Here is a 57671-nt window from a genome sequence, read left to right as displayed (position 1 = left end):
TCGGCCTGCGGCAAGACGAACCTCGCGATGCTGGAGCCCACGACTCGCGGCTGGACCGTCGAGACGATCGGCGACGACATCGCCTGGATGCGCTTCGGGGAGGACGGCCGGCTGTACGCGATCAACCCCGAGGCCGGTTTCTTCGGCGTCGCGCCCGGCACCGGCGAGCACACCAACGCCAACGCGATGAAGACGCTGTGGGGCAACTCCGTCTTCACCAACGTCGCCCTCACCGACGACGGCGACATCTGGTGGGAGGGCATGACGGAGGAGACTCCGGCCCACCTGACGGACTGGAAGGGCAATGAGTGGACGCCGGAGTCAGGAGTTCCGGCCGCCCACCCGAACGCCCGCTTCACCACCCCGGCCGCCCAGTGCCCGATCATCGCGCCCGAGTGGGAGGACCCCAAGGGCGTGCCGATCTCGGCGATCCTGTTCGGCGGGCGGCGCGCCACCGCCGTACCCCTCGTCACGGAGTCCTTCGACTGGAACCACGGTGTCTTCCTGGGCGCCAACGTGGCCTCCGAGAAGACCGCCGCCGCCGAGGGCAAGGTCGGTGAGCTGCGCCGGGACCCCTTCGCCATGCTGCCGTTCTGCGGCTACAACATGGGCGACTACATGGCGCACTGGATCGACGTGGCGAAGGACAAGGACCAGTCCAAGCTGCCGAAGATCTACTACGTCAACTGGTTCCGGAAGAACGACGAGGGCAAGTTCGTCTGGCCCGGCTTCGGTGAGAACAGCCGCGTCCTGAAGTGGATCGTGGACCGGCTGGACGGCAGGGCCGAGGGCGTCGAGACGCCGATCGGTGTGCTGCCGGCCAAGGGCGCGCTCGACACGGACGGTCTCGAACTCTCCGAGGCCGACCTCGACTTCCTGCTCACGGTCGACAAGGACGTGTGGCGCGAGGAGGCCGCCCTGGTCCCCGAGCACCTCAACACGTTCGGCGAGCACACCCCGAAGGAACTGTGGGACGAGTACCGGGCGCTGGTGCAGCGTCTGGGCTGACGCCCACAGCCCGTAGAACTCCGCGGCCGGTCGGACTTGCCCTGACCTGCGACGTCGTCACGGCCGGCCGCGGTGACCACCATCCCCACGGGATGGTGTGGCCGCACATTCAGTCGTACATTCGTATCGTCGATCACCCGTGGTGATGGATTTTCGGCGGCCAGAGAGCGCAATGCGGCCCCCGGGCGGGTGGAACGCCGTGTGTTCGGCGCATAGCTGCCGACATGCTCACATCTCATGTACGACCGGCCTGGCGCCGGTCCCGGGAAGGGCGCCGCAGATCATGGGCGGCCCGGACCGGCGTCGTGGCGACCGTCGGACTGGCGCTCGTCCTCGTTCTGCCCGGCACAGCGATCGCCGCCCCCGGCGACCTCGACCCCACCTTCAGCAGCGACGGCAAGGTGCTCACCGACTTCGCCGACGGTGACCAGGCCCGCGACGTGGCGGTGCAGCCCGACGGGAAGATCGTCTCCGTCGGCGCCTCCACCGACGAATCGCTGCTGGAGAGCCGCTTCGCGCTGACCCGCCACAACGCCGACGGCACCCTGGACACCGGCTTCGGCGGTGCCGACGGCGACGAGCCCGGCACGGTGACGACCGCCGTCAACAACATGGGCCCGAGCCTCCAGTGGAGCGAGGCCAACGCCGTGGCGCTGCAGGCCGACGGCAAGATCGTCGTGGTGGGCATGAGCTGGCGGGAGTACGAGGACTGCTGCTGGTTCGTCGTCGCCCGCTACAACGCCGACGGCACCCTGGACAACACCTTCAGCGACGACGGCAGGGTCTTCGCCGACATCGCCGGCCCGACCGAGGCCCGCGACGTGGCGATCGACTCCAGTGGCAGGATCGTCGCGGCCGGCTACACGGGCGGCCACATGGCGGTGCTCCGCCTCACCAACGACGGCACTCCGGACACCACGTTCGGCGGCGACGGCACGGTCACCGCCAATCCGGCGGGGCCGGTGCCGCAGGAGGGCGGCGACGGCCGTGCCCTGGCGTTGCAGCCCGACGGGAAAATCGTCGTCGGGGGCCAGGTCGGGTCGACCCGTTTCGACTTCGCCCTGATGCGCTTCAACACCGACGGCAGCGTGGACACGAGCTTCGACGGCGACGGCATCGTCCGCACCGACTTCGGCGGCTACGAGTCCGTGGGTGCGCTGGCGATCCAGCCCGACGGCAGGATCGTCGCGGCCGGAGGCGCCGTGGCCCGTTACAACACCGACGGCAGCCTCGACACCACCTTCAGCGGTGACGGCCGGGCCTTCCTCACCGGCGCCTGGGCCGCCGACGTGGCGCTGCAGACCGACGGGCGCATCGTCCTGGCGGGCGGCGGCGGAGGTGGCGGCGACTTCGGGATCGTACGGTTGAACACCGACGGCGGCCCCGACGCGGGCTTCGGCACCGGCGGCCTGGTGACGACCGACTTCGGTGACGTCGAGGTGGCCCAGGGCGTGGCACTCCAGCCCGACGGCAGGATCGTCGCCGCCGGCCGGGGAGGCCAGGACCAGGACTTCGCGCTGGCCCGCTACGAGGGAGGCGGCGCCACGCCGCCCCCGGCGGCCCCGGACCTGTCGGTCACGAAGAGCGGCACGGGCACGGTGAGCATCGGCGACCGCGCCACGTACACCGTGACGGTCACCAACACCACCGCCGGCACCTCGGCGACCGGCGTCACCCTCACCGACGCGCTCAGCGGCCCCGCCGCCTCGGTCGTCTCCGCGACCACCACCCAGGGCAGTTGTACGGCCAGTGCCACCGGCGCCAGCTGCAACCTCGGCACCCTCACCGCCGGCACGCCCGGCGCCACGGTGACGATCGTCGTGGAACCCCGCGCCACCGGCACCCTCACGAACACCGCCACGGCCACCTCGACCCCGAGCGACCCGACCCCGGGCAACAACACCGCCACGGCGACAACCGCCGTGAACAACTCCCGGGGCTGCACGATCACCGGCACCAGCGCCTCCGAGACCCTCAACGGGACCGGCGGCAACGACGTGATCTGCGGTCTCGGCGGCAACGACATCATCCGCCCCGGGATCGGCAACGACACCGTCCACGGCAACTTCGGCAACGACAACATCGACGGCGCGTCCGGCGCCGACACCCTGAACGGCGGCCCGGGCAACGACACCCTGACCGGCAACATCGGCAACGACCGCCTCGACACCCGCGACGGCGTCGGCGGCAACGACACCGCCAACGGCGGCACCGGCTTCGACACCTGCACCACCGACCCGGGCGACACCCGCATCAGCTGCCCCTGAGCAGCAGCACACGGTGTACGTCAGTCGCCCAGCCCGCCGCTGCGGGGCCCCCGGCCCTCCAGGTAGCGGGTGTGCGACTCCTGGCGGCGGGCCTCGATCTCCCTGAGGCCCGCCGCCAGCGCCTCGGCCTCGTCCCGCAACAGCCCGAGCTGCCGCTCCAGATGCCGTTCCGGCGGCTCCTGACCCGGCGCGAGACGCGTCCACCACCGCGTCCGTACGAAGCTGTCGACGGCCTCGGGCAGGTCCTGCCGCACGATCCGCGACAGCGCGTGCACGCCCTCCGGATCCTGCGCCAGTACGTCCGTCACCCACCCGGGCTCCAGCAACGCACCGACCAGCCCGGACAGTTCGGTCACCTGGCCGGCCGCCGCAGGCGGCAGCTCGACCTGCCCCAGATAGGCGCCCAGCCGCTCGAAGTCCCCTCGCAGCTCGTCGAGTTGGGCGGAGAGCTGCGCCGACGGGTCCGGGAAGTCCGGCAGCGGCTGACGCTCCGGCGGGGCGATCAGCGCGCCCGCGCCGTACAGTCCCGCGACCACGACCGGCCAGTACGGTCCCGCCACACCCGTGAAGGTCAGCACCAGGCCCACCAGCCCGCACGCGCTGCCCGCGATGTTCTTCCGGGACTCCAGATACCCCACGAACCTACTGGTAGCCACGGATCTCCTTGAAGGCGCCGTCGAGCGAGCCCTTCTGGGCGTCGAAGAGACGGCCGCCGGTCAGCTCGGCGATGTGCGTCAGCTCGGCGCGGTCGGAGTCGCCGAAGAGGATGGGGAAGACGGGGATCTCCCGCTGCCGGGCGCTGAGTTGGCGGTAGAAGTCGTCGAAGTCGTCGGCCTTCGCGCCCGCCGTGTTCTCGCCGTCCGTCATCAGCACGATCGAGGTGAACATGTCGCGGTCGGCGCTGAGTTGCTCGTACGCCTTCTCCAGCGAGGTGTAGATCGCGGTGTCTCCGTCCGCTTCGAGGTAGTCGGTGTCCCGATGGATCGCGTCGAGCCCGCTCTGCGGATCGGTGGGGCTCACGACATGCGTCGACACGCTCTTCACGTCCGACCCGAACGGCATCAGCGTGACCTCCTCGCGGTGCCGGAAGTCGCCGACGAGCCCGTTCAGCGCCTCCTTCAGGCCGGACAGACGGTCGCCCTCCATCGAGCCGGAGGTGTCGAGGACGTACACGGTCCGTGAGGGGCGGCGCAGTTTGTTCTCGTACGCGTCGAGCAGGCCGTCCGCGACCGATCGGCTGCCGGGGAAGGGGAGTTCACGGCGGCGGGAGGTGTCGAGGCCGGTCGCGGGCGGTACGGAGGCGACGACCGGGCGGCGGTGCGTCGTGCTCGTGATGTGGCGCTGGGCCGCCGGGGTGCGCAGGGCCTCCGTCAGCCGGCGGACGTCCTCGCGGGTCGCCGCGTCGGTCGACGCGAGGGAGGTGATGGGGTAGTCGGCGGTGACGACTCCGTCGCGCGGGCGGATCACCGTCAGCTCCGGGATGCCCTTGAGGACGGACTCGTAGTTGAGCAGGGCGTCCACGGTGCCGCGCCGGTCGTAGGCGGCGGCCAGCCAGCCCGACGAACTCGACGTCAGCTTCTGCCCCTTGAAGAACTCCTTCAACCGGGGCGACGCCTTCTGCACATCCGCGTCGGTGAGCGCGGACTGTGCTCCGGACAGCCCGGAGGCCACCGAAACCAGCGTGGAGAAGCCGGAGTTGGAACGCGCCGGGTCGGTCATGCCGTACGTCAGCTTGCCGTCCCGTACCGCCTGCTCCACCTGGGACCAGGTGACCTGGTCCGGCTTCCAGCCCAACTCCGCGACGGTGGCGGGCTTTACGCCGATGGCGACCGGGCTCGACATGATCGGCGTCTCGGACACTACCTTCTTCGCCGCGTCGGGGCGCAGCCGCAGATAGTCGTTGGAGGACAGCCACAGGGCGTCGTACCGCCCGTCCGTCTTCCCGTTCGCCAGCATGTCGATGGCGTCGAGGGTGCCCATGTAGGTGGGCCGGACCTTGATGCCGGTGTCCTTCTCGACCTGGTCGAGGACCGGCGTCATGTCGGACAGCTCGCTGGAGGCGAGGACACGGAGGGTGCCGGGTTCGGGGGAGCCGTTGTCGAAGAGCTGCTCGGGCTCCTGCTGGGTTGTGCAGGCGGTCAGGAGGGCGGTGGCGGCGAGTGCGACGGCGGCCAGTCGGCGTCTGATGCTCATATCTGGCCCCCGTCGAGCGCGCTCTGTGAGCGACTGCGGTCCAAGTAGGCGCTGGCGTGCTGGAGTTCGGAGGTCAGCGATTCCACGGTCGCCGCCATCGCCTCCGTCGCCTGGACCTTGTAGGTGTCGATGGTGTCGAGGGTGCGGTAGATCTGCTGGAACGCGGTCCGCAGCGTCTCCGCCCCGACGGCCGGGTCGGCGGCGATCCGCTGGATCTCGCCGCTCTGCGTGGCGAGCATCTCGGCATTGCCCCGGATGAGATCCTCGGTGGTCCCGCGCAACGCGTTGACCTGCTCGATGACCTTCTTCTGGTTGTCGAGGGCGGACGCCAGCATCACGGAGATGCGCAGCGCGGACACGGTCGTGGTGGCCGCGCGGTCGACCCCCTTGATCAGCTCGTCGTTGTTGCGGCGTACGACGTCCATGGCGAGGTAGCCCTGTGCGCACACCGCGAGCTGGGTGAGCAGGTCCTGGTGCTTCTGCCGGACCGGGAAGAGGACGTCGGCGCGGAGGTGGTCGGCGGCCGTCGGATCGGTCAACTCCAGGCTGCCGATGTGCTGTTCGACGGCGGAGTCCAGGGCTTCCGTCAGGACGACGTACTCCTGGAGCTTGCCCATGGTCTCCCAGAGGCGGACGCGTTCGGTCTGGAGGGCCGCGCTGTCTCTGCGCAGCTCGTCCTGTCCGCCGCGCAGCGAGCCCACGATCTTGTTCAAGGTCGCCTGTGAGGAGGCGTACTTGGCGACGTGGTCGCGCAGTTTGTTGCCCCCGGGCAGTCTGGACAGAAGCTTCCGCCCCTTGCCGGCGGGCAGGTCACGGGGGTCCAAGTCCTCGACCACACGCCGGAGTTCGACGAGCGAGCCCGCCACCTGCGACTGGGCGTCCCCGCCCTTGCCCGGCAGGCTGCGTACGGCCCGTTCCAGCATGCGGTTGGACTGCGCGGCGGCCGACCGCATCTCACCGGCGCCGAGGCCGGTGATCTCCCCGACCCGGCCCGCGAACTCGGGCGAGCGGGCGTCGAGGGAGGCGAGCTGTCCGACGTACTCGGCGGCCTTGCGGGCCATGTCCGTACGGACACTGTCGTCGACCGGGACGAGCCCGCCGGCCTTCTCGCGCGGCACGGCCGCGACGGGCTCGGGCGCGGTGAGCGTGAAGACGTCGTCGCCGCTCAGGCTGGTGTTCTGACTGCTGTTCTGGTTCGGGGCGTAGACCGGATTCTGGTTCGGATCCTGGTTCGGCTTCTGGTAGTTCACGTGCGATTCCCCCTGGTTACGACTGGCTCCGGGCCCGGCGCGCCATCTCGCGCAGCACCTCGGAGGTGGGCACGGGCGCCTGCCGGACGCCGGTCAGCTTCTGGTTGAGGTAGGCGGCGTCGGCCGCGGTGGCCGCGACGAACTCGGCGGCGTCGCCCTGCGGCCGGAACCCGTGCCGGACGGCGAGCTTGCGCAACACCGGGTCGTCGCTGAGGAGTTCACCGAGTGCACGGCCCTCCTCGGTCAGCGGTACGACGGTGTGGTCGCTGTTGGCCGTGGTGTCGGGGTAGAGGACGGTGAGGTCGCCGGCGCTCTGCTGACCGCTGTTGTCGCCGAGCAGGGAGGCGACCTGCGATTCGTACACCAGCACCAGCGGATTGCCGGCGCCGCTCACGAAGTCCCGGAACGCCGCGTCGGAGCTGGGCTGTTGGGCGCCCTGGACGCTGATCAGCTTGTGCATGAGGGGTGCGGTGCGGTTCACGTCGGCGCTGCTCGACACCACCCGGCCGCCGTTCGCCACGTAGCTGGTCGCGGCGAGGTAGAGGGCACCGGAGCTGGAACTCTCCGGGTCGGTCGAGGCGATGTAGAGGGTGCCGGTCAACTCCCCGTATTTCTCAGTCCCCTTGAGCTGCTGCCAGGTGCGGTCGTCGCCCGCTGCCTTGACGTAGGCGGCCATCTTGAGGGTGCCGCGATGCTGCCCCTTGTCGAGCACGGCGAGTCCGTTGGCGGCCAGCACTTCGGCGGCGTTGCGGTGGGCCACGACGACGAGCGGCGAGTAGAAGGGCCTCGGGAGCGGCTGGCGTGCCTTGTACTTGGCGGCCAGTTCGTCGGCGGGGGCCTGGCTGGACGGGAACGCGAAGTCGTAGTCCTTGAGGTCGAGGCCCTCCATGGCCCACGACCCGGAGGTCTCCGTCCGCACGGTGTAGCCCTTGGCGGCAAGGGCCTTCACCACGTCGGGATCGGCGAAGAACTCGGCCTTCTCCGACCCGATAACTCCGTGCACGGTCTTCGTTGCCGTGCTCTGGTCCCCGTTGTCCCGGCCCGCCACGACAGCTGCCACCACGCCGCCGATCAGCAGGACCGCGAGGACAATCCCTGCGATTCGTCTCACGCCGGGAGCGTGCTCCCGGAATCCAACGTTCCCCGGCCAGGAGAATGAACGGCGGGTGAAGCGCCCGTCCCGGTACGCAACGCGCCCCTGACAACGGCTGACACAATGAGACTGTGGGACCGCCTGGAGCCGCTGCTGCCGCAGGGATCTTGTACGTGCTGCATACCGGCATCCAGTGGGAGTACCTGCCGCAGGAGCCGGGCTTCGGCTCGGGTATGACGTGCCGGCTCAGATTGCGGGCCTGGAACGAGGCCGGCGTGTGGCAGCGGCTGCACGGCTTCCGACGACTGCGCACCCGCTGGGAACGGCGAGCCGACATCCACGAAGCCAACTCAGGTCATTGTGTCAGCCGTTGTCAGGCGCTTTCGTAGCGGCGGTTCCGTTGGCGATCAACCACCTTTCTACCGCTTGCGCTTCCTCAAGCCGTCCGAGCGCGACAAGCACAGTTGCCTGCACCCCCAGCACGTGGAGGAGGTGTGAGGTGTATACGTCGGGTGTAGATCGCGCCAGCTTGCGATGGATCTCCACGGCCTCGCCTGTATCCCGAAGCGCCCCGCTCAAGTCTCGTCGAGCGCCCAGTTTCACCTCTGCCAGGCTGGTGAGCGAACTAGCCAGTGCGGGACTGTAGGCCATCGTGTCGGCCGCTGTAAGCCGGCGGCGGATCTCCACCGCCTCCTCGGCCGCGCTCAAACCCTCCTCCCACCTTTCCGCGTCGGACAGGGTCAAGGCGAGGTTGGACAACACGGCCGCAAGTTCAGGCTGGTGGGCGGTCGGGTTGGCCGCCGCCAGTCGACGCCGGATCTCCACTGCTTCCTCGGCGGCGCTCAATGCTTCCTGCCACCTCTCAACCTCGCGCAGGGCCAGAGCAAGATTGGAGAGTGCTCCAGAAAAATTGGATTCATGGGAAGCCGGGTTGTGCCTCACGTACTCCCGGTAGAGGTCGACTGCCTCGCGAGCAGCGATCGCAGCTTTGTCATGCTCCCCTGCGAGGGACTGGCACCCGCCAAACGCGATCAACGCGTCGGCGAGGCGCGGCTTGTAGGCTGCCGGATGGGCCGCCGCCAGTCGACGCCGGATTTCCACGGCCTGTTCGAGGGGAGGCAATCCCGCCTCAGGATTACCGGCCTCCGCAAATCGGATGCCGAGATTGGCGAGCAAAGTGGCGTACGCGGCCGAGTCACCGAGCTGCAGCCGACGGTAGAGATTGACCGCATCTTGAACAGCGCTGAGGGCCTGTTCCGGGTGGCCGGTCTTTGAGAGATACAGCGAGTAGTTGGACACGGCCATCACGAAAGCCTTGGCGTCAAAGGCAGTTGCGCTGTCGGCCGATAGCTCACCCTCGATTGCCAAGCCCTCATGGGCGGTGGCCAGTGCCTCCTGCCACTGGCCCGTCCCCGACAGATAGGTTCCGTGGTCACACAGTGCGCGTGCCAGGTCAGACCGGTGTGAGGCATCCGTGCGCGTGATTTCGCGCCAGATGCCCAGGGCCTCGCTGCTGGCGGTGACGGCCTCATGATGAAGTCCAGCCCAGGACTGGCGTAGCGCCAGGATCTCCAGGGTGAAGGCACGTGTCCCGGGATCGTGCGTAGTGGCCAGGCGGTACTCAGCCAGACGTGACATGAAGGCGGCAATGCCGACGTCGAGATCGGCCTGCCGGTTGGAAGGCAGGTGAGGTTCGATCGCTTCCAGGACAGTGATATCCAGCGAGTCGAGGCCGGCCAGGGCGGCCAGCGCGTTGCTGCCGGCATGCACAGCGAGTTCGGGATGCTTCTTCAGCAGCGGGAACAGTTGGCCGGTGGCGATGTGGGGCCATCGACTCGCGGTTTCAATGAGCACGGTCAGCGCCTCGCGCGTCCACGGTGCCGCCGACTCGGCATCCACGATGGTCAGCAGGCGCTCAGCGGCCTGGTGAGCCCAGTCGTCGACAACTGCCTCGGGAACAGGGTGGAGCGTGTCGGTAGCGGGCGTGATCAGCCCGATGAAGTCTTCGCCCAGTCGGTCGGGATAAAGCGGCTCCAGCACGGTCACGTCCCGTGTTGGATCGGCGGGAGGCGGCGGATAGGGGTGACGGTGGTCGTCGAGGAATCTGTTCGCCGCGGTGACGGAGTCCGCGATACCGATCCGGGCCAGGGCTGTCTGCCCCTGAAGACGGGTGAGCGGACGAGTGAGCGTGGCGGTCAGTACGAGCCGGCCCATCTCCACAGGTGTCGTGGACAGGGGTTCGTCCTTACGCTGGTGCAATTTGCCCCAGTAGGCGCCCTCGCGCTCCAGCAGGTAGGCGGAGGCGCGGGCTGGACTGACAGGTGCGTCGTGGTTGTTGAGCTGGGCATCGACGGCTGCCAAGGCGGCGATGTGAATAGTCAGGACCTGAGCGTATTCCCCCTTGGTGTCCAGGTCGGGGGGCAGTTCGATCCGGGCGGCCTGGTCAGGAGGCAGGCCGAGGCGGTCGGCGAAGCGCTGACAGGACTGGACGAACAGCTCAGTCCTTGTGGGCGAGAGGCTGCCCCTTACCGCACCTGAGGCAGGCGTACGGGCGGCACTGGCCAGCGGAAGCAACGGGTGCGGCTGGGCGGGGGCATGGCATTCATCGAGGATCCAGGTTTTCAGGCTCTGCCACCAGAACCCGGCCGGGCGGGCAAGCAGCAGCACCCGCACGGGGCCTTGGGCACAGGCGACGAGCGGCTCCTGAAGCAGACGGTGCAGGTCCGTCGTGGGCCAGCGTTCGGCGTAGTCCACTACCAGCAACAGGCCGCCGGGGGCTTCCGGGGGCGGGGTGGTCCGGAGCGGGGAAGCGTCGGCTTCGTTGTGGACAGCCTCCCACACCGTCCACTTCACATCGCGGCTCAGGCGGGCGAAGTGGACGGCCAAGCGGCTCTTGCCCTGCCCACCCGGCCCGTGGACCAACCGGACGGCCAGCCGGTGTGCGGAATCATCCCGCCAGCGCGCCAGCGCGGTGAGATCCTCCTCGCGGCCCGTGAAGGGCACCACCTGGTGTGCCGCGCGCAGCAGCCGGGCCGGCTGCTCAGCCACCATCCACGCCAGTACCTTCTCGGGCTCTGTGGGGAACTCCTCAATCCGGTAAGCCGGCTTCCACTGGTAGACGAACTGATTGTTCTGCGTGGAGCAGGCTCCCGTTTGCACCGCGGTGTGCCCTTGGAAGACGCTGTGGGACACACCCCCGCCCGGTACACCCTCGCCAGGCGTCATGGACGCAAGCGGAAGTTGTTGTTTTGCCGATTGAGACTGCCGGCCTGGACAGCGGTGTCACCGAAGAAGGTGTTGCCCAACACCAGCGCGGTCTCACCGGGAACCTCACACGCAGCCTGCCGCAGTAGTTGCTGCAACTCTATGGCGGCCTGCGTGCGCCCCTCGCTCTCCAGACCTTCCAGCAAAGTCGCGATGCGGGTCTGCCACAGGACTCGGTGCTCCGCCCTCACCTGCTCGGCCCTGCCGTCATCCGTTGCCGAGAGAGCAGCCGCGCTACGGTCCAACCGCTCCAGTTCACCCCGCTCGCGCTCCCCGTCGCCGCGAGCGAACCAAGACGCCAACCGACCACGCAACCCATCCCACGCGTCACTTCCCGCAGACTGGACCACCGAGGTTCCCCCCGCTGCCGCCAGCGCAGCCAATGCCTCAGATAACACGCAGATTCCCCTTTCTGCGGCATACCGCATGACACTAGAGCTGAGACCGTAGCGCTCCAACGGCATGCATACCGCCAACTTTGCCCGATATACGCTCGGCAGCCCCCTTCCCCGGTTCTCTCCGCTGTTCGCCATCGGCCAAGCGGAAAGCGGGAGGCTGCCGTGTGTGTGGGGGACTGACCTGCGGTACGAACCCTGCCGCACTGACCCTGCAGCCTCACACCGGATCGACCACCCTGACCAGATCGCCCACGCCGGTGGCGGCCTCGCCGAAGCCATGTCGGAGGTGACCGACGGACACGAGGCGCAGGGCCGCTTCCTGTTCAGCGGGACCGTCGAACGCGCCTGTGCTTGATGTTGGGGAGCTCCTCGGGGCTGCCGTATCGGCACCACCCCTGCGCGGTGCCGTCCTCGTCGAGGACGAGCGCGGCGTGGGCGCGGCCGGTCCGCACCCTGTCCTCCTTGGCCTCGCGGTGGCTGATCCCGTGCCGGCCGCACTCCGGGTGGTAGCTGATGCACCAGCACCCGCCGAGGATCCCGTTGTTGCGCTCGACGAGCTCCGCGAAGGCGTCCCAGGTGGAGGCGTCCAGGGGGCGGGCCTGGTACGGAGTGGGCTCAAGCATCGGCGGCCGCCGCGGCCAGCAGCCGGGCGAGTTCGACCGGCTTGGTGGTCATCGGCCAGTGGCCCGAGTCGATGTCGACGAAGTCCAGGTGCCTGGTGCGGGTGACCTCGGGCACGTCACCGGCGTCGATCCAGTCCCGGGCCTGGGCGGGGGTGAACTCGGGGCACACGAGCAGCATCGGGACGTCGAACCTCCGCTCGTCCTTCAGCCGCACCGTGCCCTTGGCCACCCTCTCGGGCACGGGGATCGCCGCCGAGGCAATGCGGCTACGCGTTTCCTCGTCGAGGTCGACGGAGTCGGGTCCTTCGAACGGGCCCCAGCCGGGGAAGGCCATCACGCCGTCCTTGGTCTCGAAGAGGTCGGCGTACGGCTGCCCGTCGGCGGACGGGAAACCTCCGACAAGGGCGACCTTGGCGATCCGCTCCGGCCGCGCGTCGGCGGCCAGCCAGGCCAGAGTGCAGGCGACGGAGTGCCCGACCACCATGGGCTTCTCCGGCGCCGCGTCCACGGCGGCGAGCACCGCCGCCACCTGGTCCTCCAGCGTGGCGGACTCGGCTCCGTCACCCTGACCAGGGAGGGTGAGCGCAATGGGGCGGTGGCCGAGTTCCTCGAGGGCGGGCACGACGTCGTCCCAGGCGGATCCGTCGAGCCAGAGGCCGGCGATGAGCAGGATGTCCATAGATCAGTTCTCTTTCCCGTGAAGCCCGTGAGGTCGGTCAGGCCCATCACGCTACGACTGGTTCCGGACAATCCACTTCCGGTACATCTCGTGACCACCTAATCTGCTCGGGTGCCGACCGATCTCAGCCCCACCGCGCGAGCCCTGCGCACCCTCGAGATCCTCCAGTCCCGCACCACGGGGGTGACGGCCGACGAGCTCGCCGCGTCCCTGGGTGTCACAGAGCGGGCCGCGCGCCGGTACGTCGGGATCCTCCGCGAGGCGGGCATCCCCGTGCACTCGGCCCGGGGCCCCTACGGCGGGTACCGACTGGGGCGCGGGGCCAGGCTGCCGCCGGTCGTCTTCACGGAGCCCGAGGCGCTGGGCCTGGTCATGGCGGTCCTCGACGGTCAGCCGGCGGCCGCCGACCCCGATGCCGACGACCTTGTCGGTGCGGCCCTGGGCAAGGTCATCCGGGCGCTGCCCGAGAGCGTCGGCCGGCAGGCGGCCGCCCTGCGCGAGCACGCGTCGGCGGCGCCCGACCGGAACCCGTCCCGTCCGGATCCCGCCCTCACGAGCACGCTCGTCGGGGCCAGCGCGGTGCGACGCCGCGTGCTGGTCACGTACCGCAGTGAGTCCGGCAACGAGTGGGAGGCCGAGGTGGACCCCTGGGCGGTCGTCGTCCGCTACGGCCGCTGGTACCTCCTGTGCCATTCCCACCACGCGGACGCGATCCGCACCTACCGGATCGACCGGGTCCGCGCGGTCCGGCAGACCGCCCGCGGCTTCGAGATGCCCGACGGCCTCGACCCGGTGGCGGCGCTGGAGGAGAACCTGGGCAAGGGGTGGGAGTTTCCCACGCGGGTGGTGTTCGACGCCCCGATGGCCGAGGTGGCGCCGTGGATCCGGCCGCCCATGGGACGGCTTGAACCGTCGGGGGACGGGTGCGTGCTCGTCGGCAGCACGAGGAATCCGACGATGTACGCGCAGGAGTGGCTGGCGCGGCTGCCGCTCGCCTTCCGCGTCGAGGGCGGGCAGGAACTGCGCGCGGCGGTGGAAGCGCTCGCCACGCGTCTCAGCGCCGCCGTGACGGACGAGCCCTGAGTTGCCGGTCATGGGGCTGGGATGAACATCACTCACTGCGGGTAGCGGCGGCCCGATGTCACCACCCTGTCGCCCGCACAACCACCGCCCCTCCCGTTGCGTCGCCGCCCAGGCCTTCCAGAGCCCTTGGGGCCGGTCCTGCAATGGCAACGACAGCAACTCTGCAGTCATCAGCGCCCGGTGAACCAGCAGACGCCGTCCCGCGATGACAGTGCCCACCACGTCACGGCCCTGAGGCAACGCCGGCTCAAGCCGGGGATGGCGCCCGGATATGCGGCACATGCCCGCACATGCCCGCAGTTCGGAGTAGGGCTTCCTCAGCGTGGCGGCGCCGGGATTCGAACCGGGGAAGGCTGAGCCGACGAAGCTGTTCCTGTCTTCCACGTCCACCGACGGAGGCCTACAGAACCCTCCCACGGCGAATCGCACGGCAGTCACCGCATCCAACGGCACTTCACAACCCGGGATCACAGAATCAACCCTGCTCAAGCGAACGCAGTGCTGTGGCACCCGGTCCGCACGTCGCTGCGGGAGCGCGCGGACCGGGGCCGTCGGGGGAGCCCGGGAGGGGCTAGCGGGACGCGAGCGCGCGAGGCCCGCTGGCCTCCGCGTGGGCGTCCATACGTTCGGCGGCGAGGATCGCGGCGGCCGTATCGGCCCGCGAGGCCGCGACGACCAGGGCTCGCCCGGCGAGGGCGTGGGCCCGCCGGTGCAGGGCGGTGACTTCGGGCGCGGCGCTGCGGGGCGCCGATGCGCGAGCGGGCGTACGTCCGCGCCTCAACCTGCTCACCTCGGCGGTGAGCCGCTCCGCGGCCGCGTCCAGATCGGCGGAGGGCGCGACGGCGCGCAACTCGTCGGTCGCGGTGAGAAGCGCGGCGAGGTGACCGGCCAGCTGAATGTCCAGCTCTTCCTCACGCGACCGGTGCGGGAAGTCCGGGGCGGCGCCGGCCAGCGTGCTGTGGACCGACGGGGTGCGGATCGGTTCGTACATGGGGAGATGGCCTCCTGTGCGCTGACAGGAAACCATCCTAGCTTAGATTCTGTCTAAAGTTGACCCCGGTCGCGCAGGGTGAGCCCCCGGCTACTACGGCTGGCTGTAGCCGTCCAGGAACGTGCCGATACGGGTCACCGCGTCGCGCAGATCGCTGACCGTGGGCAGCGTGACGACGCGGAAGTGGTCCTGTTCGGGCCAGTTGAAGCCCGTACCGTGCACGACCATGATCTTCTCGCGGCGGAGCAGGTCCAGGACCATCCGCCGGTCGTCCTTGATCTTGAAGACGTTCGGGTCGAGACGCGGGAAGAGATAGAGCGCGCCCTTCGGCTTCACGCAGGTGACGCCCGGAATCCTGGTGAGCAGCTCGTACGCGACGTCCATCTGTTCCTTGAGCCGCCCGCCCGGCAGCACCAGGTCGTTGATCGTCTGGCGCCCGCTGAGCGCGGCGACCACCCCGTGCTGGCCCGGCATGTTCGCGCACAGACGCATGTTCGCCAGGATCGTCAGGCCCTCGATGTAGGAGTCGGCGTGCGCGCGGGGGCCGGAGATCGACATCCAGCCGACGCGGTAACCGGCGACGCGGTACGCCTTCGACATGCCGTTGAAGGTGAGGGTGAGGAGGTCGGGGGCGATCTTCGCGGTCGAGGTGTGCGTGGTGCCGTCGTACAGGATCTTGTCGTAGATCTCGTCCGAGCAGACCAGGAGGTTGTGGCGGCGGGCGATGTCCGTCAGCCCGCGGAGCATGGCGTCGTCGTACACCGCGCCCGTCGGGTTGTTCGGGTTGATGATGACGATCGCCTTGGTGCGGTCGGTGACCTTGCGCTCGATGTCCGCGAGATCCGGCATCCAGTCGGCCTGCTCGTCGCAGCGGTAGTGGACCGCCGTACCGCCGGAGAGGGAGACCGCCGCCGTCCACAGGGGGTAGTCGGGGGCCGGGACGAGCACCTCGTCGCCGTCGTCGAGCAGGGCCTGCATCGCCATCACGATCAGCTCGGAGACGCCGTTGCCGATGAAGACGTGCTCGACGTCCGTCTCGATGCCGAGGGTCTGGTTGTGCATGACGACCGCCCGGCGCGCGGCCAGCAGTCCCTTCGCGTCGCCGTAGCCGTGGGCCGACGACACGTTGCGGAGGATGTCCTCCAGGATCTCGGGCGGAGCCTCGAAGCCGAAGGCGGCCGGATTGCCGGTGTTCAGCTTGAGAATGCGATGCCCTGCCGCCTCCAGCCGCATCGCCTCTTCGAGAACCGGGCCCCGGATCTCGTAACAGACGTTGGCGAGCTTGGTCGACTGGATCAGCTGCATGGCGGTGAGTTTACGGGGCCGTAATGCGTCGGGCTTCGTGTTATCCGCCACGTGAGACGGGGACGGGGACGGGGGCGGGGCGCGGAGAGGGGACGTGGGTGTGGCGGGTGGGTGGCTTGCTGCCGGGGTGACTCAGGACCTGGAGATCGTCGCCTTCGCATCCGCCAGGGCCCCCGAGGTGGAACCGCAGCGGGATCCCGTACCGGGTCCAGGAGGCCGAGACCCGTGCCCGCCGGATCCTCAGACCTTCATCTGCGATCAGCGTGGACTTGAGCACCAGGGAGCCGCTTATGGTCTACTCCGACGCGCTCGAAGAGTCGGTTCATCCAAGAAATCCCTTGGATCGACACCCCTTCTTGGATGGCCATTCCGTTTATATAGAATCCTTCTTCCCAGGAAACCCCAAGTGTAATGCCAGGATTCTTTCTGTGGAGGGCAACCAGTTGTGGTGCTCCGCCGCTGCGCCTGTCTTTTCTCTCCTTTAGTGCGTCGCAGAAGGAACTGAATTGGGCTCGACTGGTGCCGCCGGAGTCGGATTCAGCCCACTTGGCCGACGCGCTCTTCAGGTGGCCTTCCCCGCTGCCGAGAAAAGTCAAGTGTGAGCTGCTGGTAGGTATTTCAATTCGTTCAGATTCTACTGTGCCGGATTTGGCGTCAAGTTTGAGTATCTGGAAGCCGAATTCGCAGGCGACGCCTTCGCCCACTCGTGTCGCATGAACGATTGAAAGGTCGTACCTTTCCTTTGGGGGGAAGCTGGACCAGACGTGCTCGATAATGCTGCGCAGGTATTCTTGGCGAGTGGTCACGCTGTTGTTTTCCCTGGCCTCCTCCAGGCTGAGTATTTCAATGACGGTGGGGAGGAACAGTGCGGGGAAGAATACGTATCCTACATAGCCGAAAATGTCTGGGGACTTGTGGCAGGCGAAAGTTTTCCTTGCGCTGTCCCAGGAATGAGTATCGCCCCAGGAGATTCTGCTGTCCGTGGCAATGTACAAAGATGCGGGACCTCTCGAGTCCACGCCCACCCACGCAGCCAGGCTGGTCACCCAGTAACCTCCATGACTTGACAACGGCAGTCTTCTGCCCGACCCTCTTCTTGCAACTCCGGGAGCCTCCACCACATGGGGGCGGCGAGGTGCCCACGGTGGCATACGCCAAATTTTTGGCAGATGCCTTTCATCCGTGTCTCCGGTCTTGGGGCCGGCCACTTCCTCGTGGCCGGCCACCCCACTCCTTCTCGGCCCTTAGTCGCCGAACTCTCCGTCATTGACGCTGGCGCTGAAGGCATTCCACTCCGTGGGGGCGAAGAAGAGGACGGGGCCATGGGGGTCCTTGCTGTCGCGTATCGCGCGGCCTCCGTCGGCGGTGTGGGCGACCTCGACGCACTCCTGTGTACCCCCCTGTGAGGCGCTGGCCTTCTTGAACGCGGTGACGATGTCCTGATTCTTCATTCCGATTCTTTCTCGTCGTCCGGGATGTCCTTTATTGCCTTCCGGATGAAAGCCAGACTCTGATCGGGGGGCAGCGCGGCAGACCTCAGGGCCTCGAAGATCTGTGCGTGATGAGCCATGTCCTTGAGATCTTCGAGGATCACTGTGCTCGTCGTGGTGTCGTACGCGACAGCCTCGGGAGCGGGTTCGGGGCCGAAGCTGAACATCACGAAGTGGGACGTCAAGTGCGCGGCCCGCCACTCGGAGAGCGGTAGCACCTGGATGCTTACGTTCTGCCGCTGCGCGACGTTGAGAATGTGCAGCAACTGCTCACGATGGATCTTCGTGGACGGCATGGCCGCAGTGAGTGCGGGTTCCCAGATGACCGCTGCGAATCGTGCGCCGTCCTCCTCGATGGTCTGACGGCGTGCCTGCCGGATGGCCACCATTTCTTCAACGGCTTCGGGGGCGTGGACGGTCAGGCTCGAACTCAGCAGTGTCCTGAGATAGTTGTCGGTCTGTAGCAGGCCGGGAATGAACAACGGCTGCCATGTGCGGATGTAAGTGGAATCCGCCTCCAGTGTGATGACATCGGTGTACCCCTCGTCCTGTGACGCCCAGGGGTAGTTGAGCCACCAGCCTCGCTTGTTGGAGTCCCGCGAGAGCTGTTCAAGTCTCATGTAGACGTCGCGGTCTTCGACCCCGTACAGCTCCAACATGAGGCGGACATCGCCAGGGCGGGCGGAGACCTGGCCGGCCTCGATCCTGCTGATCTTGGTCTTCGAACCGGCGATGTGTTCGGCCGCGTGCTGCTGGTCGAGCTTCGCCGCCTCGCGGTATCGCCTCAGGGCTGCGCCGAGCCACCTGCTGCGCACGGTAGGGCGTCCACCTGCGGGCATGTCCCCCTCCTCTACTGCGTGTAACCAGTCTGCACGGGTTCAGTTGCCACACGCTAGCTGATTGGCGACTTGAGGTTAGTCGCAACTTTGCGTTCTGAAGCTAGTTGCGAACCTTACCGGTTGCCCCCTAGCGTGGGTTGCGTCACGCAGTGTCCCCGCTTCGGGACGGTGGGTGATTCTGGTTCCGCCTGCCCACTGACCTTGGGGGACCTATGTCCGGGCGCACGAATACGAAGAGGTTCCGCTTACGCAAGGATTCGGTGCCGGTCGCCCGCGACCATGTCCGCGCGATATTGACCCTCTGGCTCCTCGGCGAACTGGCCGACGACGCCGAGTCGATCGTGGGTGAGCTGGCGGCCAATGCCGTCCTGCATGCCAAGGGGATCGGTGAGTTCTTCGAGGTGGGACTGCGTCGGCGCGACGGCGTGCTGATCGTCGAGGTGTCCGACTCGTTTCAGTGGCGGATGCCCGAGAGACGAGATGCGGACCTTGATGACTGCGACGGGCGCGGGCTCGTCATCGTCGAGGGGCTGTCCGACAAGTGGGGCGTGCGACCGAGGGAGACCGGTAAGACGGTCTGGGCTCATCTGGTCATCAACCGTGGGGAGGCGGTGTGTTGAGCGCGCCGTCCGCCTCCTTCGACGCCGACTGTGTGGCATACACCGTCTCGGGCCGTTCGCTGTACGGACTCGGCCGCTGCCGCTCCAACTCCGCCTGGCTAGCCATGGCTTGGCTGGTGCGGCGGGCCGGACACATCGCGGAGCAACTCGATCCACCGGCCGCCGCTCCGGTGCGGGCGTGGATGTCCGACGGCTGGGAGCACGCGCGAGCCTTGCTGCGGCTCGGTCGGCAGGAGACGTACACGTACATGATCTGTGACGGCGGCGTCCGGTACGTACTGGTCGTCACCCCCGTTGTCCTCGTACGCCGTGCCGCCGACCAGGTCGACCAGGAGGCGACATGCGCCGCAGCCTGATGCACCGCCCTGCGTCCGCCGGTCGTCCTGGCTGGTGGTGCGAGTTCACCGCGTACTCGACGGCGGACGGCGGCAATGGAGGGACAGGGCTCCGGACGAAAGTGGCCGATACACCGGAACAGGCGTTGGTGTGGATGCGTCTTGCCGTGCGTGTGCTGCTCTCCGCGTTCGACGCCGAGGACACCGAGCGGGCGTTCCGGTGGCTCGACCATGGCCAGTGGGAAGCGGTCATGCGGCTCCGGGCCGGTGAAACGTACGCGTTCGTCGCCTCCGCAGGAGACACGCGTGTTGAGTGGTCCGCCCGGCCCGTGCTCTTCCTGTCTTTGGCTCGCGCCGACCATGGTCCGCAGTGTCCATGTCCGCGCCCATGACCTTTGAGTATCGATGAGGTCCTATCTCACGGTCGTCCGGCAGCCGGTATCCGCGGACTGCCCGTGCAAGTAGCGGGACTGTTCCTGAGAGGTGAGAGAGGCGTCGGCAGCATCGCAAATGTTGCGGATCGCGCGGGCCGGGTCGGGCAGGTCGACGTTCCACAGGCCGACGGAGTCGCCCGTGCCGATGGCCAGGGTCCGTCCGTCCGGGCTGAACGCCACTGTTTCGGGCGAGCGGGTCGGCAGGGTGCTTCTGGTCTGGCCGGTGGTGAGGTCCCACAGTTGGACTCCGCCCACGGTGCTCACCGCCAGAGTGCGTCCATCGGGGCTGAAAGCCGGCGACGACGCCTCATCGCCGACACTGAAGCTGTCCTGGAGCCGACCGGTGCGCGCATCCCATGTCTTCACCAGTCCGTTGCCGCCGGCCACGGTGGCCAGCGTGTGTCCGTCCGGGCTGAACGCCAGGGACAGCGGGCTCCGGGTGCCCGGGTCGATGGTGCGCTGCGTGCGGCCGGTTGCCGCGTCGAGCAGCGTGATCTGCTCGCCGTCGGCCTCAATGCCCACGACGGCGAGTGTGCGGCCGTCCGGACTGAACACCGCCGTCCTGACGGGTTCGCCGTGGCCGTTGCGGGCGGTGCGGAGTACGCCGGTTGAAAGGTGCCAGATCCACACCGATCCCTCCACGCCGACGATGGCGAGCCGCGTCCCGTCGGGGCTGAAGACCGCCGTGCCGACGGCGCCCAGGGCACGGCTCTGGCGAAGACGGCCCGTGGCCACGTCCCGGACCTCGACCACCTCTGTCCGCCCTTTTCGCACGGTCCTGACGGCCAGGGCGCGCCCGGTCGGGCTGAACCCCACGGCCCCGAGGCGGGAAGCCGTGAAGGGCAGTTGCCTTCCTCCGGGTGCCGGGTCGGTGTCGAGCGCCAGTGCGGCCTCGCGACCGCCGGTCCTGACATCCCAATGCTCGACCGACCCATGGCCGGGCGGCCCTTGGCGAACCGTCGCCATCGTCCGTCCGTCCGGACCGAATGCCATGTCGGCGATGTACGTGCCGGCAGGGCCGGGCAGGGTGGTCTGCGGGGGATCGGCGGGCAGGCGGTGGACGCGGACGGCGGGGTCCAGGTTGTTGCTGGTGACCAGGGTGCGGCCGTCCGCGCTGAGAGCCACTTCCATGACCCCCCGTGCGTGGTGACCGGCGGCCACGATGCCTCGCGTTGTGCCGGAAGCGGTGTCCCACAGCCGCACCTTGTCCCCTTGGCCCGGGATCGCGAGGGTCCGACCGTCGGGTGCGAAGGCCACCTCGTGCAACCCGGTGGGACCGTCCCGGACGGTGCGCCGGACGATGCCGGTAGCCGTCTCCCGCAGTTGCACCGAACCGTCGGCGCGCACAACCGCGTAGGTTCGGCTGTCCGGGTTGAGAGCCACCACCTGGCCGTCGATCCGGCCGTCGTGGGCGGTCCGGGTGCGGCCGGTGGCCACGTCCCACACCCGCACCAGTCCGCCGAGGCTCACGGCGGCGACGGTACGTCCGTCAGGGCCGAAGGCGACCGCCTGCGGGTCGGGGTGGCCGGTGAAGCCTTGCCGCTTGCGGCCGGTGGCCATGTCCCACAGCCGTACAGCCGTCGCTGAGGCGGCGGCCACGGTACGACCGTCAGGGCTGAAGGCGATCCCGCGTACCGAACCGCCGGGGATGGTGAGGGTTCCGCGTTTCCTGCCGGTGGCCGGATCCCACATGCGTATCGCCCCGCCGGTGGAGACAGCGAGGGTGCGGCCGTCGGGGCTGAACGCCGCAGTCGTGACCTCGCCGGTGCTTCGGCCGGGGAACGTGTGCCGGAGCCGGCCTTCCGGCAGACTCCAGATCCTTACTCCGCCGTCCGTGCTGTGGGCGGCGACGGTGCGGCCGTCCGGGCTGAGGGCGAGAGAATCCACCGGTTCGGTGCCGCTGACCAGGCGCTTGCGCAGCGGTAGCGCCGCGGCGGCATACAGGGCGGCGGTGGCTTCGCGGGTCGGGCTGGTCCGGTAGGCATGGACGGCGAGCAGTGCGGCGAGGTCGGGTTCGGAGTCCAGCAGTGCGCTGGACTGGGCGGCCAGTTGCCGGGACTCGGCCAGGCGCTGGGCGGCGACCGCGCTCTGCCACTGCCCCACGGCGAGGCCGGCGGCGACGAGGGCGAGACACAGGGCGGCGGTGACCGCGGTGAGCACCAGCCGGTACCGGCGACGGCCCTGCTGCTCGTGGTCGAGTCCGGCGTCGAGGAAGGCGCGCTCCAGGTCGGTCAGGTCCTCGCATGGTGCGCCGCCGAAGTGTTCCTGGGCGGCGGCGAGCCGGCTTCCTCGGTACAGAGCGCCCTTTTCGCGGCCCAGGTCCTGCCAGGCCTGGGCCGCTTCGGTCAGGTTCCGGTGCACACGCAGGCGTTCGCGGTCTTCCTCGATCCACCCGCGCAGCCGGGGCCAGGCCGTGATCAGGGACTCGTGAGCCATCTCGACCCTGTCGTCGTCCAGGGTGAGCAGCCGCGCTCCGGCGAGTGCCTCCACCACCTGGGCGGTATCGTCCCGGCCGGTGCCGGGCAGTTCCGCGCGTTCGACGGGACGGCGGGTGTCGGGCGTGCCGTCACCGGGGATGACCAGGCGCAGCAACACCCGACGGGCGGCAGCCGCCTGGTCTGCGGTGAACCGGCCGTAGACCTGCTCGGCGGTCTTGGCGATCGCGCCGTCCAGGCATCCGGCCGCCTCGTACCCCGTCATGGTCAGTGTCTTGCCGCGGCGGCGGCGCCAGGTCTCCAGCAGCGCGTGGGACAGCAGGGGCAGCCCGCCCGGCGCGTCGGCGACCTCCGTGACCAGCCGGGCTGTGAGGGCGCGTTCCACGGTCAGTCCGGCAGCCGTGGCCGGTTTGACGACGGCATCGCGCAGTTCCGCCCGACTCATCGTTCCGGCCAGGAGGTTGGCGTCGCGCAGTGCGTCGGCCAGGTCGCGGTGCTCGGCGCAGCGGCCGTAGAAGTCGCCGCGCACCGCCAGTAGCACCCGCAGACGGCTCCCGGGCTGCCGGGCCGTCAGCAGGAGATCGATGAAGCGGGTGCGCTCGGCCGCGTCGTGGCAGAGGGTGAAGACCTCCTCGAACTGGTCGACGATCATGAAAGTGTCCGGTCCTGCGCTGCCGTCGCGGGGAGTCGCGGGCGTGAGGAGGGATGCGTGGCTGCGGGCCGGGCGTTCGCCCGGTGTCAGGATCCGGATCGCGGCCGGGCGCAGGCCCGGCTCCTGAGCGTGCTGGAGGACGGGTAACAGGCCGGCCCGCAGCAGGGAGGACTTGCCGCTGCCGCTGGGGCCGAAGACCGCGGCGAACCGCCGGCGGCGCAGCAGGTCGACCAGGTCGGCGGTGAGCTGTTCCCGGCCGAAGAACAGGCCGCTGTCCCCGGGCTCGTACCGAGCCAGACCCCGGTACGGCGTGGGTGATCCGTCGTCGTCCCGGGAGTCGTCACCGGCGGACTCCTCCACCGCCTCCTTCCACCGGGTCTCCCATTCCGCCAGGTCTCCACCGCACGCCCCGGCATACGCCAGGGCCACCGGCAGCGTCGGCAGTTGCTCGCCGGCCGCTGCCTGCGACAGCGCGGTCACCGAGTAGCCCGCCCGCTGAGCCAGCGACCGGTAGGTGATCCCGTCTGCCTCCGCCCGCAGCTTGCGCAACTCGAACGCGAACCGCTGCACCGGACCCGCCGCCGGATCCACCGGCATCTCACGACGCCCCGCCACAACTCACCCCCGCCAGTCGCCGGTTCATTGTTCAGCCGCCAGAACGGTACTGCCGAACAATGCACCGGCCACTGAACTCGGTGATGCCCCCGCCGCACAGCAAGCCCGGCGGACATCTCACCGAAGAGGACTCTGGCAACGCATGCAATCCCCACCCCGCGTCCCTGCTTCACCGGTGCGTCCACTCTCCCCCGCGTCTCGGTTGGGTTGGCTGGACGCGGCGCGTGGCATCGCCGCGCTCGTCGTGGTGTTCGACCACTCCTCGTACACCTTCATGGCGGACTTCCGGCGGGAGTTGATGCCGCAGTTCAACACCAGCCGCTACGGCATCATGGTGTTCTTCCTGGTGAGTGGCTACATCATCCCCGCATCGCTGGAGCGCCGGGGCTGCGTCCGGACGTTCTGGATCGGACGAATCTTCCGCGTGTACCCGCTGTGGGCGGCTGTCGTCACGGTGCTCCTCGCCCTCGACCTCCTGGGCATCGCGGAGATACGTGACTTCGGCCAACAGAGCGTGGCCACTGTGGCGGTGGCCCACGCCACCTTGCTCCAGGAGTTGCTCGGGACGCCCAGTCTCCTGCTCGTCCTGTGGACGCTCTCGTACGAGATGTCCTTCTACCTGCTGGTCGTGGCTCTTTTCACGGTCCGCCTTCACGGGCGGTCCGCGGCGGTCGCGGTCGTCCTGGCCGTGCTCGCCGCCGCGAGTGTGACGGCAGGGGTGGCGCTGCCCTCCTCTGCCCTGTCCGGACTGGTCGGCACCGGCCCGCTGATCGTGTTCGCGTCGATCGCCATGGGGGTCGCCATCTGCTGTGCGAGCGCCGCGTCACCCGTGCTCCGGGTGTTCGGGGGTGCGCTGGGCGGGGTGCTGGCGCTCACCCTGGTCCCGTTCAACGGCACGGTCCCGCTGTGGGAAGGCCTGGTGATCCTCGCCGTGATGTTCCTCGGCACCGCCGTTCACCGTGCCGAGAACGGTCAGAGCACCTGGCGCCGTGCGGCCGGTACCGCCGTCACAGTGGTTGCCTGTGCTGTAGGGAGTGCGTACTGGTACGGCGACGGCGACCACTTCACCCGGCGAGGCTGGATCGTCGCGTTCCTGCTGGCTGTACTGACCTTCGGCGCCGGACTGCTGTCCCGCCGTCGGCGCATACCGCGGATGCTGACCGGACTGGGAACGATCAGCTACTCGGTCTATCTGCTGCATCCGGTGCCGCTGGCCGTGATCGACAGCACGATCGGCCGACGGCGGCAGGACAGTCCTGCGCTCGAAGTCGCGTTCTTCGCCGTGCTGCTGCCCCTGTGTCTGCTGACTCACCGTTACGTCGAAGCACCGAGCCAGGCATGGGGCCGCAGGCTGGCACGCCGTGTGCAGCCACCGTGACGATCCCAAGTTGCCCTGACCCTGGGTATGTTGACCTTCTCGATCAGAAGGAAGGGAGCAGCCGGACGCATGAGGTTCTCGCTGCTGAACGACGAGCCCGTGACCGTGCCGGAGGGTGATCTGCTGGGTGCCGGGCGGGCCGCGCGGGAGCTGGCCCGGCTGTTGCACGACTCCCGGACCGCGACCCCCTTCACGCTTGCCGTCGATGCCGGGTGGGGAATGGGCAAGAGCAGCCTCATGCGGCTCGTCGAGGCCGAGTTGCGGCAGCGTCAGGACGTCGAGATCGTCTGGTACAACGCCTGGACCTCCTCCGGTGCCGACGCGTTGGAAGGGCTCATCAAGTCGGTGCTGATGAAGTTCGACCGGCGGCTGCTGCGGCGCGTGATCCACGGCGCGTCCGAACGCGGGACCCTGATACGGGCCTTGCGGGCGACGCTCACCATCGCCTCGGCGCCGTTCGGCGCGGCCGGGCTCGTCGACCAGTTCTGGCGTGACCTGTCCGTCGATCCCAAGGCCCGCAACGAGATGCGGGACGCGCTGCGCGACCTCGCCACCGAGTGGGCCGACTCGGCGGAGTACGAACCGCGCCGGCTGCTCGTCGTCTTCGTCGACGACCTCGACCGCTGCTCGGAGGAGACGGTCCTCGCGGTGTGCGAGGCGGTGAAGGTCTATCTGGACGTGCCGGGGCTGGCCTTCGTCATCGGCTGCGACCGGGCCGCGCTCGGCCCGTCCGGGCTGCTGCGGGACCTCGGGCCTGCCGGTTCCGCGTTCATGGAGAAGGTCTTCCAGACGAGCTACCGGCTGCCGGTGGCGGGCGGCCCCGACCTGGAGACGTACGTCCGCCACTGCGCCGAGCGCGCCGGGCTGCGCGAACTGCTCGACGACGACCTGGTCCGGCTCATCGCCGACCGTTCCGCCCGCAACCCGCGCCGGATCAAACGGCTCATCAACGGCTTCGGCCTGGAGTGCGCGCTCAACCCGGTCTGGGCGCGCTTCAAGTCGGAGGCGGTCATCCGCACGCTGCTCCTCCAGCACCTGTACGCCGACTTCTACCGGCTGCTCGTCGCCGGCGACGGCACCTACGCGCACGCGGCCCGTGAGTTCCTGGAGTACCGGACGGCCCGGCGCGTCCTCAGCCGGTGGGCGCAGGTGGCTCCGGAGGCCTGGCAGGCCACGGTGGACTCCGTGACCGGGCACGGTCTGCCTGAACCGCAGCCGGAGGACGCGGAGAGCTGGGAGGCCGTCCTCGCCCGGCTGGAGGAGGAACTGCCCACCGCGTTCCCGGTCCTCGTGCGCGACCAGAGCTTCGTCCACCTCGTCGAGGAGTGGATGGCGCTGCCCCAAGTGGACGAGCTGGTCAAGCAGTTGCAGGAGGGCGGGGCGACGCCGGTCACCTCGATCCGGGGCGAGGACGATCCGGAGAGCGGTGAGACGGCCCTGGGCAACGCCGCCTACCGGGGGCTGCGCATCCTCTGGGTCGACGACCATCCGGAGTGGAACCGGACCTACCGCCGCCATCTGGAGTCCCACGGCGCCGAGATCCTGCTGGCCGAGAACGGCTGGACCGCCGAGCGGATCCTCGGCGCGCACCGGGTGGACCTGCTGATCTCCGACGTGGCGCGCGGCACAAACCGGGACGCCGGTTTCACCGACCTCGCGAGCTGGCGTACGCTGCGGCTCTTCGAGGGGCCCGTGGTGTTCTTCTGCGCCCGGGTCACACCCGCCCGCCAGCGGCGGTCCCGTGAACTCGGGGCGCGCATCGCGAAGGGCAGCAACGCGCTCTTCGCGTCCATCGACGACGCCTGTACGGAAATCCGCCAGCGCGAGTCCTGAAGCAACTCCTTCTGTCGCGGGCCGTGTTGTCCGCCGCCCGGGACCGGCTCAGTCATGTCTGCCGGGCGGGTCGCTGTGTCTGTTCCCGGCGGTAACTGTCCCCAACTGTCTCCGTAAACCCTTTCGTCCCTAGAATGCGCGCTCATGTCATGGCAGAACGGGACGCACGGCGCGGAGAACGGGACGTACGGCGCGAACGCCGCGAACGAGGTGGTGGGTGCGCACGACGGCCACGGTGTTCACCCGGATCCGGCCGGGCACGCTCAGCCACCGAACGTCTACCATCCGCAGCCCGATACCGGCCGCACCCCGGAGTACGACGCGTACGCGGACCCTGCCGCCGCCCACGGCTGGCAGAACGCGTACGACGAGACGGCCGAGCTGCCGACGACGAGTGCCGTCGGTGCGGGTGCGGGTGCGGGTGCGGAGGCGAGTGCGGCTGGGCATCGCCGGAAGAAGAGCGCGTCGAGTCGGCGCGGGGTGGTGGTCGGGGCTGTCGTCGGGGCGGTGGGTGTGGTGTCCATGGCGGCCCTGATCGTGGGGTTCGGCGGCTCGGACGCGCCCTCGGGCGGCGGGTCGGGGGACGAGGGGGAGCGGGCGCGTTCGACGGCGGGGGCGTCTGTGACGCCCGGGGGAGCGTCGGCCGTCACCGGCTCCCCGGGTGTCACGGACGCCGCGCCCTCCGATGCGGCGCTCGCTTCTCCAGGGGGCGCGCGGGGCGCGTCCGGCGGCTCCACGTCGCCCACCACCCTCTCCAGTGCCGCCTCGGCGACCTCCGCCTCCCCCTCCGGTGCCGCCTCCCCGACCGCCACCGCGACCGGTGACTCGGCCCCGGGCAACTCGGGGAGCAACCCGGGGCGGGGCAAGGACGGAACCAAGGGGCCTAAATAGCAGGAGAGTTGGGCAGAAATCCCGGCCGGATGCACCCCTCGTCAACCGGCCGGAAACGATTCCTTGCCTCAATCGCCCCTCCCGCATCACAATGCGCATGACAAAAAGCGAGCGGCCGGAAAACCTCCGGTCGCTCCTTCGTACGAGGGGACCCCCACATGAACAAGCCTCTCCTTGCCGCGCTCACAGCTCTGGTGATCACCGGGGCCGGCGCGGCACCCGCGGTCGCCGCGCAGGCCGACACGGCCGCGTCCGTCGGGAAGAGCACCACGAGCACCACCGTCAAGACGGCTGCCGCTCCGGCCATCCAGGCCGTCAACTTCGCCGGCACCGTCTCGCTCTCCAACTGTTCCGGCTCGCTCGTCCGCTTCCCCAGCTCCGAGTCCGACGACCCGGCGCTGGTCATGTCCAACGGGCACTGCCTGGAGACCGGCTTCCCGGCCGCCGGCGAGGTCATCGTCGACCAGGCGTCCACCCGTACCTTCGGGCTGCTCAACGCCTCGGCGACCCGGGTCGGCACCCTGCGCGCCAGCAAGATCGCGTACGCGACGATGACCGACACGGACGTCTCGATCTACCAGCTCACGACCACGTACGCGCAGATCGCCAGCAGCTACGGCATCAGCCCGCTCACCCTCAATGACACCCACCCGGTCGCCGGCACCGCGATCACGGTCGTCTCCGGGTACTGGAAGCGGACGTACGCCTGCAACATCGACGGCTTCGCCTACCGGCTCAAGGAGGGGGAGTGGACCTGGAAGGACTCGGTCCGTTACACCTCCGCGTGCCAGACGATCGGCGGGACGTCTGGGTCGCCGGTTGTCGACAACGCGACGGGGAATGTCGTTGCCGTCAACAACACCGGTAATGAGGACGGCGGGACGTGCACCGACAACAACCCGTGTGAGGTTGATGCGAGCGGCAACGTGACTGTTCGTGAGGGCATCAACTATGCGCAGGAGACTTACCAGATCCCGGCTTGCTTCGGTCTCGACAACAAGTTGGATCTGAGCCGCAGTGGGTGTGTGTTGCCCAAGCCGTAGCGCTCCGTGGGGGGTGGGGCGGTAGTGGTGCGATCTGCTGCGCCGTCGTGGCTGGTCGCGCAGTTCCCCGCGCCCCTGGGTGGGTGTGCGGGCGGTTCGTCAAGAAGTACTGCGACGGACCGACCTGCCTGCCAGTACGTCCGTTCGGCGGCCGTTCTCCATTACGAAGCGGCCGTCGATCAGGACGTGTGGGATGCCCGTCGGGAGGGTGCGCGGGGTTTCGAAGGTGGAGCCTGCCGCCACCGTCGTCGGGTCGAAGAGGACCAGGTCGGCTCGGTAGCCCTCTCGGATCAGGCCTCGGTCCGGGAGGCGTAGGCGGGCCGCCGGGCGTGCGGTCAGGTGGGCCACGCACTCCTCCAGGGAGAGGATTCCCAACTCCCTTACGTAGTGGCCGAGATACTGCGGGAACGTGCCGTATGCGCGTGGGTGCGGTTTCGTGCCCTGGAGGATGCCGTCCGAGCCGCCCGTGTGGACGCGGTGGCGCATGATCGTGCGGACGTTCTCCTCGTGGCCCACGTGCTGGAGGATCGTCGTGCCCAGGCGGTCGGTCAGCAGGAGGTGGCGGGCCGTTGTCCATGGGGTCTCGGCTCGTGCGTTCGCCGACTCCTGGATTGTGCGGCCCACATAACCCATGAGGTCAGGGTCCGTCACGCCCGAGATCTCGATCGTGCCCCACTCGATGGGGACGCCGTGGCAGCCGTCGGCGCCGATGACCTCCATGTGGTGGCGGATGCGTTCGGCCGTGTCGGCGTCCGTCAGGCGTCTGAGGATCTCCTCGGGGCCGCCCTCGCTCGCCCAACTCGGCAGCATCGCCACGAGAGTTGTTGAGCCGGGCGTGTAGGGGTACGTGTCCAGGGTGAGGTCCGCTCCTGACGTCAACGCCTCGTCCAGGAGCGTCAGCAGCTCCGGCGCCCTGCCCTCGTTCACGCCGAAGTTCATCGTGGCGTGGGCCAGATGGAGCGGGCAGTCGGCCTCCTTGGTCAGCTGCACCATCTCCGCGTACGCCTCCAACGCGCCCGCCCCGTACGAGCGGTGGTGCGGGCAGTAGTAGCCGCCGTACCGCGCCACCACCCGGCACAGTTCCGTGAGTTCGGCGTCCTTGGCATACATGCCGGGGGTGTAGGTGAGCCCGGACGACATGCCCACCGCGCCCTGTTCCATCCCCTCCGCGACCAACTGCCGCATCCGGTCCAGCTCTTGGGGTGTCGCCTCGCGGTCCTCCCAGCCGACGGCCAGCATGCGGACGGTCCCCTGGGGGATGAGGTAGGCCGCGTTGACGGCGATGCCCTCCCCTTCGAACCCCCGGTCCAGTCGGTCGAGATACTCGCCCACCGACCGCCAGTCGAAGTCGATGTCGTCGCCGTTGCCGTTCCAGCCGGTGATCGCGCGGCGGACCTCGGCGAGGGTGCGGTCGTCGACCGGGGCGTACGACAGCCCGTCCTGGCCCAGGACTTCGAGGGTCACCCCCTGTGCGGCCTTCGCGCTGTGGTCGGGGTCGCGGAGGAGGGCCAGGTCGCTGTGGGCGTGCATGTCGATGAAGCCGGGGGAGAGGGTGAGCCCGGAGGCGTCCAACTCCCTCCGCGCCTTTGGGCGTTGGCAGCCCGCTGCCGCCGCCTCCTGGACGATCGAGACGATCCTGCCGCCGTCGACCACCACATCCGCGCGGTACGACGGGCCGCCCGAGCCGTCCACGACGTCCGCGTCCCGAATGACCAGCTCTTCCACTCCAGGCCTCCTTCGATCCTCGATTTAGAAGAACGTGCGGATGTAGTCGACGACCGTGCCGTCCGCCTCTGTCAGCGGGATCAGCTGCCACTTGTCGAAGGACGTGCACGGGTGGGACAGGCCCAGGGCCAGCCAGTCGCCGACCTCCAGGTCCGCCCCGGGGTCGGTGCGCAGCCAGGCGTGCTGGTCGGAGAGGTCGGTGACCGAGATACCGGTGGCGGGCCGTTCCTCAGCGCCCTCCCTCCGTACGACCTGGGCGAAGGGCAGATCCAGGTCGTAGGCCGCGTCGCGCTTGCCCGCGTTCGCGAAGGCCTGCTCGGGGGACGGGCGGGAGACGACCTGCGTCCAGAGGCGGAAGGCGGGCTCCAACGCCCCTTCCTCCGGGACCCGGTTGAACGGGGTGATATGGCGATAGTGGCCGTCGTCGTGCGAGACGTACGCGCCCGAGCGCAGCAACTTCAGTACCGGGAGCGACAGTTCGGGGATCTCCACGAACACGTCGGCGACCGCGTCGAACCAGGCGCTGCCGCCCGCGCTCACCACGATCTCCTCGACGGAAGGGTCGGCGAACCGGCCCGCCTTGTCGAAGTCCGCCGCCAGCGCGACGAGTCGCCGCAGCCACGTCCGCACCCGCTCCGGGTCCGCCTGCGGCACCTCGCCCTCGTACCCGGCGACCCCGACCAGCCGCAGCGTCGGTACGGCGGCCACCGCGTCCGCGACCGCCGCGCACTCCGCCTCCGTGCGCACCCCGGTCCGGGCGCCCTCACCGGCCCCGAGTTCGACGACCACGTCCAGCGGGCGGGCCACCGCCCCCGCCAGCGCCGCGTCCATCAACTCCACTCCGCGCACGGAGTCGACGTAACAGACGAACCGGAAGTCGGGGTCGGCCGCCAGCTCCGCCGCGATCCAGCGCAGGGCCGACGGGTCGACGAGTTCGTTGGCGAGGAAGACGCGCTGGATGCCGAACTCCCGTGCCACGCGCACCTGGTGAGGGACCGCGAGGGTGATGCCCCAGGCGCCGTGGTCGATCTGCCGCCGGAAGAGCTGGGGGGCCATGGAGGTCTTGCCGTGCGGGGCGAAGGTGAGGCCGTGGCGGGCCGCGTACGTCTCCATCAGCTCCAGGTTGTGGGTGAGGTGCTCGGCGGAGAGCGTGAGTACGGGGGTGGTGAAGCCGCCGGTGAAGAGGTTGCGGCGCTCGGCGGTCAGCTCGCCGACCGTGAGGCCGTCGGCGTCCGGCGGGAGACCCTTGAAGCGGGCGTCGACGCGTTCGGTGGCCAGGCGGGCGAGCGCCTCCGCGCGGTCGCTGCTCTCGGTGCCCATGGAACCTCCCTGATTCGGCTGCGCCGCACTGTAGTGGGCTGCACGGCAGTGCGTTGCAACATGTGCAACTCTCATTGCGTATATCGCTTACCGCTGTCTAACATCTCGCCAACGCGGGGTCAACGGAGCCGCCGCCTCCCCCGCATCACCGAGGAGCTACGACGATCGTGACCATGACCGGACCCTGCAATGCCCCCGACGTCGTCGATGTGGTCGATGTCGTCGCGCTTGGCGAGTCCATGGTCACGTTCCTTCCCTCCCGGCCGGGCCGGCTCGCCGACGTACCGTCCTTCGAGCGGACCATCGGCGGCGCCGAGTCCAACGTGGCCTGCGCGCTCGCCGCCGCCGGTCACTCCGTCCGCTGGATCAGCCGCGTCGGCGCCGACGGCTTCGGCGACCACCTGGTGGAGGCGATCGGCTCGTACGGCGTCGACGTGACGTCCGTACGGCGTGATCCGGCGCGTCCGACGGGCGTGTACTTCCGTACGGCGGGGGACCGGGCGACCGACGCGCACGAGGTCGCGTACTACCGGGCGGGCTCGGCGGCCTCCGTGATGTCCGCCGGGAACCTGGACCTGGAGGCGGTGCGCGCGGCGCGTGTCCTGCATCTGTCCGGGATCACGGCCGCGCTGTCCGGCAGCTGTCTCGACCTCCTCTGGGAGCTGACCGAGCCCGGGCCCGGCCGGCCGCTCGTCTCCTTCGACGTCAACTTCCGGCCGGGACTGTGGGCCGACACCGAGGGTCCCCGGGTGCTCCTCGACCTGGCCCGGCGGGCCGACCTCGTGTTCGTCGGCGCCGACGAGGCACGGGACGCCTGGGGGCTGGGAGGTGCGCGTGCCATCGTGGACGCGCTGCCCGAGCCGGGGCTCGTGGTCGTCAAGCAGGGCGGGGGTGAGGCCGTCGCCTTCGGCGACGACGTGGACACCGGTGCCGTACGCGTCCGGGCACCCCACGTCGACGTCGTCGCGGCCGTCGGCGCGGGCGACGCCTTCGCCGCCGGGTTCCTCTCCGCCACCCTCAGGGGTCTCCCTGTACGGGACCGGATCCGGCACGGCCACCTCATGGCCGCCGCCGTCCTCACCGCCCCCGGCGACCTCGCCGTGCCGCCCGCCCGCGACCACGCCGACCGGCTGGTCACCCTCGACGACACGGCGTGGGGGACACTTCGACTCGGCCCCGGCTGGACGCAAGCCGAGCAGGCCCCGGAGGAGGTACCCACCCCATGAGCCAGACCGTCGACCGCGCGCTGAGCATCCTGCCGTTGCTCGCCGAGGGCCCCGCCGACCTCGGCCAGGTCGCCGACCGCCTCGGCGTCCACAAGTCCACGGCCCTGCGCCTCCTGCGCACCCTCCACGAACACGGGCTCGTCTACCGCCAGTCCGACCAGCGCTACCGTCTCGGCGCCCGCCTCTTCGCGCTCGCCCAGGAAGCCGTCGAGAACCTCGACGTCCGGGAGATCGCCCACCCCCACCTCGTACGCCTCAACGAGATCTGCGGGCACACCGTGCACCTCGCCGTGCACGAGGAGGGCGAGGTCCTCTACATCGACAAGGTCGAGAGCCGCTATCCGGTGCGCATGTACTCCCGTATCGGCAAACCCGTCGCCATCACCGTCGCCGCCGTCGCCAAGCTGCTGCTCGCCGATCTGCCGGAGAACGAGCGACGCGCTCTCGCCGACAAGCTCGACTACCCGATGTACACCTCCCGCTCCACCCCCAACTCCCTCGCGTTCCTACGGGAGTTGGACAAGGTGCGCGACCAGGGCTGGGCCACCGACCTCGGCGGTCACGAGGAGTCCATCAACTGCGTCGCCGCCCCCATCCGGGGCACCGACGGCCGCGTGGTCGCCGCCATGTCCGTCTCCGCCCCGAACGTCGTCGTCACCGCCGACGAACTCCTCACCCTGCTCCCGCTGGTACGCCGTACGGCGGACGCCATCAGCGGTGAGTACTCCGGAAGAACCCCAGCAGCCTGAGCCTAGGAAGCCACCTGATGACCGAGAAGTCCGAGAAGATCGCCCTCACCCCGAAGACCCACACCACCCCGCCCGCCAAGTTCTCCCACGGCGTGAAGAAGGGGAACATCCTCCAGGTCGCCGGCCAGGTCGGCTTCCTGCCGGCGGAAGAGGGCAAGCCCCCGACACCGGCCGGCCCCACCCTGCGCGAACAGACCCTCCAGACCCTCGCCAACGTCAAGGCGATCCTGGAGGAGGGCGGCGCGACCTGGAACGACGTCATGATGATCCGCGTCTACCTCACGGACGTCGACCACTTCGCCGAGATGAACGGCATCTACAACCAGTACTTCGAGGAGCAGTCCCTGACGGCTCCTCCGGCGGCCCGCACGACGGTCTACGTCGGCCTTCCGGCCGGACTCCTCATCGAGATCGACGCACTCGCGGTCCTGGACAGCTGAGTCCCGCCCCGTCGCACCTGAGGGGCCGCAGGCCCCTTCAGGGGCGCGGGGCTGTGTTCGATCTGCGGCTCCGCCGCGTGGGCGCGAGCAACCACAAACAACCCGCACCTGGCCACTAATGCGCTCCCCCCTGCCCAAAATCCCCCCGCAACTGAACAGAGGACCCCCACATGTCCGAAACCCCACCCCACACCGGCGGCCTACTCCTCCTCATAGACGGCACCGCCGGCCTCCTCACCGTCGCCGCCCTAGGCATAGCCCTGCTCCTGATCCTCATCATCAAGCTCCGCCTCCAACCCTTCGTAGCCCTCCTCGCCGTCTCGATAGCCGTCGGCCTGGGCGCCGGCCTGAGCGTCACCGAACTCTTCGGCACCGTCCAGCGCTCGGACGCCGTCTCCGTCATCGAGTCCGGCATGGGCGGCATCCTCGGCCATGTCGCGATCATCATCGGCCTCGGCACGATGCTCGGCGCGATCCTCGAAGTCAGCGGTGGCGCAGAGGTGTTGGCGTCCAGACTCCTCAACCTCTTCGGCGAGAAGCGGGAGCCTCTCGCCATGGGCCTCACCGGCCTCGTCTTCGGCATCCCCGTCTTCTTCGACGTCGGCATCTTCGTCCTCGCGCCGATCGTGTACGCCGCCGCCAAGCGCTCCGGCAAGTCGATCCTGCTCTACTGTCTGCCCCTCCTGGCCGGCCTCTCCGTCACCCACGCCTTCCTGCCGCCGCACCCCGGCCCGGTCGCCGCCGCCGGACTCCTGCACGTGGACCTCGGCTGGGTCATCCTCATGGGCGTCGTCTGCGGACTGCCCGCCGTGCTCGCCGCGTGGGTGTGGTCGGCGTGGATCGGAAAGCGGATCTTCGTCCCCGTACCGCAGGACATGCTGGAGGCCGCCGAGGAGGCCAAGAAGGCGGTCCTCGACGAGCAGCGCGAGGCCGGAGTGGCCCCCCAGGAGACGCCCGTACCGCTCGGCACGGTCCTCGCCATCATCGGTACGCCGCTGCTGCTGATCCTCGCTGCCACGTTCTCGTCGATCGCGCTCGACCCCTCCACCTTCCGGTCGGTCGTCACCTTCCTCGGCAGCCCGTTCGTCGCCCTGACGATCGCCCTGTTCATGGCGTACTACCTGCTGGGCCTGCGCCGCGGCTGGTCCCGCAAGTCCCTGGAGACGGTGTCCACCGCGTCCCTCAAGCCGGTCGGCAACATCCTGCTCGTCGTCGGCGCCGGCGGGATCTTCGGCGCGATCCTCAAGGCCAGCGGGGTCGCGCAGGCACTCTCCGACACCTTCAACGACGTCGGCCTGCCGGTGATCGTCCTCGCCTATCTGATCTCCGTGGTGCTGCGGGTCGCCCAGGGCTCGGCGACGGTCGCCATCGTGACGACGGCGGGCATCGTGGCGCCGCTGCTCAGCGAGGGCGACCACTCGCAGGCGTTCGTCGCCCTCGTCATCATGTCCATCTCGGCGGGCTCGATCTTCGCCTCGCACGTCAACGACGGCGGCTTCTGGATGGTCGCCAAGTACTTCGGCATCAGCGAACGGGACACCCTCAAGACGTGGACCGTGCTGGAGACGGTGCTGTCGGTGGCGGGGTTCGTGGTGGCGGCCGTACTGAGCCTGTTCGTATAGCCGCCCCCACCCTCTCTGGGCCGGTCGGTTTCGGGGCGTCCCCCCACGCGCCCCGAAACCGACCTGTTCGCGACCCGTCCCCGACCGGCCCATGCGCTGCAATGGAAGGACGGAACGGGCTGCGGAACAGGCTTGTGAGGCCTGAGGTGCCGGTGCGATGCTGATCGTCATGCCGTCGCCGCCGCGCCACCAGCTCGAACACGGAGCGGTCCTCGCGGAGGTGCGGAAGGTGCGACGAGCCGGAGTCGTCAGACTGCGCGAACTCGCCGTGCCGGTGCTCGCCGGGGTCGCCCGTGAACTTCCGCAACCCCCGTCAGGAGACGGCGAGTTGCCAGGGGGGCCGGTGGAGAAGGTACTGCGGCTCGCCGTCTCCCGGATGGGCGGCGGTACGCTCCAGACCGCCGCCGAGTACAGCCTCGGACTCGCCCAGGGCACCCGCGACTGGCCCGCCGCCGACCGGCGCAGACGGGCCGCCCAGGTGTACGGGGTGAGCGTCGAACGCTTCCGCAAACACCACGAGTTCATGGTCCTCGGACAGATCGCGGAACAGATAGTGCAGGTCGCGCAGCGGGACCGGGTGACGGTTGTTGCCGCTGTCCCGGCGGAGCGGCTTCCCGACGCCCACCGCGCCCTCGACGTCCGCGTGCACGGCCGTACCGTCCCGGTCACCGTGCACGTCCACTCCGTGGATCTGCTGCGGGACATCGACGTCGTCGTGTCGCCCTCGAACACGTACTTCGCGCTGCCCGCGCCCTACAAGTCGTCCGTCTCCGCGACCCTGCGACGTGCGGGGGCACGCAGGGACGCCACCGGGGGGCTCGTCGAGGACCGCATCCTCGACGAGCTGGGGGGATGGGCCGCCCGGCACGGGGCTCCCGGCCGGGCGGCCCTGCCAGGCACGGTCGCCGTCACCTCGGCGGGCGCACTGGCCGGGCAGGGCATCCGGCGCTTCTACCACGTCGCCGTGGCCGTACCCCGCCCCGAGAGCAACGACTACGACGTCCAGCCCGCCGACATCACCCGCGGCGTGGCCCGCGTCTTCGCCCAACTCGCCGAGGAGGCAGGCGACTTCGACCCGCCTCTGCGCTCGGTCTGCCTGCCCCTGCTCGGCGCGGGGCGAGGTGGTCTCACCCCGCTGGAGAGCTTCGGGGCCCTGTGGGCCGCCGTCGAGGCGGAACTGGCCCGGGGTGCCGAGTGGGACATCCACTTCGTCGTACGGCGGCATGCTCGGGGGGATCTGGTGGAGCGGTTGCTGGCGGGGATGAGGGAGGGGGACTGATGGCGCTTTTCTCAAGGTATGTGAGGAATTCGGGGGATCCGGGAGATCCGCTTGACGCCTACGTCATCCTGGCTGATGCCGCCGCGCGCTGGGACCAGATCTCCGGGCGGCTCGGGCAGGCCCTCCAGGCCCAGCTCACCGAGCTGCTTGCCTCAAGGCGTGACCTGGACCGGCGCTACGACTTCGGCGACGCTTTCATCACACAGGCCGCCTCGCTGTTGGCAGAGGCTCTGCCCGAGGAGTTCGGGGCCGGCGCGAACGCGCGACTCGGCGTCGTGAACGTGTACCCCGATCGGAATCCGACAGTGCAGGGCTTCACGGCCGAGGATCTCGCCGTACTCCTCATCGACGGCCATCGTATGGTCGGTCCCGTCCTCGGCCCCGTACGTGAACGCGTGCTCGCGGAGCCCGCGTTGGACGCCGTCGACATCGAGCAGGGCGGCGGCTCGCCCCACTCGCCCGATCTGATCCGGCTCCGCGGCCCCGGCGGCCGACTACGCCTCCCCCGCTTCCAGTTCAGCGAGGACACCCTGCCCTGGCTCGCCGTCCTTGAGGTCAACGCGCTGCTCGACGCCGACCACGACCCTTGGGGCGCCGCCGACTGGTGGCTGTCCGCCAACGCCTGGCTCGGTGGCACCAGCCCGGTCGAGCTGCTGGGCAGCGGGCGGGACCGCCAACTCGTCGAGACCGCGAGGTTTCTGATGGAGAGTGACTAGACACATGCCCCAGGGAAAGTGACGAGCCGTGCCCAACTACCGGCCGCCCGAGGCGCTCACCGGCACCCCCGGCAAGGTCACGCTGGCCCGTGGCACCACGCTGTACCGCATCCACGGTTCGCACCGCGGCGCCGCCGAGTTCAACCCGATCCCCTCGCACTGCCTCTACGGGGGAGGCCGCTTCGACGCCACCTCCTGTGATCCGTACGGCTATCTGTACGCCGGGCTCAGCGCTGCCGCCGCCGTCTGCGAGACCCTGCTGCGCTCGCTGCCCTTCGACCCCTCGGGCGGTCCCCGGCTGCTGCCCCGGCGCGCGGTCGAGGGGCGCCGGCTGAGCACCCTGCGGCTCACCGCCGACGTCGGGGTGCTGCCGCTGACGTCCGCGCAGGAACTGGCCGCCGTGCACCAGGACACCTGGCTGGTGCACACCGAGTCGCACGAGTACCCGTACACCAGGGACTGGGCGCACTGGATCCGCCGGCACACCGAGCCGTGGGCGCAGGGGCTCGTGTGGTCGTCGAAGCGGGAACCGGCCGACCGTACGGTGGTGCTGTTCGACGACCGGTGCCCGGAGGGCGCGCTGGGCGTCGAGGAGGGCGACGCCATGGACTTCGGGACCGCCGAGGGGCGGGAGTGGCTCAACTCGCTGCTGCTGCCGTACTACGTCCAACTCGCGCCCTGACACCGTAATTTGGCGATCGTACGGACATGTTCGGCGTACCGATCCCGGAAAGTTCGGCCCGTGACCGCAGAAACCCCGTCCCCCGACGACGAACTCCTCGCCTTCGTCGACGAACTCCGCGCCCGCCGCGAGGAGATCCTCGACGCCATCGCAGCGACGGCCTCCGACGCCCCGGAGGCTCCCGAGTTGTGCGCGACGGCCGGTGAACTCTCCTACCGGATCCATATGTTGGCGGATGAATCGGATGAACAGGGTGATTCGGAGAACCTTGAGCTGGCCGCCCAGGCCTTCGCGCTCGCCTTCAAGGCACCCGGCGACCCCGGGGAGTGGGCGGCCTGGCGGATCATGTTCGGGCATGTCAGGGCCTGCCAGTTCGACATCGAACCCGGCGCCGAACTCCTCGACGAAGCCTGGGAGTTGCTGCGCGAGGGCATGGCCGCACTGTCTCCCGACAGCCTCGCCCCGGACCTCGACCACGACCTCGTGCGCACGCTGGGCCTGCAACTCCTCGCCTCGGTCTCCAAGTACCGCTACCTGGGCTTCGAGGGGACGCGCGCACAAGCTCTCGAGCTTGTCGACGAGGCCCTGCGGCGGCACGAGGTGGCTGCCGCCGTGCTGGAGCCGGGCAGCAAAGAGGCTGTCGATCTGACCGAGGGCCGGGGCTATCTCCATCTGGAGCGGCAGGAGTTGGGCCGCGACCCGGCTGACGCGGAGGCTGCCGCCAAGTACTACCGGGCCGTGCTCGACGCGGCGCTGCCCACCAGCGATCTGCCGCTCGTCCGCTACAGCCTGGGCCTCGGCCTCATGATCCACGGCCGGGCCACCGCAGACCGGGCCGAACTGGAGCAGGCCCGCGAGGAGTTCGGCACCGCCCTGCTCGAAGTGCGGGACGCGACCGGCGAGGTGCCGTCCTGGGCCTGGGAGGCAGGGATCCGCAGCGCGTACGTACGGTTCCTGATCTGGGGGAACTGGAAGGACCAGGCGCAGGCCGCCGCGGCCGAGGTGGAGCTGAACGGCCTGCTGACCGACCCGGCGGACGTCGACCGGCTGGTCCCGCTGTTCCTCGACAGCTTCGGGCGGCTGCTGTACGAGCGGACGAGCGTACGCGGCGACGGACCGGGCCAGGACAGGGCGATCGGGCTGATCAGGAAGGCCCTCGACGAGTGGGTGCCCGCACGCGACGGACGGGTCACCCACACCGCCCTGTTCCTCGGGGTGTTCCAGCAGAGCCGGTACCAGGACGACCACGACCCGGCCCGGCTCCACGAGATCACCAGGGCCTGCGCACTGGTCCTGGAGGACGAGGAGTTCGACGGAGATCTGCGCAAAGCCACTCAGATCATGGGCAGTTGGGCCTGGAGCACCCTGGAGATCGACTACGGCTTCACCCCTGCGGACCCGGCGGACATCCCGGCGGCGATGACCGTCGACAGCGCCGCAGAGGCCTACTTCGGCATGCTGAACGACCTCGACCAGGGGCGCGAGTTCCTGGACTTCAACGACGTCGACGACGACTTCCCGGGCATTCTCCGGAGCTTCGGCAGGTCGAGGCGGCAGGGTGCCGGGTTCGATCAGGTGTTCGCCTACTTCACCGCACTGGAGTCGGAGCACGAGCGCGCGGTGCTCGCCCTCAACCTGCTGTCCCACGGCATGCTCCTCGACCCGCACGGCAACGCCGCCGAGGCGCGGAAGACCGAGCTGATCGACACGGTCCTCGCGTACCGGAAGGACGATCCGGCCTGGCAGCGCAAGGCGCACGCCGTGGTCGCCCATGCCCGGCTGCGCGACGAACTCGCCGGTTCCGGGCGGGGCATGGACGCGGTGCTCGACCATCTCGCGCAGGCGGAGGCGGCCGGTGCGGCGGCGAACCCCGCGGGTTCCACGGGTTCCGCCAGTTCCGCCGGCATTACCGGTTCTGCCGGTTACGCGGGCACCGAGGCTGCCACCGGCGCCGGGCGGGGCGGTGACGACGAGCTCGGGCACAGCATCGACATGGCCCGGTTCGCCGCCATGACCTACCGGGGGCAGACCGCGGGCGTGCGCGACGACATGGAGTCGGCCGGCCGGATGTGGCGGCGACTGCGCGACAGCCCTCACCTGAGCCCGTACAGACGCAAGGTCATGACCGCCCAGCAGGCCGGGTTCGAAGCACAGGCCGCCGCCCAGCGCGGGGACCTCGCGGGCACCGACGAGCACCTCGCCGTACTCGCCACGACGCACACGGAACTCGGCCCCGACGACACCTCCAGCATCGAACTCTGGACGCTGCTGGAGAACGCCCGCGCCGCCCGCGACCGGCTCGCCGAGCAGCTGGGCGCTCCGCCCGCGCCGCCGCTCGTCGGCCGCCCCTCGATGGCCCGACTGCGGCGCGCGGCACGCTCTTTGCCGCGCGACAACCGGGCCTGGGTGCTCGGCGACAACGGCATCACCCGGTTCTCGCGGGCCGGGCGGACCCAGGACGTGAGCGCGCTCGCCGAGGCCATGGAACTCCTGGAGGAGGCCTACGAACTGGTCGACGAGGGCAGCGACAGCAAACTGCGCTACGGCCACTGCCTGGGCTCGGGTCACTGCGTCCTCGCCGGGGTGAATCCCCTCCCCACGGCACGCGCCCGCCATCTGGCAAAAGGCATCACATTGCTGGAAGAGGCCTTCAGAACCGCCGGCGGCCCCGAACACCGGCTCTACGCCACTGCGGGACTGGCCCTCGGCCGCGCCTACCGCACCCGGGGCGAACTGCGCCGCGACGACAAGGGCGTGGCCCGCCGTATCGGCCTCGACGCGCTGCGCGGCCATGCCTGGGCCGCGCTCGTGCAGTCCGGTACCGCACACGCCGAGGAGGCCGTGGCGCAGGCCACCGAGACCGCGCTCGAAGTCGCCGGCTGGTGTCTGCGCGACAACGCCTTCGACGAGGCCGTGCAGGCCCTGGACGCCTGTCGGGGCCTGATCCTGCACGCCGCGACCACGTCCCGCACGGTCCCCGAGCGCCTGGTGGCAGCGGGCCACGACGCGCTGGCCGAGGAATGGCGGGCGGCAGGCCTGGCGTCCGACGCCACCGACCCGCTCACCGCGCTCCGCGAGCCCCTGTCCGTGCCGAGCGCCCTGCGCCGCCGAGTCCTGTCCGCCCTCACCGGCGCGGACTCCCTCCAGGACCGCCTCCTGGACCCACCCACTCCGACCGAGATCGCCACCGCCCTACGCACCCTCCGCAAGGACGCCCTCGTCTACCTGGTCCCGGCCGGCCCGGACACCCCCGGCACCGCAGTCGTCGTAACGGCCACCGGAGACGTCCACTCGATCCCCCTCCCGACCCTCACCGAGGACGCGGGCCCACTGACGGCGTACGTACGGCTGCCGGGGGAGCCGCTGGAGATGCGCGCCGACCAACTCGGCGATGAGGAACGGGAGATGGGGTCCGTCTTGGGGTGGCCGTCGGCCGGGTCGGCCGCCTCGCCGGGCGATTCGGAGGAGGTGCGCGCCGCCCAGCTTCGGGACGGCGGGCGGGATACGGGGTCCGTCTCCGGTTGGCCGTCGGCCGCGTCGGCCGCTTCGCCGGGCAGGTCGTCGCCCGCCGGGGACGGCCGCCCGTTGCCGGTGCCGGGCGACTCGGCGGAGGTGCAGGCCGCCCAACTCCGGGACACGGACGGGGAGATGGAGCCTGGCCCTGGCCGGTCATCGTCGGCGGTGTCCGCCGCGCCGCCGGGTGACTCGGAGGAGGTGCGCGCCGCCCAACTCCGGGACGACGACCGGGAGATGGGGCCCGTCCCCGGCTGGTCGTCCGCCGCGTCCGCTGCGCGGCCGGACACGCCGTCGCTGCGGCGCCGTCTCGACCGGCTGTGCGGCTGGGCCTGGTACGCCGGGACGCGGCCCTTGCTCGATGTGTTCGCCACCGCCAGTGGGCGGGTGCCCCGGCTGGTGTTCGTGCCGATGGGGCCGCTCGGGCTCGTGCCCTGGCACGCGGCCTGGGCCGAGGACGAGGACGGGCGGCGCCGCTACGCGCTGGAGGAGGCGGAGATCTCGTACGCCGCCTCCGCCCGACTGCTGTGCGACGTGGCCGCCCGGCCCCAGGCCGCGCACTCCGGGGCCGCGCTCGTCGTCGGCAACCCGACCGGGGACCTGCACTGGGCGGGTGAGGAGGCCGACGCCGTACAGCGGGTCTTCTATCCGCACGGCCGGTTCCTGGGCCGCCGCGAGGGTGGCGGTACCGACGGGCCCGGCACCCCGCAGGAGGTCCTCGACTGGCTCACGGGGGCCGGCCCCGAACAGGCGGGGGAGGAGGGAGAAGGCGGAGTGCTGCATCTCGCCTGCCATGCCTCCATCGCGCGTACCGCCCGCCGTACCGCCCATCTCTCCCTCCACGGGGGCGACTTGGCGGCCGAGGAACTCACCGAGGCCGTCGGTGGGGCCGGCGGCGGACGGCTCGGACTCGTTCTGCTCGCCGCCTGTCGCAGCCATGTGTCGGGGCGCGGGCACAACGAGGCGTACAGCCTCGCGACCGCCTTCCTGGTCGCCGGTGCGCGCTCGGTCGTCGGTTCGCTGTGGCCGGTGCCGGACGACGCGACCTCCGTCCTGATGTTCCTGACCCACCACTTCCTGCGCACCGAGAACGAGCCGCCCGCCAGGGCCCTGCGCCGAGCCCAGCTCTGGATGCTGGACCCGGGGCGCGAACTCCCCGCAGGCCTGCCCGCCCGTCTCGCCGAACGGGCCCGGCACATCGACCCCGACGACCTCAGCGCCTGGGCCGGCTTCACCCACCTCGGCCAGTGAACCGGTGAGCCCGGGAGGGTGCGGGCAGCGCCGGCGGTACGACCGTCCGCAGGGCGATCGTCCGCGTCGTCCAGCGGACGGTCGGACCGCCGCCGGCCACGGGGCCCATCTCGCGTTGCCCGTACGAGGCTTGGGGACCGTCGAACCGCAGTACGCCGTCCGCCCCTGCCCCGCTCGCCCTCGCGCCCGCTTCCTCGTACGGGTCCCACGGCCGCAGTTGGAAGGGCGCCGTGCTCAACTCCCCTTCCGCCACGATGAGTTTGAGCCAGTCACGGGACTCGGCACCGGGTACGACGGCCCGGTCGGCCGGGATCGAGAGCTGTACGGGGTCGCCGTCCAGGGCGTACCCGGTGCGGCCGGGGCCGATGAAGTGGCCCGGGAAGAGGACCGGGTTGGCGGCGTAGCGGTCCGTGAGGTCGAGGAGCACGCACCACAGGGTGCGCTGCGGGGAACGGTTGCGCAGCCGGATCGTGACCCACGGTTCACGCGGACCGGCGGCGCCCTCGGGGGCGTACGAACGGACGATCTCGCCGCCGCCGTCCGGCACGAGGGCGGGCCCGTCGACGTCGCCCCACGGGACCACCTCCACCTGGATGAGGTTGTCGAGGAGGGAGGGGCGGGAGGTGAGATCCCGGAGCCGGAACCAGCGGGTGAGGTGGGAGAGGCAGTCCACGATCCGTCGAGCGTCACCGGTCGTCTCCCCGCGGAACGGCAGGGGCGCCACGAACTCCGTACCGTCCCTGCCGAGCACGCGGGCGGTGTCGTCGCGTACGACCAGCCGGAAGTGCGGATCGCCGTACTCCTCGGGGGAGTTGACCATCCGTACGAAGGGCGCGGGGCCGCCGCCGGGGCCGTACGAGGCGATGGTGGCCCTGAGGAGGGCGGCGGCGGCCGGGTGGGCCGGGTCCTCGTCCACGGTCAGTGTGGCGGGCGGGGTCGCGAGCGCGGTCGGGGTCACCGGGTACACGCGCTCGGGGTCGGGGGTCCAGCCCAGCGGGTCCACCAGGGTGCGGTCGGTGTGCACGAGCCGTGCCCGCACCCGACCCTCCGCACCCTCGGCCCGGTCCCCGACGACGCCGAACTCCGTACCCCCGGCGCCCGCCCCGTCCCGCAGCCCGTGCCCGGTGCCGCAGTCCACCTCCCAGCCGTCCGCCGCGAACCGCAGCAGATGCTCGCCGGTGGCCCCCGATGCGGCACCACGTGTGACCCCGCCCAGGAACGGCAGATCGGCCGGGCCGCCCGGTGTCTCCGGCGCCAGCACCGGCCGCTGCTGGATCCCGGCACGCTGCACCCGCGCGTCGGCCGCCGCCAGCAGCTCCCGGTAGGTGGCGTCGGGCCCGGCCGCGCGCACCGCACCCAGCAGCGCGTACGTGAACGCCCCGTGCCGTCGGCCGCCGAAGTGGTCCTCGTACGACAGCTGGTCCAGCCGACTGGCCGCCAACAGCAGGTGCCGCGAGGCCCCTTGGGGGCCTTGGAGTCCTTGGAGTCCTTGGAGTCCTTGGGGCCCTTGGGGAACAGCCACCTCCCGTCCGGTCACCGGTTGCCGCCAACCGGGCCGGGGCGCCGCGAACCGTGCCGTCGCCCCGGCCAGCCGCTCTCGGTCGGCGCCTCCGGAGTAGCAGCAGTCGATCACCGCGACGACATCCGCCCCGCGCCCCGCGACCTCGGCGAGCAGTGCGCCCAGCCGCTTGTCCGGGAGCGGCCCGTCCGCGCAGACCAGCGCCTGGTTCCACCCCGTCGCCTCGATCAACAGGTCGGCGCCCGAGGCGAGTTGGCGGGTGCCGTGACCGGAGAACCAGAACAGGGCGGTGTCGCCGGGCCCGGCCGCGCCCAGGAACGTACGGATGCCGTCCTCGACCGCCGCCACCGTCGCGGCGCCGTTCAGCGCGGTCCGCACCCGTGCGCCGCCCCCGGTGCGGGCGGTCACCAGCCGGTGGGCCTCGGCGATGTCGTTGAGGCAGCCCCTGAGCGGCGTGGCGATGTCGGGCGGATAGTCGTTGATGCCCGCCATGAACGTGTGGATCGACCCCATGACGGGAAGTCTGTCAGCCGCGCCCGGCCGCAACCTGGGTGAAGTCGTGGGCGAACCGGGCGGGAACGGGTCGGGAACGGGGCGAGTTCGGGTCCGGGACCACATATCGGGGTGCCAAGTGGCCGCTTCGGTCGCAGTATTGACTCAACGTCACTAGTCTTCACTCGCTTGCATCAACTTCTTGGTCGCCTTCACGCTTCACGCTTCACGTATCTCGCTTCACGCAAGTCAACTCAAGTCGGGGGACACATGGGCCACTTGGAGCGGCCTCGGCGCGTCGTTCAGCCGGGCGGCGGAGCCGTCGCGCCGAAGACCACGTCGTCGGACGCACTGCGCCGCACGGACCAGGGCACGGCCGGGTCGGCCGGCACCGCCGGACCCCGCCGAACCGTCGGCACCTCAGGACCGGCGCCCGCCGCACCCCTGCGCCGGGAGCGGCTCGCCCCCCGCCCGCAGGCACTGCGCGACGCGGTCGGCCGGCTCGACGCGGGCCTGGACGAACAGACGCGCCGCCAACTGGCCGAGTGGATCGGCGAGGAGTACCGGGCGAACTACGGCGAGATCCCGCTGGGCTTCCTGGCCCGCTGCTATCTGGGCCCGCCCTACGTCGACCACCAACTGGACCTCTTCCAGGTGATCGTCCGCCACTTCGCCCCGTCCGACCAGGTGCCCGACCCGTTCTCGGGCGCCCGGATGCTGGTGCGCTCGGGCGGCTACGCCTTCGTCGAGGTCTACTCCGGCGGCCTGCTCCTGCCGGTACTGGACGACGGCACGGTCGTACGTCCCTGACACCGACCTCCCAGGTCACCTTCGCACCGCCCCACCCCCCCCGCCTGACCCACCCGAACGCCATAACCACGCGATGGCCGATGTGATCGGAGAAACGTATGTCCGAGGTGGACTACGCACTGCACCAGAAGGTGCAGCAGGTCAGCAACCTCGTGGTCCGGCTCAGTGAGCAGGTCGGCTCGGTGTCCGGCCAGGTCTCGGCCGTCGAGGCCAACCAGCAGCAGACCCGCACCGAACTCCAGCAGCTGCGCGACGAGTTCCTCGCCTTCGTGCGGACCGCCCAGCTCACGGCCAACGTCCAGCGCGCCGAGACCCGCGTCGGCGTGATCCAGGACCAGGTGGACCACGAGTTCGGCCACCACAAGACCGTACGGCGCACCGCCGTCGGCATGCTCCAGGCCTTCGACCTGGGCCTGGTCTCCGAGGACAACGTCCGTGCCGTGGGCGACCAGTTGATGCTCCAGACGCCCCGCTACTGGCTCGCGCCCGCCCTGGTGGCCCTCGCCTCCTGGTCGGCCGACGACAGGTCGCTGTGCGAGAAGGCGGTCGAGGAGGCCTTCCGGCGTTCCCCGGACCGCACGTCCCTCTTCTTCGCCCTGGTGCTGCGCCGCCAGAACCGCGCCCAGGCGGCCGTACGCTGGCTGCGCCACTACCTCCTCGCGCAGGACCCGGCGGCGCTCGGCCGTGAGTTCGCGGTCATCCTGGAGTCCATAGCCCAGGGCGCGTTCGGGCCCGCCGGACGCGAACTCCTCGACGACACGCTGCACGGCTGGCGCGACCAGCTGATGGACGACGACCAGGCCCAGCAGCGCCAGATCACCCGCTGGCGCGACGAGATCGACTCCCTCGTCCTGCCGTCCGCCTCGGCGGAGTTCCCGCGCCTGGCCCAAGTGTCCCCGCAGTGGCCGCAGTTGGACTCGGTGCTCGGCCGGGCCCGCGCCCACCAGGTGGTGCTGGACAAGTACCGGGCCATCATGGACCGCGACTTCCAGCCCTCGCAGCGCCTTGAGGACGCGGTCGACGACATCCTGGACCGGCTGGTCTCCGAGTACGACAACGAGGAACTGCCGCTCCGCCGCGACCTCGCCTTCAACCACGCGGTCATCGACCACGGCGGCGACCTGGACGCGGCCCGCAGAACGGCGGACGCGGACTCGGCCTCGTACGAGGAGACCCTCGACTATCTGACCGTGCAGACGACCGCCGCCCTCAACCCGGCGGCCATCGGCACCTCGCCCGCCACCCAGCGGCTGTCGGTCGCCGCCTGCCAGGAGTGGTTCCTCCAGGCGCACGCCGGTTTCACCCGCGACTACCGGGCAGCCGTACCGCCGGACGTCCAGGCGCAGTTCGGCACGGCCTACACGGTCGCCGCCCAGACCTTCCACCTCCCGCCCTGGGTCGGCTCGTTCACCCAGCAACTGGCGGACCTGGAACAGTCGTTGACGACCCACTGGGACCACTACACCCGGCCCTTCATCGACCGGTTCGCCTACCCGTGGGCCAAGAAGGCGACCCCGCTCGGACTCACCGTGCTGGGCATCCTGGTGGTCATCGGCATGTTCTCGTTCCCGGCCGCGCTGGTGGTCGCGATCCTCGTGGGCGGAGTCTGGGGGCTCATCCTGGTGAACGGCGCCCAGGCCGCCCACCGCCACCAGGACAACGCCCGCAGGATCCTGGAGGCGGCGAAACAGGAGTCCGTGCACAACCTGCGCGCGGCCTCCGCCGAACTCACCGACTGGAACGCCAAGTTGCGCACGGCCGACGCCGTGGAGCCGCAGTGCCGCGAGCTGATCCAGTCGCTGCGCACGGCGACCCAGGGCAACTCCCCGTTCGACGGCCGCACCGTCTCCGGCACCGCCACCCCGACCACCCCGAAGGACACCGCGTCATGAGCACCCCGCCCGCGCCCCGCAGGCCCCCCGGGGACCCCCAGTGGTCGTCCGCCGGAGCCTCCCCCTGGGGTGCCACGCGCAAGCCCGCCGGCGAACGGGCGACCAGCCGCGTCCGCAAGGTCGTCGAGGGCCTGCCCGACTGGGAGCCCCTGCCACCCGGCGAGACCGTCGTCCGCAGACCGGGCGGCACGGTGTGACGACGTACTGGGGTCACGGCGGCCCCTACGAGACCTGGGTGGACTTCCTGCACCGCTGGTCAGCCGAGGAGGAGGTACCCCTGGGGACCCTCCCGCCCCTGGCCCAGGAGGACTTCCCGGGCGAGACCTGGACCCGCCTCGCCGGCCACCTAGGCACAGCCCTCGACACCCGCCTCACCACCTGGGCCGACCGCCTCACCGAGGCCCTCCTGGCGGCCCCGGACGAGTTCTCGGCGGGCCGTGCCCTGGCCCAGGCGAGGGCAGGCCTGGCGACGGTGCGCTCGGTCGCGGGCCACCCGGGCCTGCCCGAGTCGACCCGAACCCGCTTCACGGAACTGGTCGACACCCAGATCGCAGACCTGCAACGCCAGTTGGAACGCCAACTGGACGACCTGGCGGCGACGAACGGCACGGACCAGAGGTGGGTCGAGCAGCGCAGACGAACGTTCAGGGACAACCCATTGACGGTGGCGGTGGCGACGGTGGCCAAGCCGGCGGACCCATGGGCTCAGCCACAGGGACAGCAACGCTCAAGACGCCGGGTGATCACGGACCCCTAGGGGCGCGGGGAACTGCGCGACAAGCCCCCACCGGCCGCCAGAGGCCATCCCACCGAACCACCCCCAACCAAAGGCCCGCATGTCGAACTACACGGAAAGCCTCGACCACCTAGACAGCTACATCTCCGCCCGTGTCCCAGTAATCGGCATGCGGACCATCGAACAACAACGAGCCCTACGCCTCCTCCGAGACGCAGCCCTACAACCCCGCCGCAGCAGCATGCCCTTCTGGATCTACACCAGGGCAACAGGCCTCAGAGACCTCCGCACCAACACCCCCGTACAAGACGACCGCTCCCTCACGGGAGCCATGGACTTCGCCGCAACTCAGTTCAGCGGCAGAGCCAACGCCACCGTCATCCTGGTCGACCCCGACCACCTGGAGGACGACACCCCGGTCACCCGCCACATCGCCGAACTCGCCCGCCTCGCCGACAACAACAGCGGCAGCATCGTCCTGGTCACCGACGCCCCGATCTGGAGCGGCCTGCAGCGGCTCGGCATGAGCCTGCACCTGGACCTCCCGGACACCGACGAGATGTACGGCACCCTCGCCGGCTTCCTCAGTGACCACAACGGCGTCATCCCCATCGAGTGGGACGAGGACGACGCCCGCCGCGCCGCCGAGTTCCTCAGCGGGGTCACCGAGGCCGAGTGCATCAACCTGATGGCGACCATCGCGGCGAAGGGCTCGATCCAGAAGGCGGACGTCCTCGGCCTCGCCCAGGCCAAGGACCGCATCTTCAGCAACCTCACCGGACTCGAACGTGTCCAGCTCAGGGAGGGCGACTACACGGTCGGCGGCCTGAGCAGTCTGCGCGAGTGGCTGAAGCGCAAGCACGACATGATGCACGCCGACCTGCGGGACACCGCGCTGCGGCCCCCGAGGGGCGTGCTGCTGGTCGGCGTACCCGGCTGTGGGAAGTCGCTCTCCGCGAAGGCCATCGCGCACGAGTGGCAGCTCCCGCTCTACCGGCTCGACATGGCGAGCATCCACGGCAAGTACCTGGGCGAGTCCGAGGGCCGGTTCCGGGAGGCGCTGGCGATGGCGGACCGGGTGGCGCCCTGCATCCTGTGGATCGACGAGATCGAGAAGGGTCTCGCGGGCAAGGACGACATGTCCGGGGTGCCGCAGCGGATCATCGGGCAGTTCCTGTTCTGGCTCCAGGAGTCGCGGTCGCGGGCGTTCGTCGTGGCCACCGCCAACGACGTGCGCAGTCTGCCGCCCGAGCTGCTGCGCAAGGGCCGGTTCGACGAGCTGTTCTTCGTGGACCTGCCCGACAGCCAGGACCGCAAGGAGATCATCGAGATGTACTACCGCCGCTACCTCAAGATGGACCCGGGTCCCGAGCAGGTGGACCGGCTTGTGGACCTCTCCGAGGGCTTCGCGGGCTCCGACATCGAGTCCACGCTGCACGACGTGGGCGAGGAGGCGTTCCGTACGGGCGGTGCGGACCGGCTGAAGCCGTCGTTCCTGCTGGACACCTTCGCCAACACGGTCCCGCTGAGCAGGGTGAACCCCGAGCAGATCGAGGAGATCAGGGCCTGGGGCCGGGAGCGCGCGGTACCGGCGGGCCGCTCGGCGACGACCACGGCGGCGGGCGCGGCGGCACCGAGGCGGAAGATCGTCTTCATGGACGAGTGAGGGACGAATGACGCGACGAGTGATCTCTCCTGGTCTTCTTCGGATCTCTCAGGCCCCTGCTGTCCCATGACACAGCAATGTCCGCCATACTTTCGACTGTGGAGCAGCGCATAGGTTCGAGCAGCAAGCCCCTGGAAACCGCCGCGGTCGACCCGGCGGCCATCCCCGGGCTCACTTCACCCGTGCCGGCTGAGCCGGAGGACGGGACCCCGGACCCGGTGGAGGAGGCGGTAGCGGAGACGGAAGCCCCCGAGACCTCTGAAACTTCTGAGGCAGAGACCGAGGCAGAGGCCGAGGTCGAGACCCCTGAGGCCGAGACGGAGACCCCCGAGGTCGAGGGCCCCGTCTTTGAGGCGTCCGACCGCCGGGCGAAGATCATCGCCGATCACAGCGGCGTACGCCTCTCCCTGGACGACCAGGAGTGCGAGTTCCGCTGGGACGAGATCGGCGCCGTCGAGACGGAGACGTCCCGCTTCGGCAAGCGGTTCACGGTGACGGTCCACACCCCGGACCGCCGCTGGTACCCGGTGGAGATCGAAGCGAAGGCGAAGTCCCAGCACCAGGAGTGGGAAACGGAGCTGGACGCGGTCCTGGACACCTACTTCGAGGAAAGCGCCCCATAGGGGCGCGGGGAACTGCGCGACCAGCCACAACGGACCCGCAGTTCCCCACTACCTCAGAAGCCTCTAGCAGTACTGCGCCTGCTTACCGATGGACCGGTACATGCAGTCCGAGTTCTCCAGCAACTGCAACACCGCATCCCGGTTACGCGCGGTCTCCCGGTCGATCACCTCATCGGGCGGATAGAACCCCCCACCCGAGCTGGACGACGGATACATCTCGAAGGTGTACGCGAAGATCTTCTGACTGCCCCAGAGGTAGTCGTCGATCGACCCGTCCGTGATGTACAGGTCGCTCGCCTGCTCCGCCGTGTACCCGTTGCTCGCGGCCATCTTCCCGCCGACCGTCGCGAACGCGTCCCGGTCGTCCTGGGTCATGCCCGTCGTGGTGTTGGCGGTCGTGTACCCGAAGGGCCACAGCACCAGCTCGCTGTACGTGTGGAAGTCGATGCCCGTCTTGATCTGCTGGACGCCGCCGACGACCCGGCTGCGGACGAAGTTGGCGACCACCTTGACCTCGGGGGCGGACTCGGGGGCCGTACCCCGGTAGGTCTCCGAGGACGTCGAGCCGGAGGAGCCGCCACAGCAGCCCCACTGGTAGTTCCAGTTGCGGTTCATGTCCGTACCGACGTACGACGAACCGGAGTTGGGCTGCCGGTTCTTGCGCCACGAGCGGTACGAGCCGGTCGCGATGTCGTACTCGCCGCCGTCCGGGTTGAGGTCCGGCACGATCCAGATCTCACGGGAGTCGAGCATGGCCTTGACCCGGGAGTCGGTGGCGTAGGTGGACGTCAGGTTGCGCAGCAGGTAGAGCGCCATCTCGACCGTGAGGTGCTCACGGGCGTGCTGGTGGTGCGTGAACAGCACCTCCGGCTCGGCCTCGTCGGTGCCGACGTTGTCGCTGAGCTTGATGGCGACGATGTTCCGGCCCGAGTACGACGTACCGATGACCCGCTGGCTGGCGATGGAGGAGTTGGCCGAGACGAGGGAGTTGATCTCCGTCGTCATCTCCGCGTAGTTGTGATAGCGGGAGTCGGCCGTGGGGAAGTCGAGCAGCCGTACGTCGTCGGCGCTGCTGGAGCGGTCGGGGACCTGGCCCAGCGGCGTGATGTCGTAGCCCTGGGCGCGCAGCTTCTGGATCTGGTCCGCGCGGCCGGAGACGGTGACGCCGTGGCCGTCGGTGTCGTCGATCGACACGCCCGCCTGCTGGAGCTTGGTGCGGTCCTCGACGGTCGAGTGCATGTGGATCTCGTACTGGCGGACGTCGTCCGCCGAGGCCGCCGGGCGCTTGGCGCTGGTGGCGGTGGCGTCGGGTGTCGTGGAGGTGACGCCGAGGGCGAGAGCGAGGGACAGCAGGCCGACGACGGCGGCGGATCGCCTGCCGGCGCGGGCGCCTGAGCCTCGTATACGAAGTCGCATGAAGTCTCCTGATTTCTCCGGGAGTTCCGGGATCTCCGGAAGCTGGGAGTGGAGCGGGGGGTGGTTCTTCGGTGCGACGGACTGGTGCGGGTGTGGCGCTCATGGTGCGGCTATGGCATGAGCAGGTCAAGAGTGCCTAAAGGGCGATGGCGCGAACCGGCTGGCCGTACGGGCCGGAAACGGCCGCTCGTACGAGGGTGACGCGGAGGATACGCGCCCTCGCCCCGCCCGTCGCGGCTCCTCGGTAAGTGCACACGTGTGTGTGACCGCGTGTGTGTATCTGCGGGGGCCTGTTGGAAGGTACTGATCATGGGCGGATCAGCGCCACGAACGGACTGCCGATCACCGGCCGAAGGCCGATCACCGGCCGCATCACCAGTGTCCGAGACCACGAGCTTCGTCGACCGCCGCGACGAACAGGCCCAGGTCCGGGCGCTGTTGGCCAGGGCCCGGCTGGTCACGCTGACCGGCCCGGGGGGCGTCGGCAAGACGCGCCTCGCCGCCCGTGTCGCGACCCGCGTTGCCCGCGCCTTCCCGGACGGCGTCCGCTTCGTGCACCTCGCCGACCTCGACGACCTCGACGACCCCGGCCTGGTGGCGAGGGCCGCCGCCACCGCACTCGACCTGTACGGCGACCACGCCACGCCCCGCCGACCGGAGACCCCGGACGCCCTCGCCGACCGGCTGAGCGCCCGCCGCCTCCTCCTGGTCCTCGACAACTGCGAGCACCTGCACCGGGCCTGCGCCGAACTCGCCGGCGCACTCCTGCACCGCACCACCGGCGTACGTGTCCTCGCCACCAGCCGGCACCGACTGGGCCTGACGGAGGAACACCTGCTGGACGTACGCCCGTTGCCGCTCCCGGACCCGGACGGCGACCTCTCCGCGACCCACCGCCACCCGGCCCTCGCCCTCTTCGCCGACCGGGCCGCCGCCGCACTCCCGGGCTTCACCCTCACCCCCGCCAACCGCACGGCGGTGGCCCGCCTCTGCCACCGCCTCGACGGCCTCCCCCTGGCCATCGAACTGGCGGCGGCCCGTATGGGCGAACTGGGCGACGAGGACATCGCGGGGCTACAGACCCGCATCGACGACGAGCAAGCCAGTCGTTGTGGGGACCGCCACAGCACCTTGCGCGCGACGATCGACCGGAGCCACCAACTGTGCACGGCGGATGAGCGGTTGGTGTGGGCGCGGGTGTCGGTGCTGCCCGGGGACTTCGACCTGGAGACGGCCGAGGCCGTGTGCGGGGAGGGTGCCGCCGACGTCCTGGAAGCGGTGACCGGGCTGGTCGGCAAGTCCGTACTGAGCCGGGAGACGGACCCGGACGGCGGCGTACGGTACCGGCTGCTCGACACCCTCCGGCAGTACGGCCTCGACCGGCTGAGGCAGCGCCCCGGAGCGGAACGGGCCGCCCGACGCAGACACCGCGACTGGACCCGGACCCGCGCGACGGCCTACGAACAGGCCTGGTTCGGCCCCGGCCAGCGGCAGTCGGCCACCCGCCTCCGCGCCGACCACGCCAACCTCCGCGCTGCACTGGACTTCAGCCTCGGCAGCTCCGGCAGCTCCGGAGGCCCCAGAGCGGAGGTCAGGACCGGCGGAGGGGTCCCCGACGACCGTCCCGCCAGCCTCCGCGTCAACCTCCCTGCCGCGTCGGACTTCAGCCCCGGACGACCCGGACGCCTCGCAAGCCCCGGAAGCCCCGATACGGAGATCAGGGCGCGCGGGGGAGCCCCCGACGACCCCCAGGCCGGCCTCCGTCTCGCCGCCACCCTCTGGTTCCACTGGTACGCGTCCGGCGTACCCGGCGAAGGCCGGTACTGGCTCGACCGCGCCCTCGAAGCGAACCCCGAACCGAGCCGTGAACGGGCCCGCGCGCTGTGGGCCTCGGGACTGCTCGGGCTGCTCACCGGCTCGCCCGAGGAACTCGCCCGGGGCCGGCGGCAGGCCGAGGAGGCGCGCGCCCTCGCCCGCCGCCTCGGTGACGCTGCCGAGGCCGCGCACGCCGGGTACGTCGTGGGGGTCGGTCTGCTGCTCGGCGGTGAACCGGCCGCCGCCCTGCGGCACTTCGAGGACGCCGTGGCGCGCGGACCCGTACCCGGCGGTCATGCAGCCCTCGCCGGGCTCGAACGCGTCCAACTCGCCTGTGCACTCGCCTCGTTGGGCGAGGCGGACCGGGCCGTCGCCCTCTGTGAGAACGTCCTGCGGGTGTGCGGGGAGTACGGCGAGCAATGGGTGCGCTCGTACGCCCTGCGCGCGCTCGCCCTCGCCCACACCGTCCGCGAGGACCCGCACCGCGCCGAACCGCCCGCCCGCGAGGCCCTGCGCATCGCGCACACCCTGCACGACACCCTCGGCATCGCCCCCGCCCTCGACCTGCTCGCCCTGATCGCGACCGCCCACCACCACGCCCACGAACACGCCGCCGTCCTGCTCGGCGCCGCCGACCGCCTACGGTCCACCCCGTCCGACCCCGTACGGCAGGACGCCGAGACCGGGGCGCGCGAGGGCCTCGGACGACGGGCGTACGAGCGGGCGTACCGGCGAGGCGCGGGCTTCGGCCTCGCCGGGATCGTCAAGTACGCGCTGCGGGAGGAGGATTCGGGGGACAGAAACGGGAACGGGAGACCCGGACCACCCTCCGACACCCACGGCTCGGGCGATCGAGGGACGCGTCTCACCCGCCGCGAGACCGAGGTCGCCGCGCTCGTCGCCGAGGGCCTCGCCAACCAGCAGATCGCCGACCGGCTGGTGATCGCCCGCCGTACCGCCGAGGGCCACGTGGAACGCATCCTCGGCAAACTGGGCCTCAGCAACCGCACCCAGATCGCGGCCTGGGTGACGACAACGCGTCGCTGACGACGCCATCGCTGACGATGTGTGCGTGCAAGGGGTCGGAAAACAGGTATTTCTACCCGCGCGCGGGAGCGCCCGTGGAGGCGATCCTGAAGGCATGCTGCAACTCTCCGGGGGCTCCGGGGGACACGTCCCGGATCCCGTCCCTCGGTATGGCTCGTACCCCCAACCCCCGCTGGGGGCAGGCCATCTGAGCGTCGAGTACGACCCGCGCCCCACCGCGGCCCGCGAGGCCCGGGCGGAGGTGCGCAGGCAGTTGGAGGAGTGGGGTCTCACCGATCCGGACGACCTGGCGAACAAGGACGACCCGAAGGGCCGGGATGCTCCGAAAGGCCGGGACGAACTCCTCGACGTCGCGGAACTGCTCGTCAGCGAACTGGTCACCAACGCCGTGCTGCACGCCGCGAGCCGGTTCCGGCTCACCCTGACGGCCGCACACGGCATCCTGCGCTGCGAGGTCACCGACACCGGCCGCCGTACTCCGCGGGTACGGCACGCGGGCGCCGCGGAGAGCGGCCGGGGGATGTTCCTGGTGGACGCGCTCGCGAGGCGCTGGGGCTGCCACCAGGAAGGGCCGGGCAAGACCGTGTGGTTCGAGCTCGGCACCTGCGGGTCCGACGGCTGTGGTCGGCGACAGCCGTAGCGTCCCGCGGGTCCCAGTTCCGGACGCCGGATGCCCTGGCTGTCCACCCTCCGGCTCCGGAACGCCCTCTTGTGCGACCAGCCCCTTTGCGCTTTCTTGACGTACATGGCGGACACCACAGGAAACTCTGGAAACACCACGGAAGCAGGGACCGCGGGCGTCGCCCCAGGCGCCGATTCCACTCCGCACAAGTCCAGTTGGAAGTACATCGGCCCGGGAATCGTGGTCGCCGCGACGGGCGTCGGCGCCGGCGACCTGGTGGCGACGCTCATCGCGGGCAGCAACTTCGGCTACACGCTCCTGTGGGCCGCCGTACTCGGCTGTCTGGTGAAGATCTCCCTCGCCGAGGCGGCGGGCCGCTGGCATCTCTCCACCGGCCGCACCCTCTTCGACGGCTGGGCGAGCCTCGGCCGCTGGACGACGTACTTCTTCGTCGCGTACGTCGTGGTCTGGGGCTTCGTGTACGGCGCGGCGGCGATGTCGTCGAGCGCGCTGCCGCTGCAGGCGCTGTTCCCGGACGTCATGGACCTCAAGTGGTGGGCGATCGCCTGCGGGTTGTCGGGTCTCGTCTTCGTCTGGTTCAACAAGTACGAGGTCTTCGAGAAGGTCATGACGGTGCTGGTGGGCGTGATGTTCGTCGTCACGGTCTACCTGGCGATCCGGGTCACCCCGAACCTCGGGGACGCGTTCGCGGGCCTGCTGCCCGTGCTCCCGGACGAGAAGGACTCGATCCTCAACACACTGGGCCTGATCGGCGGCGTCGGCGGCACCATCACCCTTGCGGCGTACGGCTATTGGGTCAACGCGAAGGGCTGGACGAACACGGGCTGGATGAAGGTGATGCGCTTCGACAACAGGGTCGCGTACGCGACGACGGGCATCTTCGTGGTCTCGATGCTGTTCGTGGGAGCGGAGTTGCTGCATTCCGCGAACGTGTCGATCGCGAGCGGCGACAAGGGCCTGATCCAGCTGAGCGACATCCTGGAGGACAAGTACGGCACGGCGACCGCCAAGTTCTTCCTGATCGGCTTCTTCGCCACCTCCTACACGTCGCTGATCGGCGTCTGGCACGGCGTGAGCCTGATGTTCGCGGACTTCGTCGAACGCTTCAGGCGCGGGACAGGAGGGACGACGGGCGAGGAGGTCGCCTCGGGCGCACGCGAACGGTCGTGGCCGTTCCGCGCGTACCTGCTGTGGCTGACCTTCCCGCCCATCGTCCTGCTCTTCCAGGGCCAGCCCTTCCGGCTGATCATCCTGTACGGCGTCCTGGGCGCCGCCTTCCTCCCCTTCCTGGCCGGCACCCTGCTGGTCCTGCTCAACTCCTCCCGCACGCCCGCCGAATGGCGCAACCGGCTGCTCAGCAACACGATGCTGGTGGTCGCGGGCCTGCTGTTCCTGGTGCTGTGCGTGAAGCAGATCTGGGACCAGCCGTGGTCTGAGTTCTTCTAACCCTGGGTCGTTTCGGAGTCGGTGGTCGGCACCAGCTCGCGCCACTTCGGGCTGGTGGCGATCGCCTTGAGCTGATCGAGGGTCAGGGCGGGAGTGGCACGGGTCGGACCGGTGCTCTGGCTGCCGGAGTTGAAGGCCATGACGACCACCCGCATACCGTCGGTCCTGATGGTGTCGGCGGTCCGCATGATCAGCCCCAGCCCCTTGTCGTCGCCGTTGCCCTCCTTGACGACGACCTTGGTCCCGTCGGGCAGGGTCTCGGGGTTCCTGTCGGGGCCGAAGAGCTGGTCCTCGACGTCCTTCATGTTGGGCTGCACATTGACC

At 70.0% G+C, this 57671-nt stretch carries 46 protein-coding genes and 1 pseudogene (2 of these 47 running past the window's edge); 28 read left to right on the top strand and 19 right to left on the bottom strand.

Annotated elements, in window-relative coordinates; genetic code table 11:
• Together ACWCRB_RS07475 and ACWCRB_RS07470 are read left to right on the top strand one after the other, a co-directional pair.
• A protein-coding gene (locus ACWCRB_RS07475) for a phosphoenolpyruvate carboxykinase (GTP) (protein ID WP_450995121.1) crosses the window boundary here: on the top strand, positions 1–1008 show its 3' portion. The gene continues 840 nt to the left of window position 1, outside the view; only the last 1008 of its 1848 coding nucleotides appear in the window; its start codon lies beyond the left edge, outside the window; the stop codon is at positions 1006–1008.
• A 224-nt stretch (positions 1009–1232) separates the two neighbouring features.
• Positions 1233–3275 (top strand): calcium-binding protein, encoded by a 2043-nt coding sequence (locus tag ACWCRB_RS07470; protein ID WP_450995120.1) that lies wholly within the window; start codon positions 1233–1235, stop codon positions 3273–3275.
• Between the two features lie 20 nt (positions 3276–3295).
• On the opposite strand, the gene ACWCRB_RS07465 is transcribed toward ACWCRB_RS07470, so the two are convergent.
• The 4 genes from ACWCRB_RS07465 to ACWCRB_RS07450 all read right to left on the bottom strand — a co-directional run bounded on the left by ACWCRB_RS07465 (position 3296) and on the right by ACWCRB_RS07450 (position 7829).
• Positions 3296–3931: a hypothetical protein gene (locus ACWCRB_RS07465; protein WP_389358827.1), complete on the bottom strand. Its 636-nt coding sequence runs from the start codon at positions 3929–3931 to the stop codon at positions 3296–3298.
• Positions 3918–5468, bottom strand: a complete 1551-nt coding sequence (locus ACWCRB_RS07460) for a substrate-binding and vWA domain-containing protein (protein WP_450995119.1) — start codon at positions 5466–5468, stop codon at positions 3918–3920. Before ACWCRB_RS07460 ends, ACWCRB_RS07465 begins: the two co-directional genes overlap by 14 nt.
• Positions 5465–6637 carry a toxic anion resistance protein gene (locus ACWCRB_RS07455; protein WP_450995129.1) on the bottom strand — a complete coding sequence of 391 codons (1173 nt, stop codon included), beginning with the start codon at positions 6635–6637 and terminating at the stop codon, positions 5465–5467. The genes ACWCRB_RS07460 and ACWCRB_RS07455 overlap by 4 nt, the downstream gene beginning before the upstream one ends.
• 97 nt (positions 6638–6734) lie before the next feature.
• Entirely contained in the window at positions 6735–7829 is a 1095-nt protein-coding gene (locus ACWCRB_RS07450) for a hypothetical protein (protein ID WP_450995118.1), read from the bottom strand.
• Positions 7830–7960: 131 nt separating this feature from the next.
• Between ACWCRB_RS07450 and ACWCRB_RS07445 the strand changes: the two are divergent.
• A pseudogene (locus ACWCRB_RS07445) lies at positions 7961–8104 on the top strand (transposase); the annotation flags it as partial.
• Between the two features lie 70 nt (positions 8105–8174).
• Here the strand turns inward: ACWCRB_RS07445 and ACWCRB_RS07440 are convergent.
• The 4 genes from ACWCRB_RS07440 to ACWCRB_RS07425 form a co-directional block, all read right to left on the bottom strand.
• Positions 8175–11003, bottom strand: a complete 2829-nt coding sequence (locus ACWCRB_RS07440) for a tetratricopeptide repeat protein (protein WP_450995117.1) — start codon at positions 11001–11003, stop codon at positions 8175–8177.
• Positions 11004–11032: 29 nt separating this feature from the next.
• The gene (locus ACWCRB_RS07435; protein WP_450995116.1) at positions 11033–11473 is read right to left on the bottom strand and encodes a hypothetical protein; all 441 of its coding nucleotides are present in this window, start codon (positions 11471–11473) and stop codon (positions 11033–11035) included.
• A gap of 323 nt (positions 11474–11796) precedes the next feature.
• On the bottom strand, positions 11797–12096 hold the full coding sequence (locus tag ACWCRB_RS07430) for a hypothetical protein (RefSeq protein WP_450995115.1): 300 nt from the start codon (positions 12094–12096) through the stop codon (positions 11797–11799).
• Positions 12089–12775, bottom strand: coding sequence for an alpha/beta fold hydrolase (locus tag ACWCRB_RS07425; protein WP_450995114.1), 687 nt, complete (start codon positions 12773–12775; stop codon positions 12089–12091). The genes ACWCRB_RS07430 and ACWCRB_RS07425 overlap by 8 nt, the downstream gene beginning before the upstream one ends.
• 111 nt (positions 12776–12886) lie before the next feature.
• Between ACWCRB_RS07425 and ACWCRB_RS07420 the strand changes: the two genes are divergently transcribed.
• On the top strand, positions 12887–13858 hold the full coding sequence (locus ACWCRB_RS07420; protein ID WP_450995113.1) for a helix-turn-helix transcriptional regulator: 972 nt from the start codon (positions 12887–12889) through the stop codon (positions 13856–13858).
• A 571-nt stretch (positions 13859–14429) separates the two neighbouring features.
• On the opposite strand, the gene ACWCRB_RS07415 is transcribed toward ACWCRB_RS07420, so the two are convergent.
• The 5 genes from ACWCRB_RS07415 to ACWCRB_RS07395 all read right to left on the bottom strand — a co-directional run bounded on the left by ACWCRB_RS07415 (position 14430) and on the right by ACWCRB_RS07395 (position 18483).
• Complete coding sequence (locus ACWCRB_RS07415; RefSeq protein WP_369036063.1) at positions 14430–14849, bottom strand: SCO4983 family protein; 420 nt, start codon at positions 14847–14849, stop codon at positions 14430–14432.
• 93 nt (positions 14850–14942) lie between these two features.
• Positions 14943–16154 carry a pyridoxal phosphate-dependent aminotransferase gene (locus ACWCRB_RS07410; protein WP_450995112.1) on the bottom strand — a complete coding sequence of 404 codons (1212 nt, stop codon included), beginning with the start codon at positions 16152–16154 and terminating at the stop codon, positions 14943–14945.
• Between the two features lie 248 nt (positions 16155–16402).
• Positions 16403–17200: a hypothetical protein gene (locus ACWCRB_RS07405; protein WP_450995111.1), complete on the bottom strand. Its 798-nt coding sequence runs from the start codon at positions 17198–17200 to the stop codon at positions 16403–16405.
• A gap of 198 nt (positions 17201–17398) precedes the next feature.
• Entirely contained in the window at positions 17399–17605 is a 207-nt protein-coding gene (locus ACWCRB_RS07400) for a DUF397 domain-containing protein (protein ID WP_450995110.1), read from the bottom strand.
• A complete protein-coding gene (locus tag ACWCRB_RS07395; RefSeq protein ID WP_450995109.1) occupies positions 17602–18483 on the bottom strand; it encodes a helix-turn-helix domain-containing protein in 882 nt (293 codons plus the stop codon). The genes ACWCRB_RS07400 and ACWCRB_RS07395 overlap by 4 nt, the downstream gene beginning before the upstream one ends.
• 212 nt (positions 18484–18695) lie before the next feature.
• Here ACWCRB_RS07395 and ACWCRB_RS07390 point away from each other — a divergent pair, with 212 nt between their 5' ends.
• From ACWCRB_RS07390 to ACWCRB_RS07380, 3 genes are read left to right on the top strand one after another with little or no spacing between them, the layout of a single operon-like run.
• Positions 18696–19103: an ATP-binding protein gene (locus tag ACWCRB_RS07390; RefSeq protein WP_450995108.1), complete on the top strand. Its 408-nt coding sequence runs from the start codon at positions 18696–18698 to the stop codon at positions 19101–19103.
• Complete coding sequence (locus ACWCRB_RS07385; RefSeq protein WP_450995107.1) at positions 19100–19459, top strand: hypothetical protein; 360 nt, start codon at positions 19100–19102, stop codon at positions 19457–19459. Before ACWCRB_RS07390 ends, ACWCRB_RS07385 begins: the two co-directional genes overlap by 4 nt.
• Complete coding sequence (locus tag ACWCRB_RS07380; protein WP_450995106.1) at positions 19444–19830, top strand: hypothetical protein; 387 nt, start codon at positions 19444–19446, stop codon at positions 19828–19830. The genes ACWCRB_RS07385 and ACWCRB_RS07380 overlap by 16 nt, the downstream gene beginning before the upstream one ends.
• 21 nt (positions 19831–19851) lie before the next feature.
• On the opposite strand, the gene ACWCRB_RS07375 is transcribed toward ACWCRB_RS07380, so the two are convergent.
• On the bottom strand, positions 19852–23556 hold the full coding sequence (locus ACWCRB_RS07375) for an nSTAND1 domain-containing NTPase (protein WP_450995105.1): 3705 nt from the start codon (positions 23554–23556) through the stop codon (positions 19852–19854).
• A 160-nt stretch (positions 23557–23716) separates the two neighbouring features.
• Here ACWCRB_RS07375 and ACWCRB_RS07370 point away from each other — a divergent pair, with 160 nt between their 5' ends.
• The 4 genes from ACWCRB_RS07370 (at position 23717) to ACWCRB_RS07355 (ending at position 28719) form a co-directional block, all read left to right on the top strand.
• Positions 23717–24952: an acyltransferase family protein gene (locus ACWCRB_RS07370; protein WP_450995104.1), complete on the top strand. Its 1236-nt coding sequence runs from the start codon at positions 23717–23719 to the stop codon at positions 24950–24952.
• A 69-nt stretch (positions 24953–25021) separates the two neighbouring features.
• The gene (locus ACWCRB_RS07365) at positions 25022–26785 is read left to right on the top strand and encodes a P-loop NTPase fold protein (RefSeq protein ID WP_450995103.1); all 1764 of its coding nucleotides are present in this window, start codon (positions 25022–25024) and stop codon (positions 26783–26785) included.
• 144 nt (positions 26786–26929) lie between these two features.
• Positions 26930–27676, top strand: a complete 747-nt coding sequence (locus tag ACWCRB_RS07360) for a hypothetical protein (RefSeq protein ID WP_450995102.1) — start codon at positions 26930–26932, stop codon at positions 27674–27676.
• Positions 27677–27834: 158 nt separating this feature from the next.
• Positions 27835–28719: a S1 family peptidase gene (locus tag ACWCRB_RS07355; RefSeq protein ID WP_450995101.1), complete on the top strand. Its 885-nt coding sequence runs from the start codon at positions 27835–27837 to the stop codon at positions 28717–28719.
• A 99-nt stretch (positions 28720–28818) separates the two neighbouring features.
• Here the strand turns inward: ACWCRB_RS07355 and ACWCRB_RS07350 are convergent, their stop codons facing one another.
• Entirely contained in the window at positions 28819–30444 is a 1626-nt protein-coding gene (locus tag ACWCRB_RS07350; protein WP_450995100.1) for an N-acyl-D-amino-acid deacylase family protein, read from the bottom strand.
• A gap of 24 nt (positions 30445–30468) precedes the next feature.
• Positions 30469–31764: an amino acid deaminase gene (locus ACWCRB_RS07345; RefSeq protein ID WP_450995099.1), complete on the bottom strand. Its 1296-nt coding sequence runs from the start codon at positions 31762–31764 to the stop codon at positions 30469–30471.
• A 167-nt stretch (positions 31765–31931) separates the two neighbouring features.
• Between ACWCRB_RS07345 and ACWCRB_RS07340 the strand changes: the two genes are divergently transcribed.
• The 8 genes from ACWCRB_RS07340 (at position 31932) to ACWCRB_RS07305 (ending at position 43242) form a co-directional block, all read left to right on the top strand.
• Positions 31932–32990, top strand: coding sequence for a sugar kinase (locus ACWCRB_RS07340; protein WP_450995098.1), 1059 nt, complete (start codon positions 31932–31934; stop codon positions 32988–32990).
• Entirely contained in the window at positions 32987–33739 is a 753-nt protein-coding gene (locus ACWCRB_RS07335) for an IclR family transcriptional regulator (RefSeq protein ID WP_450995097.1), read from the top strand. Before ACWCRB_RS07340 ends, ACWCRB_RS07335 begins: the two co-directional genes overlap by 4 nt.
• Positions 33740–33756: 17 nt before the next feature.
• Complete coding sequence (locus ACWCRB_RS07330; protein ID WP_450995096.1) at positions 33757–34179, top strand: RidA family protein; 423 nt, start codon at positions 33757–33759, stop codon at positions 34177–34179.
• 170 nt (positions 34180–34349) lie between these two features.
• Positions 34350–35801 carry a GntP family permease gene (locus ACWCRB_RS07325; RefSeq protein WP_450995095.1) on the top strand — a complete coding sequence of 484 codons (1452 nt, stop codon included), beginning with the start codon at positions 34350–34352 and terminating at the stop codon, positions 35799–35801.
• Positions 35802–35958: 157 nt separating this feature from the next.
• Positions 35959–37080 (top strand): hypothetical protein, encoded by a 1122-nt coding sequence (locus ACWCRB_RS07320; RefSeq protein WP_450995094.1) that lies wholly within the window; start codon positions 35959–35961, stop codon positions 37078–37080.
• Complete coding sequence (locus ACWCRB_RS07315; protein ID WP_450995093.1) at positions 37080–37796, top strand: hypothetical protein; 717 nt, start codon at positions 37080–37082, stop codon at positions 37794–37796. The genes ACWCRB_RS07320 and ACWCRB_RS07315 overlap by 1 nt, the downstream gene beginning before the upstream one ends.
• A 28-nt stretch (positions 37797–37824) precedes the next feature.
• Entirely contained in the window at positions 37825–38478 is a 654-nt protein-coding gene (locus ACWCRB_RS07310; protein ID WP_450995092.1) for an RES family NAD+ phosphorylase, read from the top strand.
• Positions 38479–38538: 60 nt separating this feature from the next.
• Positions 38539–43242, top strand: coding sequence for a CHAT domain-containing protein (locus ACWCRB_RS07305; protein ID WP_450995091.1), 4704 nt, complete (start codon positions 38539–38541; stop codon positions 43240–43242).
• On the opposite strand, the gene ACWCRB_RS07300 is transcribed toward ACWCRB_RS07305, so the two are convergent.
• On the bottom strand, positions 43223–45274 hold the full coding sequence (locus ACWCRB_RS07300; RefSeq protein WP_450995090.1) for a caspase family protein: 2052 nt from the start codon (positions 45272–45274) through the stop codon (positions 43223–43225). The two genes, ACWCRB_RS07305 and ACWCRB_RS07300, sit on opposite strands and share 20 nt — an antisense overlap.
• A gap of 249 nt (positions 45275–45523) precedes the next feature.
• Between ACWCRB_RS07300 and ACWCRB_RS07295 the strand changes: the two genes are divergently transcribed.
• The 6 genes from ACWCRB_RS07295 to ACWCRB_RS07270 all read left to right on the top strand — a co-directional run bounded on the left by ACWCRB_RS07295 (position 45524) and on the right by ACWCRB_RS07270 (position 50980).
• Positions 45524–46063, top strand: a complete 540-nt coding sequence (locus ACWCRB_RS07295) for a hypothetical protein (RefSeq protein ID WP_450995089.1) — start codon at positions 45524–45526, stop codon at positions 46061–46063.
• A gap of 98 nt (positions 46064–46161) precedes the next feature.
• On the top strand, positions 46162–47955 hold the full coding sequence (locus ACWCRB_RS07290) for a hypothetical protein (protein ID WP_450995088.1): 1794 nt from the start codon (positions 46162–46164) through the stop codon (positions 47953–47955).
• A complete protein-coding gene (locus tag ACWCRB_RS07285) occupies positions 47952–48152 on the top strand; it encodes a hypothetical protein (RefSeq protein ID WP_369035022.1) in 201 nt (66 codons plus the stop codon). Before ACWCRB_RS07290 ends, ACWCRB_RS07285 begins: the two co-directional genes overlap by 4 nt.
• Positions 48149–48712, top strand: a complete 564-nt coding sequence (locus ACWCRB_RS07280) for a hypothetical protein (RefSeq protein WP_450995087.1) — start codon at positions 48149–48151, stop codon at positions 48710–48712. The genes ACWCRB_RS07285 and ACWCRB_RS07280 overlap by 4 nt, the downstream gene beginning before the upstream one ends.
• A 79-nt stretch (positions 48713–48791) precedes the next feature.
• Entirely contained in the window at positions 48792–50357 is a 1566-nt protein-coding gene (locus tag ACWCRB_RS07275) for an AAA family ATPase (protein WP_450995086.1), read from the top strand.
• Positions 50358–50455: 98 nt separating this feature from the next.
• Positions 50456–50980, top strand: a complete 525-nt coding sequence (locus tag ACWCRB_RS07270; RefSeq protein WP_450995085.1) for a hypothetical protein — start codon at positions 50456–50458, stop codon at positions 50978–50980.
• A 63-nt stretch (positions 50981–51043) separates the two neighbouring features.
• Here ACWCRB_RS07270 and ACWCRB_RS07265 read toward each other — a convergent pair whose 3' ends face one another.
• Positions 51044–52396: a M14 family metallopeptidase gene (locus ACWCRB_RS07265; RefSeq protein WP_450995084.1), complete on the bottom strand. Its 1353-nt coding sequence runs from the start codon at positions 52394–52396 to the stop codon at positions 51044–51046.
• Between the two features lie 378 nt (positions 52397–52774).
• Between ACWCRB_RS07265 and ACWCRB_RS07260 the strand changes: the two genes are divergently transcribed.
• From ACWCRB_RS07260 to ACWCRB_RS07250, 3 genes are all read left to right on the top strand, one after another.
• Positions 52775–55258 carry an ATP-binding protein gene (locus tag ACWCRB_RS07260; RefSeq protein ID WP_450995083.1) on the top strand — a complete coding sequence of 828 codons (2484 nt, stop codon included), beginning with the start codon at positions 52775–52777 and terminating at the stop codon, positions 55256–55258.
• Between the two features lie 94 nt (positions 55259–55352).
• Positions 55353–55898 (top strand): ATP-binding protein, encoded by a 546-nt coding sequence (locus ACWCRB_RS07255; protein ID WP_450995082.1) that lies wholly within the window; start codon positions 55353–55355, stop codon positions 55896–55898.
• A gap of 105 nt (positions 55899–56003) precedes the next feature.
• Positions 56004–57347: an Nramp family divalent metal transporter gene (locus tag ACWCRB_RS07250; protein ID WP_450995081.1), complete on the top strand. Its 1344-nt coding sequence runs from the start codon at positions 56004–56006 to the stop codon at positions 57345–57347.
• Here ACWCRB_RS07250 and ACWCRB_RS07245 read toward each other — a convergent pair.
• Positions 57344–57671, bottom strand: partial view of a hypothetical protein gene (locus ACWCRB_RS07245; protein ID WP_450995080.1) — the 3' end only. 980 nt of this gene lie beyond the right edge of the window; only the last 328 of its 1308 coding nucleotides appear in the window; the start codon falls outside the window, past its right edge; the stop codon is at positions 57344–57346. The genes ACWCRB_RS07250 and ACWCRB_RS07245 overlap by 4 nt on opposite strands.

It is taken from the genome of Streptomyces sp. NPDC002156, assembly GCF_053593675.1.
The sequence above is the reverse complement of the archived record's forward strand: the minus strand, read 5'-3'. Positions and strand labels throughout refer to the sequence as shown.

Excerpts from the sequence above, each read along its gene's own strand:
- ACWCRB_RS07355 (WP_450995101.1), top strand. The coding sequence starts at position 27,835 with ATGAACAAGCCTCTCCTTGCCGCGCTCACAGCTCTGGTGATCACCGGG.
- ACWCRB_RS07470 (WP_450995120.1), top strand. The coding sequence starts at position 1,233 with ATGCTCACATCTCATGTACGACCGGCCTGGCGCCGGTCCCGGGAAGGG.
- ACWCRB_RS07290 (WP_450995088.1), top strand. The coding sequence starts at position 46,162 with ATGTCCGAGGTGGACTACGCACTGCACCAGAAGGTGCAGCAGGTCAGC.
- ACWCRB_RS07325 (WP_450995095.1), top strand. The coding sequence starts at position 34,350 with ATGTCCGAAACCCCACCCCACACCGGCGGCCTACTCCTCCTCATAGAC.
- ACWCRB_RS07250 (WP_450995081.1), top strand. The coding sequence starts at position 56,004 with ATGGCGGACACCACAGGAAACTCTGGAAACACCACGGAAGCAGGGACC.
- ACWCRB_RS07430 (WP_450995115.1), bottom strand. The coding sequence starts at position 12,096 with ATGCTTGAGCCCACTCCGTACCAGGCCCGCCCCCTGGACGCCTCCACC.
- ACWCRB_RS07415 (WP_369036063.1), bottom strand. The coding sequence starts at position 14,849 with ATGTACGAACCGATCCGCACCCCGTCGGTCCACAGCACGCTGGCCGGC.
- ACWCRB_RS07255 (WP_450995082.1), top strand. The coding sequence starts at position 55,353 with ATGCTGCAACTCTCCGGGGGCTCCGGGGGACACGTCCCGGATCCCGTC.
- ACWCRB_RS07380 (WP_450995106.1), top strand. The coding sequence starts at position 19,444 with ATGCGCCGCAGCCTGATGCACCGCCCTGCGTCCGCCGGTCGTCCTGGC.
- ACWCRB_RS07330 (WP_450995096.1), top strand. The coding sequence starts at position 33,757 with ATGACCGAGAAGTCCGAGAAGATCGCCCTCACCCCGAAGACCCACACC.
- ACWCRB_RS07345 (WP_450995099.1), bottom strand. The coding sequence starts at position 31,764 with ATGGGCACCGAGAGCAGCGACCGCGCGGAGGCGCTCGCCCGCCTGGCC.
- ACWCRB_RS07375 (WP_450995105.1), bottom strand. The coding sequence starts at position 23,556 with ATGCCGGTGGATCCGGCGGCGGGTCCGGTGCAGCGGTTCGCGTTCGAG.
- ACWCRB_RS07275 (WP_450995086.1), top strand. The coding sequence starts at position 48,792 with ATGTCGAACTACACGGAAAGCCTCGACCACCTAGACAGCTACATCTCC.
- ACWCRB_RS07425 (WP_450995114.1), bottom strand. The coding sequence starts at position 12,775 with ATGGACATCCTGCTCATCGCCGGCCTCTGGCTCGACGGATCCGCCTGG.
- ACWCRB_RS07285 (WP_369035022.1), top strand. The coding sequence starts at position 47,952 with ATGAGCACCCCGCCCGCGCCCCGCAGGCCCCCCGGGGACCCCCAGTGG.
- ACWCRB_RS07395 (WP_450995109.1), bottom strand. The coding sequence starts at position 18,483 with ATGCCCGCAGGTGGACGCCCTACCGTGCGCAGCAGGTGGCTCGGCGCA.
- ACWCRB_RS07410 (WP_450995112.1), bottom strand. The coding sequence starts at position 16,154 with ATGCAGCTGATCCAGTCGACCAAGCTCGCCAACGTCTGTTACGAGATC.
- ACWCRB_RS07300 (WP_450995090.1), bottom strand. The coding sequence starts at position 45,274 with ATGGGGTCGATCCACACGTTCATGGCGGGCATCAACGACTATCCGCCC.
- ACWCRB_RS07335 (WP_450995097.1), top strand. The coding sequence starts at position 32,987 with ATGAGCCAGACCGTCGACCGCGCGCTGAGCATCCTGCCGTTGCTCGCC.
- ACWCRB_RS07400 (WP_450995110.1), bottom strand. The coding sequence starts at position 17,605 with ATGAAGAATCAGGACATCGTCACCGCGTTCAAGAAGGCCAGCGCCTCA.
- ACWCRB_RS07360 (WP_450995102.1), top strand. The coding sequence starts at position 26,930 with ATGTCATGGCAGAACGGGACGCACGGCGCGGAGAACGGGACGTACGGC.
- ACWCRB_RS07265 (WP_450995084.1), bottom strand. The coding sequence starts at position 52,396 with ATGCGACTTCGTATACGAGGCTCAGGCGCCCGCGCCGGCAGGCGATCC.
- ACWCRB_RS07390 (WP_450995108.1), top strand. The coding sequence starts at position 18,696 with ATGTCCGGGCGCACGAATACGAAGAGGTTCCGCTTACGCAAGGATTCG.
- ACWCRB_RS07460 (WP_450995119.1), bottom strand. The coding sequence starts at position 5,468 with ATGAGCATCAGACGCCGACTGGCCGCCGTCGCACTCGCCGCCACCGCC.
- ACWCRB_RS07295 (WP_450995089.1), top strand. The coding sequence starts at position 45,524 with ATGGGCCACTTGGAGCGGCCTCGGCGCGTCGTTCAGCCGGGCGGCGGA.
- ACWCRB_RS07315 (WP_450995093.1), top strand. The coding sequence starts at position 37,080 with ATGGCGCTTTTCTCAAGGTATGTGAGGAATTCGGGGGATCCGGGAGAT.
- ACWCRB_RS07365 (WP_450995103.1), top strand. The coding sequence starts at position 25,022 with ATGAGGTTCTCGCTGCTGAACGACGAGCCCGTGACCGTGCCGGAGGGT.
- ACWCRB_RS07370 (WP_450995104.1), top strand. The coding sequence starts at position 23,717 with ATGCAATCCCCACCCCGCGTCCCTGCTTCACCGGTGCGTCCACTCTCC.
- ACWCRB_RS07320 (WP_450995094.1), top strand. The coding sequence starts at position 35,959 with ATGCTGATCGTCATGCCGTCGCCGCCGCGCCACCAGCTCGAACACGGA.